The organism is Stenotrophomonas acidaminiphila (assembly GCA_002951995.1).
GTDB classification, from domain to species: Bacteria; Pseudomonadota; Gammaproteobacteria; order Xanthomonadales; family Xanthomonadaceae; genus Stenotrophomonas; species Stenotrophomonas acidaminiphila_A.
Map to the genome: position 1 here is coordinate 1 of CP019797.1, position 57,500 is coordinate 57,500.

Genomic DNA, 57,500 nt, shown 5'->3' on the forward strand with positions numbered 1-57,500 from the left:
ATGGATGCCTGGTCCCGTTGTATCGAACGTCTCGAAGCGGAGTTCCCGCCCGAAGATGTCCACACCTGGTTGAAGCCGTTGCAGGCCGACCACCGCGCCGACAGCATGGTGCTGTACGCCCCGAATGCCTTCATCGTCGACCAGGTGCGCGAGCGCTACCTGCCGCGCATCCAGGAGCTGTTGCGCTATTTCGCCGACGTCACCGACGTGCAGCTGGAGATCGGTTCGCGCCCGCGCGCGGCCGAACCGGTGGTGGCGGCCGCGCCTGCGGCCACTGCCGCGGCCGCCGCACCGGCGGTGCCGTTCAACGGCAACCTGGACGCGCATTACACCTTCGCCAACTTCGTCGAAGGCCGCAGCAACCAGTTGGGCCTGGCCGCCGCCTTCCAGGCGGCGCAGAAGCCCGGCGACCGTGCGCACAACCCGCTGCTGCTGTACGGCGGCACCGGCCTGGGCAAGACCCACCTGATGCTGGCCGCCGGCAACGCCATGCGCCAGGCCAACCCGGCCGCGCGGGTGCTGTACCTGCGTTCGGAGCAGTTCTTCAGCGCCATGATCCGGGCGCTGCAGGAAAAGACCATGGACCAGTTCAAGCGCCAGTTCCAGCAGGTGGACGCGCTGCTGATCGACGACATCCAGTTCTTCGCCGGCAAGGACCGCACCCAGGAGGAGTTTTTCCACACCTTCAACGCGCTGTTCGACGGCAAGCAGCAGATCATCCTGACCTGCGACCGCTATCCGCGCGAAGTCGAGGGCCTGGAAGCGCGGCTGAAGTCGCGCCTGGCCTGGGGCCTGTCGGTGGCGATCGAACCGCCGGATTTCGAGACCCGCGCGGCCATCGTGCTGGCCAAGGCCCGCGAGCGCGGCGCCGAGATTCCCGATGACGTCGCGTTCCTGATCGCCAAGAAGATGCGCTCCAACGTGCGTGACCTGGAAGGCGCGCTCAACACGCTGACCGCGCGCGCCAATTTCACCGGACGCGCGATCACCACCGAGTTCGCCCAGGAAACCCTTCGCGACCTGCTGCGCGCGCAGCAGCAGGCAATCAGCATTCCCAACATCCAAAAGACCGTGGCCGACTATTACGGCCTGCAGATCAAGGACCTGTTGTCCAAGCGCCGCACCCGTTCGCTGGCGCGGCCGCGGCAGGTGGCAATGGCGCTGACCAAGGAGCTGACCGAACACAGCCTGCCGGAAATCGGCGACGCCTTCGCCGGCCGCGACCACACCACGGTGCTGCATGCCTGCCGCCAGATCCGCACGCTGATGGAGACCGACGGCAAGCTGCGCGAAGACTGGGACAAGCTCATCCGCAAGTTGAGTGAGTAAAGCATCGGGACACCGGCAACGACGTGGCAACAGGGCCAGCGAATGATGCATCGGCGCGAGACAGGCGTCATCGCACAAAACGGTGCATCATTCGGGGGCAGACGCTGGGGAATCTGTGGATAAAAATGTGCTGCCAGATCGGCGCCAGGTTATCCACAGCTTTCCCCACCCGTTCCGGGCCAGTAATACAGAGGGTTTCGATGCAATGAAATCCTTTAAAAACAAATACTTGGGTGTGTTTTAAACCAAATCTGGCTCTACCAGCACCACCAAGCTTTTGATTTAACCCACATCTTTAAAAGCATAGGGGCACGAAACCACATGCGTTTCACACTGCAGCGCGAAGCCTTCCTCAAGCCGTTGGCCCAGGTCGTCAACGTGGTTGAACGCCGTCAGACCCTTCCGGTTCTGGCCAACTTCCTGGTCCAGGTGCAGGGCGGCCAGCTGTCGTTGACCGGTACCGACCTGGAAGTGGAAATGGTCTCCCGCATCGCGGTCGAGGATGCGCAGGACGGCGAAACCACGATTCCGGCACGCAAGCTGTTCGAGATCGTCCGCGCCCTGCCCGACGGCAGCCGCGTAACCGTGTCGCAGACCGGCGAGAAGATCACCGTGCAGGCCGGGCGCAGCCGCTTCACCCTGGCCACGCTGCCGGCAAACGATTTCCCGTCCGTGGACGAGGTCGAGGCGACCGAGCGCGTGGCAGTGCCCGAATCGGCACTGAAGGAACTGATCGAGCGCACCGCGTTCGCGATGGCGCAGCAGGACGTGCGCTATTACCTCAACGGCCTGCTGTTCGACCTGCGCGACCAGCTGCTGCGCTGCGTGGCCACCGACGGCCACCGCCTGGCGCTGTGCGAAACGGCGCTGGAGAACAGCACTGGCTCCAAGCGCCAGATCATCGTGCCGCGCAAGGGCGTGACCGAGTTGCAGCGCCTGCTCGAGGGCGGCGACCGCGAAGTGGAGCTGGAAGTCGGCCGCAGCCACGTGCGGGTCAAGCGCGACGATGTCACCTTCACCTCGAAGCTGATCGATGGCCGTTTCCCGGATTACGAAGCGGTGATCCCGATCGGCGCCGACCGCGAAGTGAAGGTGGACCGCGAAACCCTGCGTGCGTCGCTGCAGCGTGCGGCCATCCTGTCCAACGAGAAGTACCGCGGCGTCCGCGTTGAAGTCACGCCGGGCCAGCTGAAGATCAGCGCGCACAACCCCGAGCAGGAAGAAGCGCAGGAAGAGATCGAGGCGGATACCCAGGTCAGCGACCTGGCCATTGGCTTCAACGTGAACTACCTGCTCGATGCGCTGTCGGCACTGCGCGATGAGCACATCGTCATCCAGTTGCGCGATTCCAACTCCTCCGCCCTGGTACGTGAAGCCAGCAGTGAGAAATCCCGGCATGTAGTCATGCCGTTGCGTCTCTGAGGCGTGCAGTTCCACGTGGAACACAAGCCCGGCAATGCCGGGCTTTTTTTTCCCCTTGCAGTTCACGCAAGGTTTCACGTGGAACCCGGCAGCGACGAAGTTGCTATCTGCCCTGCCCGATGTGGAACGCCTGCCAGTCCAGCCGACGAGGTGCCTGTTGAAGGTTCCCGTTCCGGCATGCGTCGGCACTCAGAAAAGATCCCCCTTGGGAACGTCTGCGTGAGGCCTGCAAAGCTTTAAATCTGGAAATAAATCAAAAGCTTTGTGGTGATGGTAGTGCTGGATTTTATGTAAAACTAGGTTATCTATTTGTTTTAAAAGGATATTTATAGGGCGAAACCCCTGCGGAAAAGGCGGGGATTGCCCTGTGGATAGCTGTGGGTAGCCAGATCCGGGATGAAATCGGCGGATTTATCCACAGGGTACGCAGGGAGGACCCACTGGCCCCCCACAGCGCTGGGCGGCGCCCGAAGGCGACGATCGGCGGCACTCTCCTCACCACGCGATCCGGGGGATGGATGCTTTAAGCTGCGGATCTTTTCCCCGGTTGTAACCGCCGGGGCGTTGCGTCTACTCCCGAGCATCAATGCACATCGTCCGTCTCTCGCTGAACCGGGTCCGCCGGTTCGATTCCGTGGAGCTCGCTCCCCGCCCGGGCCTCAACCTGATCACCGGCGACAACGGTGCGGGCAAGACCAGTCTGCTGGAGGCCCTGCATCTGATGGCGTACGGGCGGAGTTTCCGTGGCCGGGTCCGCGACGGACTGGTGCAGAAGGGCGCCGAGGCGCTGGAAGTCTTCGTCGAGTGGCAGGAGCGCGTGGGAGCCGGCGGTGGCGAACGGCTGCGCCGTGCTGGCCTGCGTCATGCCGGCCAGGCGTGGAAGGGCCGTCTTGATGGGGAGGATGTAGCGCAACTCGGAACGCTGTGCGCGGCTCTCGCGGTGGTCACTTTCGAGCCGGGCAGCCACGCCCTGGCCAGTGGCGGCAGCGAGCCGCGCCGACGTTTCATCGATTGGGGGTTGTTCCACGTGGAACCTGACTTTCTTTCGCTGTGGCGTCGTTACACCCGGGCCCTCAAGCAGCGTAATGCCCTGCTGAAGGCGGGCGCCGCCCCGCGTCAGCTTGATGCCTGGGACCATGAACTGGCCGAGGCGGGGGCGCCGCTGACCTCGCGGCGCCAGCATTACCTCGACCGGCTGCAGGAACGCGCGGTGGCCATTGCGGCGGATCTGGCGCCTGGGCTGCAGTTGCAGCGCCTGGAACTGCAACCGGGCTGGCGCCGGCACGAGATGTCGCTGGCCGACGCGCTGTTGCTGTCCCGCGAGCGCGACCGCGCCATGGGCCACACCTCGGTGGGGCCACACCGGGCCGACTGGTCGGTCGGTTATGGGGAGATTCCTAGCCGCGATGCGTTGTCGCGCGGCCAGGCCAAGCTCACCGCCCTGGCCTGCCTGCTGGCCCAGGCGGACGATTACGCGGCCCAGCGCGGCGAGTGGCCGGTGATCGCCCTGGACGACCTCGGAGCGGAACTGGACCGGCACCACCAGCAACGCGTGCTGCATCTGCTGGCCGCAACCCCCGCCCAGGTTTTCATTACCGCCACCGAGACCCCTGTCGCCCTGGCCGAACACCTGCACCCGTCCGCCGTGTTCCACGTGGAACACGGCGCCGTCCAGGTCCGCCCATGACGGTTCCGGGTGCGCAAGGGCCCGGCTGGTATACTTTCGACGATCCCCTCTTTACTCACGCCCCGACCTCCGGGCCGGCGCGTGACCTGTGGAGCCAACGGCAAGCGCGATGAGCGAAGAACAGAACACTCCGGCCAGCAACGGCAATTACGACGCCAACAGCATCACCGCCCTTGAAGGCCTGGAGGCTGTCCGCAAGCGTCCCGGCATGTACATCGGCGATGTCCACGATGGCACCGGCCTGCACCACATGGTGTTCGAAGTCGTCGACAACTCCATCGACGAAGCGCTGGCCGGACACGCCGACAACGTGCTGGTGACGATCCATGCCGATGGCTCGGTGTCGGTGTCGGACAACGGCCGCGGCATCCCGGTGGGCAAGCACGAGCAGATGAGCGCCAAGCTCGGCCGCGAGGTATCCGCCGCCGAGGTGGTGATGACGGTCCTGCACGCCGGTGGCAAGTTTGACGACAACAGCTACAAGGTGTCCGGTGGCCTGCACGGCGTGGGCGTCAGCGTGGTCAACGCGCTGTCGGAGAAGCTGCTGCTGGACGTCTTCCAGGGCGGCTTCCATTACCAGCAGGAATTCAGCAACGGTGCCGCGGTCGGCCCGCTGAAGCAGCTGGGCACCACCAGCAAGCGCGGCACCACCGTGCGCTTCTGGCCCTCGACCGTCGCGTTCCATGGCAACGTCGAATTCCATTACGAAATCCTGGCGCGCCGGCTGCGCGAGCTGTCGTTCCTCAACTCCGGCGTCAAGGTCATCCTGGCCGACGAGCGTGGCGAAGGCCGTCGCGACGATTTCCACTACGAAGGCGGCATCAAGAGCTTCGTCGAGCATCTGGCGCAGCTGAAGACTCCGCTGCACCCGAACGTCATCGCGGTCAGCGGCGAGCACAACGGCATCACCGTGGAAGTGGCGCTGCAGTGGACCGATTCCTACCAGGAAACGATGTACTGCTTCACCAACAACATCCCGCAGAAGGATGGCGGCACCCACCTGGCCGGTTTCCGCGGCGCGCTGACCCGCGTGCTGAACAACTACATCGAGCAGAACGGCATCGCCAAGCAGGCCAAGATCAGCCTGACCGGCGACGACATGCGCGAAGGCATGATCGCGGTGCTGTCGGTGAAGGTGCCGGACCCGAGCTTCTCCAGCCAGACCAAGGAAAAGCTGGTCAGCTCCGACGTGCGCCCGGCCGTGGAAAACGCCTTCGGCGCGCGCCTGGAGGAGTTCCTGCAGGAGAACCCGAACGAGGCCAAGGCCATCGCCGGCAAGATCGTCGATGCCGCCCGCGCCCGCGAAGCCGCGCGCAAGGCCCGCGACCTGACCCGCCGCAAGGGCGCGCTGGACATCGCCGGCCTGCCCGGCAAGCTGGCCGACTGCCAGGAAAAGGATCCGGCGTTGTCCGAGCTGTTCATCGTCGAGGGTGACTCGGCGGGCGGCTCGGCCAAGCAGGGCCGCAACCGCAAGAACCAGGCGGTGCTGCCGCTGCGCGGCAAGATCCTCAACGTGGAACGCGCGCGTTTCGACCGCATGCTGTCCTCCGACCAGGTGGGTACGCTGATCACCGCGCTGGGTACCGGCATCGGCCGCGATGAGTACAACCCGGACAAGCTGCGCTACCACAAGATCATCATCATGACCGACGCCGACGTCGACGGCGCGCACATCCGCACCCTGCTGCTGACGTTCTTCTACCGGCAGATGCCGGAGCTGATCGAGCGCGGCTACGTCTACATCGGCCTGCCGCCGCTGTACAAGATCAAGCAGGGCAAGACCGAGCTGTACCTGAAGGACGACCCGGCGCTGGACGCCTACCTGGCCAACAGCGCGGTGGAGAACGCCTCGCTGGTTCCGGCTACCGGCGAACCGCCGATCGAGGGCGTGGCGCTGGAGAAGCTGCTGATGACCTACGCCAGCGCCCAGGACGCCATCGACCGCAACGCCCACCGCTACGATCGCAGCCTGCTCGAAGCCCTGGTCGATTTCACCCCGATGGACCTGGAGCACCTGCGCAACGCGCCGGCCGGCGAGGGCCTGGACGCGCTGGCCAGGCGCCTGAACCAGGGCAGCCTTGGCACCCCGCGTTTCAGCCTGGTCCTGCAGGAACCGACCGAACAGCGCCCGGCCGCGGTGCTGGTCACCCGCCGCCACATGGGCGAGGAGCACATCCAGGTGCTGCCGCTGGCGGCCTTCGAATCCGGCGACCTGCGCCCGCTGCACCAGGCCTCGCAGCTGCTGCATGGCCTGATCCGCGAAGGCGCGACCATCAACCGTGGCAACCGCTCGACCGAGGTCACCGGCTTCGCCCAGGCCCAGGCCTGGCTGATGGAGGAAGCCAAGAAGGGCCGCCAGATCCAGCGCTTCAAGGGCCTGGGCGAAATGAACCCGGAACAGTTGTGGGACACCACCGTGAACCCCGATACCCGCCGCCTGCTGCAGGTGCGGATCGAGGATGCGGTGGCCGCCGACCAGATCTTCAGCACCCTGATGGGCGACGTGGTCGAACCGCGCCGCGACTTCATCGAGGACAATGCGCTGAAGGTTACCAACCTGGATATCTGACACAATCCTGCAACACGGGCGGGTGCCGCACCCGGCCCCCGCCCGCCGCCTCTCCCGCTGCCGCAGGAACACGATGTCCGCCCCACCACCGGTTCCGTTGTCCGTCCCGCCCGCCACGCCGCCGGTATCGCGCCCGGGCTCGCCGCTGCTGGGCTTTGGCCTGGACATCCTGCTGGCAGCCAGCATCCTGCTGGGGCTGAGCCTGCTCTGCGGCCTGGCGTGGGGCCTGTGGCGCGGGTTCGAGGTCGGCATGGCGGTCGCGCGCGAAGGCGGCGGAGCGCCGGATGCGGCACAACTGGGCGCGCAGCTGGGCCAGCCCGGTGCCCTGGCGCAGATGCTGATCGCACTGGTGTCCACCGGCCTTGCCGCCCTGGTGCTGTACTTCTGGCGCCGGCCGGCCTCACAAGCCGAGCGTACCGCTTCCCATGCCGCCGTCCGCCGTGCGTCCACCTGGGGCTGGACCCTGCTGGTGGCTGCCGGGGTATTCGCCGGCAGCAGCCTGATCTCTTGGCTCGGCAAGCAGCTCGGCATCGAGCCGGTGCCGACCAATCTGCCGCTGATGGAACAGGCCCTGGCGCACTACCCGGTGTTCCTGGTGGTGTTCGCCGTGTTCCTGGCCCCGGCCTACGAGGAACTACTGTTCCGCCGGGTGCTGTTCGGACGGCTGTGGGCGGCGGGACGGCCGTGGCTGGGCATGGCGCTCAGCGGTGCTGCCTTCGCCTTCATCCATGAGATCCCCGGGACCACCGCCAACGGACTGCCGGAAGTCCTGCAGCTGTGGCTGGTCTACGGTGGCATGGGCGTGGCCTTCGCCTGGCTCTATCGCCGCACCGGCACCTTGTGGGCGGCGATTGCCGCGCATACGCTCAACAACGCGATCGCACTGACCGCACTGGTGTTTTTCGGGCTGCAGTAAGTGCGCAACAGGTTGACGGAAATTTAAGCCGGGCGCTCGCACACTGCGGGCATGAATGAAGGGAAATACGCCATGAAACCCCTGCTGTTCGGCGCCGCCATCGCCCTGCTGCTGGGCGCCTGCGCGACCACGACCTCACCCACCGGCCGCCGCCAGGTGGTGGGTGGGATCTCGCAGCAGCAGCTGGACCAGCTCGGCGCGCAGGCCTTCGCCGAAACCAAGGCCAAGCAGACCCTGAGCCGGGACGCCCGCCAGAACGCGTACGTACAGTGCGTGGTCAATGCGCTGGTCGCCGAGCTGCCCCAACAGTACCGGGGCGTACGTTGGGAGACCGCGCTGTTCGTCGAGAAGGAACCCAATGCGTTCGCCCTGCCCGGCGGCAAGGTCGGGGTCAACAGCGGCATCTTCACGGTGGCGAAGAACCAGGACCAGCTGGCGGCGGTGATCGGGCATGAGATCGGCCATGTGATCTCGCGGCACCACGAAGAGCGTCTGACCCGTCAGCAGGGCACGCAGCTGGGCCTGGGCATAATCGGCGCGCTGGCCGGCGCGGCCTATGGCGATACCGCGGCCAGCGCGGTCAACCAGTTCGGCGGCCTGGGCGCACAGGGACTGATCCTGCTGCCCGGCTCGCGCACCCAGGAAAGCGAGGCCGACGTGGTCGGCCAGCGGCTGATGGCGCAGGCCGGGTTCGACCCGGCCCAGGCCGTGGACCTGTGGCAGAACATGATGGCGGCCGGGGGCGGACGTCCCCCGCAGTGGCTTTCCACCCACCCCGATCCGACCAACCGCATTCGCGAGCTGCAGCGCGATGTGGCCGTGCTGGAACCCGTCTACCGCCAGGCGCGCCAGTCCGGAAGGACGCCGCGCTGCGGTTGACCCGTGGACACCACCATCCCGGGCCTTGGACATTGGTGCAATACAGCATCGGAAGTGATTTCTCCGTCAAAATTTTTCTGTTACGTTTGGCGGCTCTGTCTGCACAGACAGTCCGTCTACAGCCCCGCCCCGCGGTTCCATCGAGGTGACCCATGATCTCCCGCAGCCATAAGCAGGCCCTGCTTTCCGTCCTCGTCGCCACCGTACTGGGTGGTGTCGTGGTTGCCGACGCCGCCGCCCAGGCGCGTTCGTCCGATCGCGGGAGCGAGCGCCGCAGCCGCGGTTCGGCCAAGGCCGAGGTGCTGTATCCGGAAGCGACCCGCCAGGAACCCAATGGCAAGTCGTCCTCGAAGATGGGCGGCAAGCTGCAGAAGCTGTTCGCCGCCTACAACAAGGACGACTACGAGCAGACCCGCACCCTGGCCGATGAGATCATCGCCGCCGAGGGCGCCAATGACTATGACAAGGCGGTCGCCAACCAGCTCGCCTCGCAGGCGGCCTACAACCTGGACGACACCGCCGCTGCCAAGCAGTACCTGCAGCAGGCCATCGCGCTGAACCAGCTGGACAACAACGGCCACTTCCAGGCGATGCTGATGCTGGCCCAGCTGCAGCTGCAGGACGAGCAGTACGCCGAAGGCCTGGCCAACCTGGACAAGTACCTGGCCGAATCCAAGTCGCACAAGCCCGAGGAACTGGTGATCAAGGGCCAGGCCCTGTACCAGACCGAAAAGTATGCCGAGGCCATCCCGGTGCTGAAGGCGGCCATCGCCGCCTCGCCCGAGCCGAAGGACAGCTGGAACCAGCTGCTGATGGCGGCCTACGCCGAAGCCGGCCAGACCGGCGAAGCGGTCAAGGAAGCCGAGGCCCTGGCCGCCAGGAACCCGGCCGACAAGAAGGCGCAACTGAACCTGGCCAGCATGTACATGCAGGCCGACCAGATGGACAAGGCCGCCGCGGTGATGGACAAGCTGCGCGCGGCCGGACAGCTCACCGAAGAGCGCGAGTACAAGCAGCTGTACTCGATCTATGCCAACACCGAGAACAAGGAAAAGGACGTCATTGCGGTGATCAACGAGGGCATGTCCAAGGGCATCCTCAAGCCGGACTACCAGGTCTACCTGGCGCTGGCGCAGTCGTACTACTACTCCGACCAGATCCCGCAGGCCATCGAGGCGTGGCAGAAGGCCGCCCCGCTTTCCAAGGATGGCGAGACCTACCTGAATCTGGCGCGTGTGCTGCACTCTGAAGGGCGGATTCCCGAAGCCAAGCAGGCGGCCCGGGATGCAAAGGCTAAAGGTGTGAAGAACCCGGCCGATGCAGACAAGATCATCAACCTGAAGTAAGCAGGAATAACGCCTGAACAGCTGCATTTGTGATGCGCAGCCGGTCAGGATTGGTATAAGCTTGGAGGTTCCTGCGGTGTCATGCACCGCTGAATCAGGGGCGTCGGAACAGCGCCGCCCCGGCCCCACTAATGAGCTCTTGGCGCATGACGGAACAACTGGTTTTCCACCACAGGTATGACGGCGAGAAAGAGACGGGTCTGAGCTGGCCCCGCATCGCCGGTATCGCCTTTGTAATCGCACTCCATCTGGCAGCCCTGATGATGCTCCTGATTCCCGCCGTGGCCCCGAAGGCCGCCAAGGAAAAGGAACGCAACGTCATGGTGACCCTGGTCGACGCCCCGCCGCCGCCACCGCCGCCGCCGCCGCCGCCGCCGCCGCAGGACACGCCGCCGCCGCCGGTCAAGAACCTGGCGCCGCCGAAGCCCTCGCCGCTGCCGCCGCCGCCGGAAGCGCCGGTGGTGGACGTGCCGGAACCGCGCCCGAACGACGTGGTGACGCCGCCGTCGCCGCCGTCGCCGCCGGCGCAGGTCACCGACATCCAGGCCAGCGTGGACATCTCGTCCAAGAACATGAACCCGCCGCGTTACCCGCCGGCCGCCTTCCGCGCCGGTATCCAGGGCGAGGTCATCCTCATCATTGATGTCGACGCCAGCGGCAACGTCACCAATGTGTCCGTCGAGAAGTCCAGCCGTAACCGTGATCTCGACCGCGCCGCCATGGATGCGGCACGCAAGTGGAAGTTCAATCCTTCCGTCATCAATGGACAAAAGGCGGCTGGTCGCGTCCGCGTCCCGGTCAACTTTGCGCTGAGCTGATCCCCCGGCGGCCAGCGGCCGCCCGCAGGGAACCGTTCGACTTTAGCTACACCCTTTAACACCACACACAACAAAGGTAAGCGTCATGCTGCAGGAAATCTTCATCGCCGCTGCTGCCGGGGGCAACGCAAACAACGCGCTCTCGCAGATGGGCTTCGAGCATCTGATTCACGAAATGACCTCCAAGCCGGGTGACTTCGCGGTTTCCTGGGTCGTGCTGCTGACCCTGGTCGCGATGTCGGCGATGTCGTGGTACTGGACCGTCATCAACATCTTCCGTTCCACCCGCCTGAAGTCGGCTTCCGACCGCGTGCCGGGCATGTTCTGGGACGCCGCCAATGCCCAGGACGCGATCCGCGCCATGGAAGAGCAGCCGGCTTCGGAGCCGTTCTCGAAGATCGCGCTGGACGCCGCCCAGGCCGCTGCGCACCACCAGCAGGCCGGCGCCGCCGAGACCCTGAGCCGTTCGGAGTTCGTCGACCGCGCCCTGCGCCAGGCCGTCACCCGCGAATCCAACAAGCTGCAGGGAGGCATGATCCTGCTGGCCACCGTCGGCGCGACCGCTCCGTTCGTGGGCCTGCTGGGTACGGTGTGGGGCATCTACGGCGCGCTGATCAAGATCGGTGCCACCGGTTCGGCCTCGATCGACGCCGTTGCCGGCCCGGTGGGTGAAGCGCTGATCATGACCGCGATCGGTCTGTTCGTCGCGATCCCGGCCGTGTTCGCCTTCAACTTCTTCAGCAAGATCAACAGCGCCACCGTCAGCAAGTTCGACACCTTCGCGCACGATCTGCACGACTTCTTCGCCACCGGCTCGCGCGTTCGCTGAGCCGGCAGCAGAGCAGTCCTCGCAACGATATAGACGGAGCCCGTTATGGCTTTCAGTAGTGGTAACAGCGGCGGCCCCATGGCCGACATCAACGTCACGCCCCTCGTGGACGTGATGCTGGTGCTGCTGATCATCTTCATCATCACGGCTCCCCTGATGTCCCACAAGGTCAAGGTCGAGCTGCCCGAGGCCAACCTGAACATCAACCCGGACGACGCTGAGAAGCGTTCGGGTCCGATCACGGTGGCGGTCAAGGAAGACGGTTCGCTCTACTGGAACGATGAGCCGGTGTCGAAGGAGACCCTGGAATCGCGTTTCGCCACTGCTGCCCAGCAGACGCCGCAGCCGCCGCTCAACCTGCGTGGTGACAAGACCACCAAGATGAGCGTGATCAATGAAGTGACCAAGATCGCGCAGAGCCAGGGCATGCTGGACGTCGGTTTCGTTGCCACCAAAGAAAAGGGGCAATAAGCGATGGCTTTCAGTAGTGGTGGAAACAGGGGCCCCATGGCCGACATCAACGTCACGCCCCTCGTGGACGTGATGCTGGTGCTGCTGATCATCTTCATCGTGACCGCGCCGATCATGACGTACCCGATCGCCGTGGACCTGCCACAGCGGGTCATCAACCCGCCGCCGCAGCTGCGCGAGCCGCCGCCGCCGATCGATCTGCGCGTGGATGCGAGCAATCAGGTTTACTGGAACAACAGCCCGGTGAACGTGAACGAGCTGCAGCAGAAGATGGAAGAAGAAGTACAGAAGGATCCGACCAACCAGCCGGAACTTCGCATCGATGCCAATCCGGATTCCGAGTACGAGGTCATGGCCAAGATCCTGGCCCAGGCCAAGAACGCTCAGATGAAGAAGATCGGTTTCGTGCAGTAACGCAATACCAAGTCATGACGCGACTGGAAAACGCCCCCGCTAGCCGGGGGCGTTTTTTTTGCCTGGAAGTTTGTTCCCTTGCCTACGGGTGATGCCCCAGGCCGCTGGCGGCCGGGATCGACCCTGTGGCTTTGGGTCAGGAGCTGATAAGGTCCGCAAACACGGAAGCCCAAAGGGAACCTGGGATGCTGAAGGGGAAGAAGCTGATATGGGTTGTGGTGGCGCTGGCCGTGGCTGTGATTGGCCTGGCAATGGGTGCCTTGATGGTGACCGCACCGATCATGACCTATCCAATCTCGGTGGATCTGCCGCAACGGGTGATCAATCCGTCACAGCAGCAGAGCGAGCTGCGGCCAATCGACCTGCGCGTGGATGCCCGTAACCAGATTTACTGGAAGGAAAGTCCGGTTGACGTCAATGAGCTCCAGCAAAGGATGGAGGACGAGGTCCGCAAGGATCCGACCCACATGCTGGAACTTCGCATCGATGTCGATCCGGACTCTGATTACGAGGTCATGGCCAAGATCCTGGCCCAGGCCAAGAACGCCCAGATCAAGAAGATCGGTTTCGTGCGGTAGCGCAATACCGGATCATGACGCGGTTGCAAAAGCGCCCCGCTCTCTCTTCTTCCGCCGCACTTGGCGTGCCCTGTCGGTGGCGATGCGCGGCGGAGCGAGGCGGGACACCGGCCCATGCGCGAGGGGGCCATGCCGGGTGACAGGAAGAGGACCCGGAATGCCGGGGTTCCGAGACGGGCTGCGATAGCTGCCGCCCTTCTTTCCGGCCGCCATCCGGTTGCATCCACCCCCTATGGCGTAGGGCCGTTCGCCCGAAGCCGCTGCGCTACCCCGCTACCCACCGATAGCGCTGGGCGGCGCGATCAGTGACGCTGCGCGATGACGCGCAGATAGCCTTTCACCGTCGCATCCAGCCCGTCGTACAGGGCTTCGCCGATCAGCGCGTGGCCGATGGAAACTTCCAGCACCTGCGGTACGTGCGCGAGGAAGCGGGCCAGGTTGGATTGCGACAGGTCATGGCCCGCGTTGACCCCCAGCCCGGCGGCCTGGGCACGGCGCGCGGCATCGGCGAACAGTGCCAATGCGGCGTCCGGGGCGCCAGCGGCGAAGGCCTCGGCATAAGGACCGGTATAGAGCTCGATGCGGTCCGCGCCTAGTGCGGCGGCGGCGGCGATATCCGGGTTGCCGGCGTCGACGAACAGGCTGACCCGGCAACCGTAGCCCTTCAGGGCGGCGATCAGCGGGCGCAGGCGTTCGCCGTCGCGGGCGAAATCGAAGCCGTGGTCCGATGTCAGCTGGCCATCGCTGTCCGGGACCAGGGTGGCCTGCGCCGGGCGGGTCTGCTCGCACAACGGCAGCAGCCCCGGATAGCCCGGGCGTGGTGGCGCGAAGGGATTGCCCTCGATGTTGAACTCGACGCCGCGCGCGCGGGTGAGCGTTGAAAGCACGTGCACGTCATCGGCGCGGATATGCCGCTGGTCCGGGCGCGGGTGCACGGTGATGCCGTGCGCGCCGGCGTCCAGGCACGCGGTCGCCGCGCGCAGCACGTCCGGGTCGTTGCCACCGCGCGAATTGCGCAGCACGGCGATCTTGTTGACGTTGACGCTCAGGCGGGTCATGACGGCGGGTGTTCTTCGGGAGCAGGAGGGGAAGGCGGCGTCGCCGGCGGTACCGGGGGGCGCAGCTGGTTGCGCAGGGCCTGCAGCTCGGCCGGGTGCAGGGCGCGCGGCGCCTGCCGGCTGCTGCCGGCGAAACGGGCCACGTACAAGCCCCTTATCCACAACAGGAACAGGGCCAGCGCGGCCAGCAGCGACAGCAGCAGCAGCCCGGCATGCGTGGTCGTGAGGGAAACGGTGAAGGCGCCCAGCGCGAGCAGCAGGAACAGCCAGTACATGACGATCTCCCGGTGGAGGCGCACAGTGTAGCGGCCCGCCCGGTGCGGGTTCCACGCGTGCACACCGCCCTACAGCAGCGGCGAGGCGAGCCGGGCGAACGCCTCGGGCAGGCGCTGCCGCCACAGCGGGCGATGGCGGTCGGGCAGCACCGGCGTGGCGTGCTCGAACTCCTGCGCCAGGATGGCTTCCAGCTCCGCGGTCAGCCCGCGGTCGTGGTAAAGCATGGACAGTTCGAAGTTCAGGCGGAAGCTGCGATGGTCGAAATTGGCGCTGCCGACGATGCAGGTGTCGTCGTCGGCGATGAACGCCTTGGTGTGTAGCATGCGCGGGCCGTACTCGTAGATCCTGACCCCGGCCTGCAGCAGCTCGTCGTAGTAGGAGCGGCCGGCCAGGGTGACGAACAGCGAATCGCTGCGCCGCGGCACAAGCAGGCGTGTGTCCAGCCCGCCGAGCGCGGCCGAGGTCAGCGCCATCCGCGCCGCCTCGCCGGGGACGAAGTAGGGCGTGACCAGCCATACCCGGCGTGACGCCTCGTGGATCGCCGCCACGTGCATGCGGTGGATCGCCTCCCAGGAAGAATCCGGGCCGGAGACCAGTACCTGTGCCTGCACCGCACCGTCCTCGCGCGCCGGGCCGGCCGACGGGAACAGGTCCTCGCGGTCGAAGTGCGCCATGCCCTGCCCGCTCGCGTAGATCCAGTCCTCCAGGAACACCAGCTGCAGGCTGCGCACCACGTGCCCGGTCAGGCGGGTGTGCAGGTCGCGGTACGCGTCCGGGTTGCGGCTGTCATCCTCGTCGTCGGTGATGTTGATGCCGCCGGTGAAGGCGACCGTGCCGTCGATCACCACCAGCTTGCGGTGGGTACGCAGGTTCAGCCACGGCCGCTTGAACGGCTTGAGCAGCTGCCGGGGGTGGAACCACTCCACTTCGGCGCCGGCGTCCAGCAGCGGGCGCAGGAAGCTGCGCCTGACCCGCGACGACCCCACCGCGTCCAGCAGCAGGCGTACCTTCACCCCGGCCCGGGCGCGCTCCACCAGCGCGTCGCGCAGCGCGGTTCCGGCGTGGTCGGGCTCGAAAATGTAGTACTCCAGGTTCACATGGCGCCGCGCCACGGCGACCGCCGCCAGGATCGCGGCGTATGTCGCGGCGCCGTCCACCAGCCAGTCCACGGCGGTGGCGGTGCTCGGCGGCAGCCCGGTGGTGGCCTGGCCGATGCGCGCCAGCTCGGTGCAGTGCACGTCGGCCGGGCAGACCGTGTTGTACGCCTCCATGCCCTCGCGCGAGCGCCCGCGCCGCAGCCGCTGGCGCACGATCTTCTGCGGGCCTATCAGGTAGAACACGAACAGGCCGATGTAGGGCAGCGCCGCCAGTGACAGGATCCAGCTGAGCGTCGCCACCGGCTCGCGCTTCTGCAGCACGATGTAGCCGGCCAGCAGCACCAGGTAGACGACGTAGGCCGCCGCCAGGATCTGGGCCGCGTGCGGAATGGCGGACACGCTGGTCCAGAGGCTGTGCAAGGCTTCGCGCATGCGCCGATTCTAGCCATGGGCGGTGCAGGGCGCGCGATGGCGGCGGCGCCACGCCCGCCCGCATGAACGCCACGTCGCTGCATCTGCGACGCGGCCGCGCTAGCGTAAGCCGATGCCGACTCCGATCAAGGGCCGCGGTGCCACCGGCCACCTGCCCGGCCGTTTCGAAACCACCACCACCGATGCCGTGGACGACGGCTGGCTGGCCGACGCCACCGACGAGTTCGCCACGCCGCGGCTGCGTACCGAGGTGCGCGCGGAAACCGCGCGCAGCATCATCAGCCGCAACAACTCGCCGGACGTGGGTTTCGAGCAGTCGGTGAACCCCTACCGCGGCTGCGAGCATGGCTGCTCGTACTGCTTCGCGCGGCCCACCCACGCCTACCTGAACCTGTCGCCGGGGCTGGATTTCGAGACCAGGATCTTCGCCAAGACCAATGCCGCCGAGCTGTTGCGCAGGGAGCTGGGCAAACCCGGCTACGTGGTCAAGCCGATCGCGCTGGGCATCAACACCGACGCCTACCAGCCAATCGAGCGCCGGCTGGGCATCACCCGGCAGCTGATCGAGGTGATGCTCGAGACCCGCCACCCGTTCTCGCTGATCACCAAGAACGCGCTGGTGGAACGCGACATCGACCTGCTGGCGCCGCTGGCCGCGCAGCGCCTGGTCAGCGTGCATTTTTCGGTGACGTCGCTGGATCCGCACCTGTCGGCGAAGCTGGAACCGCGGGCCTCGGCGCCGCATGCGCGGCTGCGGGCGATGCGCCGGCTGCACGAGGCGGGCATTCCGGTCGGGGTGATGGTGGCGCCGGTGATCCCGTGGATCAACGACGCCGAGCTGGAGGCGGTGCTGGAAGCGGCGCGCGATGCCGGCGCGCGCAGTGCCGGCTACGTGCTGCTGCGGCTGCCGCATGAAGTGGCGCCGTTGTTCCGCGACTGGCTGCAGGCGCACTACCCGCAGCGCGCCGGGCACGTGATGAGCACCCTCAACCAGTTGCGCGGCGGCAAGGACTACGACAGCCAGTTCGGCAAGCGCATGCGCGGCGAAGGCGTCTATGCGCAGCTGCTGTCGCGGCGCTTCGCGCTGGCCAGCAGGCGCCTGGGCTTCAATGCTTCGCGCGAGCAGTGGCCATGGCTGGACTGCAGCCGTTTCGTGGCGCCGACGCCGCCGAAGAAGGCCTCGCCGCAGGGCGAGCTGTTCTGACCGGCCCTGGCGCCGACTTTCAGGGCCCGGTCGGCGCCAGGCGCGACGAATGCGAGGCGACCCTTTGCCAGTGGCCAGCGCGCAACACCCACACGCGCGTGACGCGCAAGCGCCCTTGCCACGGCTGGCCATCGCTGAGCGCGGCCTGCACGCTGGTGCCAGTGACCACCCCGGTGTCGCCGTAACGGCGTATCCGCACGTCCCCGTTGTCGATGCGGAGGTTGCGGCGCGGGCGCGCGGCCAGCGCCTGCAGGTCGTCGGCCCTGTGCTGCACGCGGCCGTCGAAATGGATGAGCAGCCAATCTTCGGCCAGCAGCGGCGCCAACGCCGCCGCCTCGCCCTGCAGGCGCAGGCGGTTCCAGGCGTCGTCAGCCTGCGCCAATGAGGGCGTCTGTGGCCCGGCCCAGCCGGCAACCAGGCACAACCCCGGGGCGAGCCATGCACGCATCGGCCTATCCTCCGGCGAAACCCCGAGGGTGGCGCGGACCCGGCTGCCGCGGTAGCGCCGGGTCATGCCCGGCAGCCGCCGCAGCGCGTGCCGGGCTGCGCGCAGGCGCGGGGATTCAGGCCTGCGCGTCGTGCTCGCGGTGGTAACGGGTGGCCTCGGCCACCTCGTTGCGCGAACCCAGGAACACCGGCACGCGCTGGTGCAGCTGTCCGGGCTGGATATCGAGGATGCGGCGGCGGCCATCGGTGGCGGCACCGCCGGCCTGCTCGACCAGCATCGCCATCGGGTTGGCCTCGTACATCAGCCGCAGCTTGCCCGGCTTGGACGGATCCTTGCGGTCCCACGGATAGATGAAGATGCCGCCGCGGGTAAGGATGCGGTGCACGTCGGCCACCATCGAGGCGATCCAGCGCATGTTGAAGTCCTTGCCGCGCACGCCTTCGCGGCCGGCCAGCAGGTCCGCGACATAACCCTGCATCGGCGCTTCCCAGTGCCGCTGGTTGGACATGTTGATGGCGAATTCCTTCGTGTCGGCCGGCACCTGCATGCCGCGCTGGGTCAGCACGAACTCGCCGGTCTCGCGGTCCAGGGTGAAGGCATGGGTGCCGTGGCCGACGCTGAGCACCAGCATCGTGCTCGGCCCGTAGATGCAGTAGCCGGCCGCGACCTGCTGCACGCCCGGCTGCAGGAAGTGTTCGTCGCCGGGCTGTTCGACGCCGGCCGGCGCGCGCAGTACCGAGAAGATGGTGCCGACGGACACGTTCACGTCGATGTTGGAGCTGCCGTCCAGCGGATCGAACAGCAGCAGGAAGTCGCCCTGCGGGTACTCCGACGGCACCGGCTGGCTGTGGTCCATTTCCTCCGACGCGCAGGCGGCCAGGTGACCACCCCACGCATTGGCCTCGAGCAGGATCTCGTTGGAGATCACGTCCAGCTTCTTCTGCGCCTCGCCCTGCACGTTGCCGGTGCCGGCATCGCCGAGCACGCCGCCCAGCGCGCCCTTGCTCACCGCGATCGAGATGCTGGTGCAGGCGCGGGCCACCACCGCCACCAGCTGGCGCAGGTCGGCGTTGATGCGCCGGGCATGCTGCTCTTCGATCAGGAAGCGGGTCAGCGACGTGCGGGACATGTTCGGGGGCTACCTTCAGACGAAAGGAGCGCTATTGTCGCGGGTTGTCCCGGCTTTTACGAGGTCATGGCCCGGTCTTGTCCCGGGGCGGGGCGCAAACGGCCACGCGATGACGCCTGTGGCCACCGGCGCGCGCCATCGGCGCCGGTCGGTGCTGGCTTAACATGCGCGTTCCGGAGGAAGAGAAATGGACTGGGACCAGGCAACGCAGAGTCTGCCCGCGGCGCTCGGCATCGGCCTGCTGATCGGCGCGGTGCGCGAGCGCCAGCATGGCGATGCCACCACGCTGCAGGCCGGGGTGCGCACCCACGCCCTGCTGGCGTTGATGGGCGCGGTCGGCATCGCCTTCGGACCGGCGGTGTTCCTGGTGCTGCTGCTGGCGGCTGCGCTGCTGGCGTGGAGCAGCTACCGCATCACCGCGCGCGACGACCCCGGCCTCACCGGCGAGATCGCACTGCTGATCACCGTGCTGCTTGGCGCGCTGGCATTCGACGCCCCCGAACTGGCGGCGGCACTCGGGGTGGTGGTGGCGATCCTGCTGTGGGCCAAGGCGCCGCTGGCACGGCTGAGCCGCGACCTGATCAGCGACCAGGAGATGCGCGACGCGTTGCTGCTGGCGGCGTGCGCGCTGGTGGTGCTGCCGTTGCTGCCGGATGAGGCGATCGACCCCTGGGGGGTACTGGTGCCGTCCAAGCTCTGGCAGATCGTGGTGCTGGTGATGGGCGTGGGCATGCTCGGCCACCTCGCATTGCGCGCGGTCGGCGCGCGCTGGGGGCTGCCGGTGGCGGGCTTCTTCTCGGGCTTCGCCTCGTCCACCGCGGCGGTGGCCGGCTTCGGCCGCGGCAGCAGGACGGCGGCGGAACTGGTCGGCCCTTCGGCGGCGGCGGCATTGTTGGCCAACCTGGCTTCGTTGCTGCTGTTCGCGGCGGTGATCGGCACCACGTCGCCGGCGCTGCTGCGCGCCAGCGCCTGGCCGTTGCTGGCCGCGGCGCTGGCGTTGCTGGCGCTCTCGCTGCTCGGGCTGCGCCACGTGAAGGAGGAAGCCGTGCCGCGCACCGCCACCGCCAAGGCGTTCCGCCTCGGGCACGCGCTGATGATCGCGCTGGTGATCGCCGCGGTGCTGCTGGTGTCCGAATGGCTGCGCCAGGTGTTCGGCCAGGCCGGGGCGCTGGTGGGCGCGACCATTGCCGCGCTCGGCGAACTGCACGCCGCGGCGGCCGGCATCGCCAGCCTGAACGCCGCCGGCGGCCTGCAGCTGGAACCGGCGCGCTGGGGCGTGGTGGCGCTGCTGGCGTCGGCCTCGCTGGCCAAGTCGGTGCTCGCGTTCGCCAGCGGCGGGCCGCGCTACGGTGCCGCGGTCAGCGCGGGGCTGGTGGCGATGGTGGCCGCGGCCGCCGCGGCCACCTGGCTGGTGCCGGCCTGAGACCACGCCGGCCGGCGTGGTCCAGGCATGAAAAAGCCCGGCGTCCGCCGGGCTTTTCCGGGTCATGGCGCCGGCCGTGGATCAACCGCGGCTGACGTCGTAGACCGCCTTGGCCACGTAGTCCAGGTTCTTCTGGCTGAGCGCGGCCACGCAGATGCGGCCGGTGCCGACGGCATAGATGCCGAACTCGTCGCGCAGCCGGTCCACCTGTGCCTTGCTCAGGCCCGAGTAGGAGAACATGCCGGCCTGCTGCTGGATGAAGCCGAACTCCGGCGCGCCCAGGGCGGCCAGCTTCTGCACCATGCCGGCGCGCAGGGCGTGGATGCGCTCGCGCATCGCGGTCAGCTCGGCGCCCCACATGCCGCGCAGCTCGGCGCTGCCCAGCACCCCGGCCACCAGCGCGGCGCCGTGGGTGGACGGGCTGGAGTAGATGGTGCGGATGATGCGCTTGACCTGCGACTGCACGGCCCTGGTCGAGGTCGCGTCCGGGCCCACCACCGACAGCGCGCCGACGCGCTCGCCGTACAGCGAGAACGACTTGGAGTACGAATTGGCGACGATGAAGCTGTCGATCCCGGCCTCGGCGATGATGCGCACCGCCTGGCCGTCCTGCTCGATGCCCTTGTCGAAGCCCTGGTAGGCCATGTCGATGAAGGGGAACAGCTGGCGCTCCTTGAGCAGCGCGGCGACCTGCTGCCACTGCGCGGTGTCCAGGTCGGCGCCGGTCGGGTTGTGGCAGCAGGCATGCAGCAGCACCACGGTGCCGGGCTGCAGCTTCTGCAGGTCGGCGATCATGCCGGCGAAATCCAGGCCGTGGCTGGCGTTGTCGAAGTAGGTGTAATCGACCACCTCGAAGCCGGCGGCGCCGAACACCGCGCGGTGGTTCTCCCAGCTCGGGTTGCTGATGGCCACGGTGGCGTGCGGCAGCAGCTTGTGCAGCAGGTCCGCGCCCACCCGCAGCGCGCCGCTGCCGCCGATGGTCTGCGCAGTGGCGACACGGCCGCTGGCGATCAGCTCCGAACCCTCGCCGAACACCAGCTTCTGCGTGGCCTGGGTGTAGGCCGGCAGGCCGTCGATCGGCAGGTAGCCGCGCGGCTTGGCTTCGGCGGCCAGCTGCTGTTCGATCAGCTGCACGGCGCGCAGCAACGGGATGCGGCCGTCTTCGTCGTAATAGATGCCGACGCCAAGATTGACCTTGGTCGGGCGCGGATCGGCGTTGTAGGCCTCGGTCAGACCCAGGATCGGGTCGCCAGGAACCTGTTCCACGTTTGCAAAGAAGGACACGGCGGTACTCGTCACGGTGGCGGGAGGGGAACTTCGGGACGACCGCGCAGCGCGGTCAAACCGCCCCATCCTAACAGGGCCTGGGGCGCTTGGCCGCAGGGGTTTCAGCCGGAACCGTCACGCACGGTCCACCGCTTGCCGGTGATCGGCGATGATGCCGGCATGAAGCGACGCAGGCGGTGGTTCCCGGTGATGCAAGTGGCAGTGGTGTTGCCGGTGGTGGCGCTGGCGGCGCCGGCCCCGGCGACCCTGGACGCGGTGCAGGTACAGGCGGCGCGGGTGCATGCGGTGGACGATTTCGACCTGCCCGCGTCGATCACCACCCAGGCCGTGGACGCGTACGGCAATGGCCGTGGCGCGCTGGTGTCCGAAGCGCTGGGCGGGGTGCCGGGCCTGCTGGCGCGCGAGCGGCAGAACCTGGCGCAGGACACGCAGCTGTCGATCCGCGGTTTCGGCGCGCGCTCCACCTTCGGCGTGCGTGGCGTACGCCTGCTGGTGGACGGGGTGCCGGCGACCATGCCCGACGGCCAGGGCCAGCTGTCGCACTTCAACCTGCTCGGCGCCGAACGCATTGAGGTGCTGCGCGGGCCGTTCTCGGCGCTGTACGGCAACTCCTCCGGCGGCGTGGTGCAGCTGTGGAGTGCCGATGGCCAGGCGGGCGACCCGTGGCGGCTGCGCGCCAGTGCCGGCAGCGACAACAGCCGCAGCCTGGGCCTGCAGCTGCGGGGTCTGGCCGGTGCCATGCGCTACAACGTCGCCGCCAGCGACTACCGCACCGACGGCTGGCGCCGGCACAGTGCGGCGCGGCGGCAATCGCTCAACGCCCGGCTCGGGTTCGAGGTGGCGCCGGGCCAGCGCCTGGACCTGCTGTTCAACGTGCTCGATGCGCCGCGCGCGCAGGACCCGCTGGGCCTGGACCGTACGCAGGTGCGCGAGGACCCGCGCCAGGCCACCGCCGTCGCCTCCCTGTACGACACCCGCAAGTCGGTGCGGCAGGCGCAAGCCGGCGCGGTGTACACGCTGCAGCGCAGCCGCCAGACCTGGCGGCTGATGGCCTATGCCGGGCAGCGCACGGTGGCGCAGTTCCTGGCCATTCCGCCCGCGGCGCAGGCCAACCCGCTGCATGCCGGCGGGGTGATCGGCCTGGACGGCGGCTACGGCGGCGTGGACGCGCGCTGGGCCTGGCACGGCAGCCTGGCCGCGCGCCCGCTGGAACTGGTGCTTGGAGCCAACGCCGACCGCCAGCGGCAGCACCGCACCGGCCACGAGAACTTCGTCGGCGAGGTGCTGGGCGTGAGCGGCCGGCTGCGCCGCGACCAGCGCGACCGGGTCGGCAACGTCGACCAGTTCGCGCAGGCCTGGTGGCAGGTCGCGCCGCGCTGGTCGCTGCTGGCCGGCGCGCGCCACAGCCGGGTGCACTTCCGCTCCGATGACCGCTATATCGCCGCCGGCAATCCGGACGACAGTGGCCGCCGCCAGTACGCCGCCACCACGCCGGTGGCCGGCGTGGTGTTCCGCGCCGGCCCGGACCTGCGCCTGTATGCCTCGGCCGGGCGCGGTTTCGAGACCCCGACCTTCAACGAGCTCGGCTACCGCGCCGATGGCGCTGCCGGGCTGGCGCTGGATCTTGTGCCGGCCACCAGCCGCAACCTGGAGGTTGGCGCCAAATGGCGCACCCAGGCCGGCACCCGGCTGGACCTGGCCCTGTTCCACACCGATACCGACGACGAACTGGCGGTCGCCAGCAACAGCGGTGGCCGCGCCAGCTACCGCAACATCGGCGCCACCCGCCGCCGCGGCATGGAACTGGGCTGGCGGCAGCCGCTGGGCGACACCCAGCAGCTGCAGCTGGCCTGGACCTGGCTGCAGGCCAGCGTGCGCGAGGGCTACCTGACCTGCACCGGCGCGCCGGCGCCCTGTACCGTGCCGCGCAACCCGGTGGCACCCGGCACCGCCCTGCCGGGGGTCCCGCGGCAACTGCTGCAGGCGCGATGGGACTGGCAGCCGGGCCATTGGCAACTGGCCGCCGACGCGCTGGCCGCGGGCGCCACGACGAGCACCGACCTGGGCGACGGACGCGCGCCGGGCTACGCACTCCTGAACCTGGAAGCGGCCCGCCAGTGGCGCACCGCGAACGGCCCGCTGCGCCTGTTCGCGCGCGTGGACAACCTGCTGGACCGGCGCTACATCGGCTCGGTCATCGTCAACGACGGCAACCGTCGCTACTACGAACCCGGCCGCGGCCGCGGCTGGACCCTGGGCCTGGAATGGCAGTGGTCACCGCACTGAGGCGGCGATGCACGGCCGCCGCGCCCGCGGGAGGGGGAGCGGGCGACGGCGGCCATGCAGGGACGCTCAGGCGTTCAGGTCCAGGACCACGCGCCCTTCGATCTGGCCGGCGCGCATGCGCGCGAACACCGCGTTGATGTTTTCCAGCGCATCGGTGGAGACGGTCGCGGCGACCTTGCCGTCGGCCGCGAACTGCAGCGATTCCTGTAGGTCCAGGCGGGTGCCGACGATGGAGCCGCGCACGGTGATGCCGTTGAGCACCATGCCGAAGATGTCCAGCGGGAAGTCACCCGGCGGCAGGCCGTTGAGCGACACCGTGCCGCCGCGGCGGACCATGCCCAGCGCCTGGGCGAATGCCTTGGGCGATACCGCGGTCACCAGTGCGCCATGGGCGCCGCCGATCTCCTTCTTCAGGAAGGCCGCCGGGTCGGTGGCGCGGGCGTCGACGGTGACCGTCGCGCCCAGGCGGCGCGCCAGGGCGAGCTTGTCCTCGTCCACATCCACCGCGGCCACGTTCAGCCCCATCGCCCGCGCGTACTGCACGGCCATGTGGCCGAGCCCGCCGATGCCGGAGATCACCACCCAGTCGCCGGGCTTGGTGTCGGTGACCTTCAGGCCCTTGTAGACGGTCACCCCGGCGCACAGCACCGGCGCGATCTCGACGAAGCCCACGCTGTCGGGCAGGTGGCCGACGTAGTCGGCGTTGGCCAGCGCGTACTGGGCGAACCCGCCATTGACCGAGTAGCCGGTGTTGCGCTGGCTTTCGCACAGCGTTTCCCAGCCGCCGAGGCAGTGTTCGCAATGGCCGCAGGCCGAGTACAGCCAGGGAATGCCGACGCGGTCGCCTTCGCGGACATGGTGGACGCCCGCGCCCACCGCGACCACGTGGCCGACGCCTTCGTGGCCGGGAATGAACGGCGGCTCCGGCTTCACCGGCCAGTCGCCCTCGGCGGCGTGCAGGTCGGTGTGGCAGACGCCGCAGGCTTCGATCTTCACCAGAATGTCGCCGGCACCCGGGCGCGGCACCGGTACTTCCTCGATGACCAGCGGCTGGCCGAACGCACGCACCACCGCGGCCTTCATTGTCCTGTCCATGCGCGATCTCCGTGGGGGAACGCGCCTACTCTGGCGCCGTCCGCGGGCCGGCGCATTGATCGTGATCACGCCCTGGCGGCAAACGCGCGCGGCCCGACGGACGGCAGCCCGTTCAGCCGGCCAGCAGCGCCGCCTCGCGCGCCAGCCGTTCGATCCCGGCCCAGTCGCGCGCCGCCAGCAGATCGCGCGTGGTCAGCCACGAGCCACCGACGCACAGCACGTTGGGCAGGTGCAGGAACTGCGCGGCGGTCTGCACGCCGATGCCGCCGGTGGGACAGAAGCGCACGTCGCCGAACGGGCCGTTCCATGCCGCCAGCATCGCCGCGCCGCCGGCCTGCACCGCCGGGAAGAACTTGAACGTGTCCAGCCCCTGCTCCAGCCCGCGCATCAGCTCCGACGCGGTGGCCACGCCGGGCAGGAACGGCAGGTCGATGTCGCGTGCGGCGGCATACAGCCGGTCGGTGGCGCCGGGAGAGACCGCGAAGCGGCCACCGGCGTCCCTGACCTGCGCCATCTGCCGCGCATCGAGCACGGTGCCGGCACCGATCACCGCCTCGGGCACCGCGTCGGCCATCGCCCGGATCGCGTCCATCGCGGTGGCCGTGCGCAGGGTGACTTCGATCACCGGCAGGCCGCCGCGGAACAGCGCCTGTGCCACCTGCACCGCATCGTCGATGGCGTCGGGGGTGAACACCGGGATCACCGGGGCCAGTTTGAGCACGGCGCGTACGCGCGGATCAGCGCCGGACATCGAACTTTCCTTCGCCCATCAGGGCCATCACGTCGGCCACGCCGACCGGGTTGAAGTCGCCGGGAATGGAGTGCTTCAGGCAGCCGCAAGCCAGCCCGAAGCGGACCGTGGCATCGGCGTCGAAGCCTTCGATCAGGCCATGCAGCACCCCGGCGGCGAAGGCGTCGCCGCCACCGATGCGGTCGATGATGGCGGTCAACTCCATCGCCGGCGCGACCGCACGGGTGCCGTCACGGCCCAGCAGCATCGCGCCGATCGAATGGTGGCCGGCGCTGTGCGCGGTGCGCTGGGTGCAGGCCATGTACTGCAGCCGCGGGAACGCGGCGAACGCCATCGCCGCCGCCGCGTCCACGCGCGCCTGCGCCTCGGCCTGCGCGAACTCCCCGCCCAGCACCACGCCGATGTCGCGATAGTCGGCGAACACGATGTGCGCGCAGTCGAACAGGTCGCGCAGGATCGCTCTGGCGTCGCCGCCCCAGCGCTCCCACAGCTTCGGCCGGAAATTGCCGTCGAACGACACCTTGATGCCCATTGCGTTGGCCGCGCGTGCCGCGGCCAGCGTGGCCTGTGCGGCCTCGGCGCCGAGCGCCGGGCTGACGCCGGACAGGTGCAGCCACTGCGCGCCGTGCAGCAGCGCCGGCCAGTCGTAGCTGTCGGCGCGCGCGCTGGCGAACGCCGAATCGGCGCGGTCGTAGACCACCTCGCTGGGCCGGTGGCCGGCACCGGTGGTCAGGAAATACAGGCCCATGCGGCCGTCGCCGCGCCGCACCCGCGTGGTATCCACCCCGTGCCGGCGCAGCTCGCCGGTGGCCGCCGCGCCCAGCGGGTTGTCGGCGACCACGCCGACCATCGCCACCGCATGGCCCAGATGCGCCAGGCAGACGCCGACGTTGGCCTCGGCACCGCCGCAATGCACCTCCAGCGCCGGGCTCTGCAGCAGCAACTGGTGGCCGGGGGCGCCGAGCCGCAACAGCAGCTCGCCGAAACAGACAACACGGGGGAATTCATCGGGACTCCTGTCGCGGTCTACACGGGCGGGAATGATGGCACGATAGTTTGACCATCGGTGTCATCTACAGCCAAATGTCTCCTGTCCCTGTCGACATCGGCGTCGTAATGTCCCAAAGACAAGGGGTTGCAGGCGTTTCCTCGCCTGTTGCAGTGCAAGATGCTCGCTCCCGGAGCTCCTGCTACTTTCGGTTTTGACCAGCGGTGTCATATGCCTTTGGCACTACAGGAATCGCCGTTTCGCATGTAAACCTTTGGAGAGGGGGAAACACATGTATCCACACAGCAAGCAGAAAAAGACACCGGTTACCTTGCTCGCGCTGTCGATCGCGCTGGCGCTGCAGGCCGGCGCTGCCGCCGCCCAGGACGCGGGCGCCGCCGCCACCGAACTGGATACCGTGACCGTCACCGGCTACCGCGCCAGCGTGGAGAAGGCACTGGACATCAAGCGCGGCGAAGCCGGCATGGTCGACGCCGTGGTCGCCGAGGACATCGGCAAGTTCCCGGACAGCAACCTGGCCGAATCGCTGCAGCGCATCCCAGGCGTGGTCATCACCCGCGACGGCGGCGAAGGCCGCCAGATCACCGTGCGCGGCCTGGGCCCGGATTTCACCCGGGTGCGCATCAACGGCATGGAAGCGCTGAGCACCGTCGGCAGCAGCGATGGCCAGGGCGGCACCAACCGCAGCCGCGGTTTTGACTTCAACGTGTTCGCCTCGGATCTGTTCTCGCAGCTGATCGCGCGCAAGACCGCCTCGGCCGACGTCGAGGAAGGCTCGCTCGGCGCCACCGTGGACCTGCGCACCGCGCGGCCGTTCGACTACGACGGCTTCACCCTGGTGACCAACGTGCAGACCGCCTACAACGACGCCTCGCAGGCGGCGATGCCGCGTTTCGCGGGCCTGATCGCCAACAGCTGGGCCGACGGCAAGGTCGGCGCGCTGCTGTCGGTGGCGTACTCCGAGCGCGAGACCGTGGAAGAAGGCACCGGCACCGTGCGCTGGGCCAATGCACGGGCGAACACGCCGACCAACACGGCCAATCCGAAGGGCGTCGGCTTCGCGGGTTGCGCCGCCGGCACCGCGCCATTCCCGGGTGTCTGCAGTGACCAGGTCTACACGCCGCGCTTCCCGCGCTACACGTTGATGGAACATGACCAGAAGCGCCTGGGCGTGACCGGTTCGCTGCAGTTCAAGCCCAGCGACCGGACCACCTTCAGCCTGGACATGCTCTACTCGAAGATCGATGCCCAGCGTGACGAGAAGTACATCGAGGCCAATGGCCTGAGCAAGACCGGCGCCGACGGCAAGGCCCAGATCGTGGTCAGGGACGGCGTGATCGAAAACGGCGCCTTGGTCTACGCAAAGATGGACAACGTCGATATCCGTGCCGAGAACCGCCACGACGAATGGAGCACGGATTTCTACCAGGTCAGCCTCGACGGCGAGCACAGGCTGAGCGACAGCTTCACCCTCAGCGGCAGGGTCGGCACCTCGCGGTCCAAGCATGACAACCCGGTCCAGGCGACCATCATGATGGACAAGCTGGATGTGCAGGGCTACAGCTACGACTACCGTGGCAACGCCAACAAGCCGGTGTTCAACTACGGTGTCAGCCCGACCGATCCGAACGGCTGGACCCTGTCCACCATCCGCCTGCGCCAGAACTACGTGACCAACGAGTTCAACAACGGCGAGCTGGATTTCTCCTGGGTCATCGGCCCCTCGTTCACCCTGAGCGGCGGCGTGCAGGCCAAGAACTACAGCTTCGATTCGATGGAGCGCCGGCGCGTCGGCAACGAGACCACGGTGCCGAACTTCAGCACCGGCAACAGGATCGTGCCGGCCGACATGACCGAGCTGGCCAGCCTCGGCGGCCTGGCCGGCTCGCCCGGCACGTGGGTGGTGCCCAACTTCGGTGCCATCGCCAATATGTTCGGCGTCCTCAATGGCGAAGGAATCTACGCACTGGTCGACTACGCGGCCAGCATGCGCGGCGTCGAGGAGCAGGACCGCAGCGGTTGGCTGATGGGCAAGTTCTCCACCGAGATCGGTTCGATCCCGGTATACGGCAACGTCGGCGTGCGCCACGTCCGTACCAAGCAGACCTCGTCGGGCATCGCCACTGCCAGCGGCACCCCCGTGGCCGCTACCGTGACCCGCGAGTACAACGACACCCTGCCCTCGCTGAACGTGGTGGCCGAACTCACCCCGGATTTCCTGCTGCGCTTCGCCGCGGCCAAGGTGATGTCGCGTCCCGGCCTGGGCAGCCTGACCCCGGGCGTCACCGTCAACGTCAGCGGCAGCGCCCGTACGGTCAGCGGCGGCAACCCGATGCTCGACCCGGTGCGCGCCAAGAGCTACGACCTGGGCCTGGAGTGGTATTTCGACGAAGGCGCGATGCTCGGCGCCACCGTGTTCTACAAGGATATCGGCAGCTACATCCAGAACACCAAGGAGACCCGGGTCTATGCCGACAGCGGCCTGCCGGCGAGCCTGCTGGACAACCTCAACGCCAGCCCCAGCGACGAGTTCACCTTCACCGTGCCGGTCAACACCCCGGGCGGCAAGCTGCAGGGCGTGGAGCTGAACTACGTGCAGCCGTTCACCTTCCTGCCGGGCAAGTGGTCCAACCTGGGCACGCAGCTGAACTACACCTACGTCGATTCGGACATCCAGTACCTGCTGTCCTCCGGCGCGACGGCGCAGAAGGCGGCGATGACCGGCCAGTCCAAGAATTCGTGGAACGCGACGCTGTTCTACGAAGGCGAGCGCTTCTCCGGGCGCGTCTCGGCGACCAACCGCAACGACTACCTGATCCAGGTGCCCGGCACCGAGGCCGGCTTCAACAGCGACGCCAACGGCGTGCATGGCCAGAGTGGCACCACCATCGTCGATGCGTCGATCCACTACCGCATCAGCGACCAGCTGGAACTGAGCCTGGAAGGCGCCAACCTGACCAACGAGGCGCAGGAATCGTGGGTGGCCAACCCGTCGGTGTCGCTGCCGCTGGAGTACAGCCAGACCGGGCGCACCTACACCCTGGGGCTGCGTTACCGGTTCTGATCCGGGCTGCGCTGCCGGCATGTCGCCGGGAGCCAGCCGATGGTGCGACGCAGGATGTGATGACGCGTTGGCGTCGCTAACTTGGCCCACCGCGCGCGGCGCAGGCACGCGCCGCGCGCTTCCAAGAGACGCCCGATGTCACCACGTTCCATCCGCCCGCTGTCGCGTACCCTGCTGCTGGCCTGCGCGCTGTCGTCCGCGCTCCCGGCGGCGGCGCTTTCTTCCCCGCCGAACCTGCTGTTCCGCGTATCGGCCGACCAGGGCTTCGTCGCCGACCAGGCGCAGGGCGATGCCGTTCCCAACTTCCAGGACAAGGTGAGCCTGGTCGACGACGGTGCCCATGGCCGCGCGATCCGCTGGGAAGACGATGGCGTGCTGTCGTGGAACGCACCGGGCAACATCCGCGCCGAACGCGGCACCCTGTCGTTCTTCTGGCGCCCGCGCTACGCCGTGGGCGAGGCGCCGTTCGTGATCTTCCGCGTCGGCTACGCCGACCACAGCAGCTGGGACATGACCTGGCTGCGCATCGACTGGAACGGCCACGGTTTCGATGCCTTCGTCACCGATGCCAACCTGGCGCGGACCCGCGTCTCCTTCCGGCTGGACCGCAACCCGTCGCCCGACCAGTGGCAGCACATCGCCTTCGCCTGGGACGAGGACCAAGGCGTGCGCCTGTTCCTCGACGGCCGCGAAGTGGCACGCGTGGACACCACCGGCGACTACGACGCCGCGCTCGACCAGCTCGGCCTGGCCGGGCGGGTGATGGCGCCCTACCAGGTGCAGAGCCGCTACAACTTCCTGCGCGGCAGCGATTTCGACGAGATCCGCGTCTATGACCGCATGCTCGACGCCACCGGCGTGGCCGCGCTGGCACGCAATGCGGCACCGGACGCGGGCCAAACCGCGGGTGCCACGCAGCGTGCGTGGTGGCACCGTTACGGCTGGGAGAGCGCGCCGCCGCCGCTCCTGGACGCGGCGGTGACGACGATCCGCAAGGTCGAGTTCGCCGACGTCAAGGACAAGAAACAGTGGATGTGGAAGGGGACCGACGGCATCGCCGAGACCACCTGGCCCGGCGTCTACAACCGCTCGCGCCTGCCCGGCCGCAACGACTACTTCCAGCTGCCGGACTGGAACACCTATGTCGAAGGTGGCCAGCACCTGGACCTGACCGTGCCCGATGGCGAAGCCATCAACCGCATCGAGATCCGCGGTGCCGCCTTCGGCATGCTCGGCGGCGATGCCGGCACCCTGTTCACCCGGCCGCGGGGCGTGGTCCGCAGCGTCGATGAGTTCCCCGCCCAGACCGGCGGCACGCTGCGCTTTTCCAATGCCGAGCAGGAAACGCCGATCCAGGAGATCTGGGGCTACCACGTGAGCGATGCCGCCGAGCCGCAGGGCACGGTCAAGCAGCGCTACCTGATCGACAGCCGCGTGCTGCCGGACTACACCAACATCGCCGCGCTGCGCGACTACATCAATGGCCGCTTCGCAGCGGACGAGCGCAGCGTGGTGATGGCGCTGCCCAAGGGTGCCGGTTCGCGCAAGCGAAGCGCCGACACGCTTCCGGCGCAGCCGCGGCCCATCGTCCACGTACTGGTGCCGTCCGGGGTCGGCGACGCCCCGGCGGCGCAGCCGCTGATCCGCAGCTGGGCGTACAGCTGGGAGAACATGCACGATGGCCTGGACGGCATCGCCATCGACCTGCCGGCGCTGGACCTGCCCGCCACCCACGACGGCCCCGGCGGCGGCGTGATCCCGCTGAACATCCGCATCAAGGACCCGATCTGGCCGTCGCGCGACATGATCGACGTGTCGGTCTCGGTCCGCCCCGGGCAGCCGCGCACGCTGTGGCTGGACCTGCGCGACCGCATCCTTACCGCCGACAGCCTGTGGATCGCCATCGCCGCGGCCGCGCCCGGCTTCAACGCCGCCTCGCTGGACGGCGCCGAGGTGCGGCTGGTGTTCAAGGACCGCAGCGAGGCGCTGCGGGAGCATGTCGCCGACCGCTTCAATCAGGTGCGCGACAACTGGGGTTTCCTGGTGGAGGAACACACCACCTCCAAGCGCCAGCGCCTGTACGCGCGGGTATATGCCGACCTCAGCGACCTGCTGCGGGTGGACCCGGACCACGCGCTGGGCCGGCTGTACTGGAACTACATCAGCTACAACAGCCAGGGCCGGCCGCCGTTCCAGCAGCCGCAGCCACCGAAGGGCGTGCCGCTGTGGGCGTTCCGGCAGCTGGAGGACCTCAGGCGCGTGCGCCGCTTCGTCGACTGGTGGATCGACCACCGCCAGGTCGAGTACGGCGACTTCGGCGGCGGCATTTCCGACGACACCGACCTGACCCAGCAGTGGCCGGGGCTGGCGTTGATGGGCGTGGAGCCGGACCGCCTCAATGCCTCGCTGACCGCACTGTCCGACGCGGTGTACCGCAACGGCATGTTCGCCAACGGCCTGAGCACCATCGAGACCGACGAACTGCACGCCTACGAGGAAGGCATCAACGCCAACAGCGCCATGCTCTACCTCAACTGGGGCGACCCGCTGACCGTCGAGCGGCTGATGGAAACGGTGCGCGCGTTCGACGAGCGCATCATCCTGCGCAACCCGCAGGGCCACCTGCTGTTCTCCAGCAACTGGTTCGGTGGCAACAAGGTCTACCGCGAGCCGAACTGGCAGTGGCAGAAGCCCTACTCGTTCCCGGCGCTGCACCCGGCGTTCCTGCTGGGCGAGTACAACGCCGACCCGACCGGCCGCACCCTGGTCACCGGACTGGCCGACAGCTACCTCGCCCACGCCTATACCGACGACACCGGCCGCTGGACGCTGCCCAACGAGATCCACTGGGCCACCGGCAAGACCCGGGGTGGCGAACTGAACCAGGGTTCGGGCGCCGGCGACGTCATGCACACGTTCTGGGCGGCGTGGCGCTGGAGCGGCGACGACCGCTACCTGAAGGCGCTGGACTACCGCGTGCAGCGTGGCGGCCCCGGCGCGCTGTCCAACCTGGGCGAGAACATCATCGACGTGCTCGGCCGCCAGCAGGACTGGGGCCGGCAGCTGGTCGCCGCCGCCGACAAGGGCGACACCGGCTTCGCCGCCATCACCGCGTGGCAGCTGAGCGGCGACAAATCGTATCTGGAAGCCCTGCATGCCGAAGGCATCCAGGCCAAGGCCCAGCGCGAGTACATGAATACCGAAGGCCACTGGTGGAGCGACCGCGTCGAGGCGCCCAGCGAGTTCCTGCAGCGCCTGCGCCTGGGCGGCATCGCGCTCAGGCGCAACCAGAGTTTCCCCGGGCACACCGTGAGCTGGCGCTTCGCCCGCCCCGGCGCGGCCGAGCAGGTGGCGCTGCTGGTGCACGCGCCCTCGCGCGAACGCTTCAAGGTGATCGCCTGGAACATGGCAGACGTGCCGCTGGAGGCGACGATGACCGGCTGGAACATCGCCGCCGGCACCTGGCGCATCCGCAGCGGCATCGACCGCGACGGCGACGACCGGATCGACGGCAAGCCGCAGGTGCGCGAGGTGGCGCTGGAGCGCAGCGCGTCCACCGCCCTGCGCTTCGCGCCGAAGCAGGCGCACGTGTTCGAGTTCGAACGGATCGCCGCGGGCACGCCGGTGGAAACCCGTGCCGACCTCGGCATCGGCCGCGGCGACCTGCAGGTCGCGGACGGACGCGTGCGCCTGACCGTGCACAGCCTGGGCCACGTCGCCACCCGGCCCGGCCACGCGCGGCTCGAGGATGCGCGCGGCCGCGAGGTGGCGCGCGTCGCGATCCCGGCACTGGAAGCGCCATCGGACCTGCAGCCGCGCGCGCTCACCCTGGAACTGCCGCTGCCCGCCGGCCTCAACCGCCGTGGCGCCAGCGTGCGGGTGCTGCAGGACGGCGACGCCGAGGAAGTGACCCTGCTCAACAACCGCCTGCCGCTGCCGTAGGTGCCGGGCTTGCCCGGCACGGGGCATTGCCGGGAGCGTTCATGCGGGGCAAGCCCCGCATCCATGTGGGTATCGGTGTGCATCCGCGGCCTTTCGCGCGCCGCTGCGAACACCCCCGTAGGTGCCGGGCTTGCCCGGCACGGGGCATTACCGGGAGCGTTCATCCGGGGCAAGCCCCGCATCCATGTGGATATCGGTGTGCATCCGCGGCCCTTCGCGCGCCGCTGCGAACACCCCCGTAGGTGCCGGGCTTGCCCGGCACGGGGCATTACCGGGTGCGTTGCATGCGGGGCAAGCCCCGCATCCATGTGGATATCGGTGTGCATCCGCGGCCCTTCGCGCGCCGCCGCGAACACCCCCGTAGGTGCCGGGCTTGCCCGGCACGGGGCCTTGCCGGGTGCGTTCATGCGTGGCAAGCCCCGCATCCATTTGGATATCGGTGTGCATCCGCGGCCTTTCGCGCGCCGCCGCGAACACCACCGTAGGTGCCGGGCTCGCCCGGCACGGGGCCTTGCCGGGAGCGTTGCATGCGGGGCAAGCCCCGCATCTACGGGGTGTCTGTCTGCATCTGCCGGCTTTCGCGCCTGTACCAGTCCGCTTGCCCCGCTTCCGGAACGAACACCGTGCAGTGCTCCATCGGCCGCTGGTAGACATGTACCGAGATCGCGAGCTCAGTGTCGCTGGCGTTGCGCAGCACATGGAACTCATCCGGCGGGATCAGGTTGCCGGCGCTGCCGCGCGTACCGTCCACGCCGGGCAGGGGCTGCAGCCGGGCGATGTCGCCGCGGTCTTCGCGCAACCGGTACGGGGTGATCCGCAGCGCGCCCTGCCACACGCCTTCCACGCACCACAGGCCATCGTGGTCATGCAGCGGGGTGCCCTGGCCGGGCCCCCACGTCATGGCGATGATGCTGTAGCCGTGGCGCGCGCTGCGGTACAGCTCGCGGCGCGCGTAGTGGTCGGTAATCGGCTCGTGCACGCATGCCGGCAGCACGATCGCCGGGTCGGCGATGGCCTCGCGCAGGGCGTGTTCGATCCGCGCCACCGTGCCGCCGACATCGGCCGCGCCCATGGCGGCATCGATCGCCGCCACCAGTCGTTCGCGGCCGGTGAAGCCGGGGTAACCGTTTGCATCTGAAATCATGCCGCCAGTCTAGGGCAAAACGGTGAACGAACCGTTCGCTGCCGTCATGGCCGGGCGGCATGTGCGGCTCATGACGTGCCGCGCTGCACGAACGGCACCTGTCCGTACAGCCTGCGCTCGCCGCCCCGCGGGTCGTCCTGCAGGCGGCTGTCGTCGTCGAACACCAGGGTCTGCCGGCGCTGCAGCGAGTACGGTTCCCAACGCGGCAGCCCGCCGTGGTTGGGGTCGCCGTGGTGGGCGAACGCCAGCAGCGCATCGCTCATCGCGTCGGCCATGCGCGTGGCCGACGCGCGGGTGCCGGTGCGCGAACCGGGCTGGTGCGTGTTGTGGAACACCAGCGGGATGTCCAGGGTATGGAAGGCGCGCAGCCGGTCGGCCTCGCCACCGCGGTCGTACCAGTCCAGCTGGTAGGCCCAGGTCGGCGCGCCCTGGCGTGCGCGCGCTTCCAGTTCCTCCACCGCGCCGCGCCAGGAGCGGCCGGCGGTGGTCGCGGCGAAGAACACCTCCGACGCCGTGTAGTGCGGGTACATCCGCCGGTACGCGGCGATCACCTCCGCGACCGGCAGGTCCACGAACTGCTCGCGCTCCAGTTTCGCCGGCAGTGCCTCCCAGTCGAGTGTGAAGTTGCGCGCATCGTTGCCGAGGAAGGCGCGGGTTTCGTCGCGGGTATTGCCGATGACCATCGGGACGGTGGCCGACTGCAGCGGCGCCTGCGGCCAGAACGGGTGCACCGGCAGGTGCCGCGCGTCCAGTACCGGGCCCAAGTACAGGCCGGTGTCCTCGACCCACGATGGATCGCGCAGCTTGACCGCGTCCAGCAGCGTTTCCATCGGCAGCGTGCGCAGCGCCTGCGGGTCGCGCAGGCCGAAGTGTTCCAGCACGCGCCGCGCGCGCTGCGTCGCCGCGCGTGGCCCGGCGGCGGTGACCTGCTGGCCGCTCATCGTCCAGGCGCGGTGGAACAGGCCCGCCGCCGCCGGCATCGCCATCAGCGTGGCGATCTTGGCGCCGCCGCCGGACTGGCCGAACACGGTGACGTTGCCGGGGTCGCCGCCGAACTCCACCGCATGCTGGCGCACCCATTGCAGCGCCTGCACCAGGTCCAGCTGGCCGACGTTGCCGGAATCGGCGAACGCCGGGCCGCCAAGGCCGCCCAGGTACAGGTAGCCGAACACGTTGAGCCGGTGGTTGACGCTGACCACCACCACGTCGCCGCGCCGGCACAGGTTGCCGCCGTCATACAGCGGATCACTGCCCGAGCCGTTGTTGTAGGCGCCGCCGTGGAGGTACACCAGCACCGGGCGGCGGCCGCCGTCGCGCAGGGCCGGCGTCCACACGTTGAGATACAGGCAATCCTCGCTGCCCGGGCCTTCGCCACTGGTCTGCGGCGCCGCCGGGCCAGGAGCCAAGGCGTCGCGTATGCCGCGCCAGGGGGCTTCCTGTACTGCCGGCTGGAAGCGCCGCGGTGCGGTGTCCGCGCCGTAGGGAATGCCGCGGAACACATGGATGCCCTGCTCGGTCTGCCCGGCGATACGGCCGCCGCGCACGCGTGCGAGCGGACTCGCCTGCCCGCGCGCGGCGCCGGCCGGGACCGCAGCGGCCAGCCCCGCGCCGAGCGAACACAGTGCGCCGGCGCGCAGCAGCCGGCGCCGTTGCGGATCGTCGGGCCTGGCGTTCATGGCATGCGCTCCGTTCCCTGCGCGGCGATCCAGTCCAGTGCCAGCCGCGGCCAGGCGGCGGTGGTCAGGCCGGCGATGCCACGGGTGCCGAAGCCATGGCCGCCATGCGGGAACACGTGCAGCTCGGCCGGGACCCCGGCGCGGAGCAGGCCCGAGTAGAACGCCAGGCTGTTGCCGACCGGCACCGCCGCATCGTCACCGGCATGCACCAGGAAAGTGGGTGGCGTGTCGGCACGGACCTGGTCCTGCATCGAATAACGCCGCTGCAGCGCCGGCTCCGGTCGCGCGCCGAGCAGCCGTTCGCGCGAACCGGGGTGCGCGTCCGCGCCGGCCATGTCGATCACCGGATACACCAGCAGCTGGAAATCCGGGCGCGCACTGGCGCGGTCGATGGCGTCGGTGGCCGGGTAGGCGGGCTGGTCGAAGCCGTTGCCGAGCCGCGCGGCCAGGTGCCCGCCGGCGGAGAAGCCGATCACGCCGATGCGCCGCGGGTCCAGCTGCCACTCGCCGGCGCGCGTGCGGATCAGGCGCAATGCGCGCTGCGCATCGGCCAGCGCCGCCTCGCGGTCGTCGCGCCCCTCGCCCGGCAGCCGGTAGCGCAGCACGAACAGGGTGATGCCGCCCTGCTCGACGAAGGCCGGCACCAGCGCCGAGCCCTCCTTGTCCAGCACCACGCGCTGGTAGCCCCCCCGGGCGTCACCAGCAGTGCGGTGCCGTTGGGCCGGGCTGGCCGGTACATGACCAGATAGGGCGCACTGACATGGGTGATGTAGCGGTCCGGCAGCGCCGGGTCGGTGCTGCGTTCGACGATCCGCGCGGCCTGGGCGAGAGGTTTGTCCCCCGGTGCCACCCCGTTCGGCCACAGCGCGATCCGCCGTGCCGATCCCGAGACCGGTTCACCGTCCGGGCCGTCGCCCGGGGCGGCGGCGGCGCCACCGCAATTCAGGCAAAAAGCCAATAACAACAAGGATCTGCCAAGCAGGGTCAGGGACATGGGGAGTCTCGCGATGCGGAACGGGGATGGCCGTGATGCGATGCGTATTGCCAGATGACACCGGTTTACCATATACAGCAACCACAGCACTGTCGATGGGCGGTGCAGCAACGCCACCAGGAGAGCCACTTGAGCATCGACCAAGGCCAACCGGCCCCGACCGCCGCGCTGGACGACATCGCCCGCCAGTTCGTGGACGCGCGCCGCGCCGGGCGTTCGCTCGATGATTTTCCCGGCACGATCCCGGCCGACCTGGTCACCGCCTATCAGGTGCAGGACCTGGCGATCGGCCGCTGGGGCGATGCGGTGGTCGGCTGGAAGGTCGGCTATATCGCGCCCGAGCGCCGCGACGCATCCGGCGACGAGCGCCTGCTGGGCCCGGTGTTCGCGCGCCAGCTCTGGAATGCTACCGGTGGCATCGTGGACATCCCGGTGTTCTCCGGCGCCGGTGGGTTCGCCGCGGTCGAGGCCGAGTACGTGCTGCGGCTCGACGCCGACGCACCGGCCGGCAAGCTCGACTGGACGCCAGCCGAGGCCGCCGCCCTGCCCGCGCGCCTGTTCACCGGGGTGGAAGTGGCCAGCAGCCCGCTGGCGACGATCAACGTGCTGGGGCCGCGGGTGGTGGTGTCCGACTTCGGCAACAACAATGGCCTGGTGCTGGGCACGGAAATCGTGGACTGGACGCGGCTGGACGAAGCGCGGCTGCTGGCGCGCACCGAGATCGACGGGGTGGTGGTGGGCACCGGCGGCGCCGGCAACCTGCCCGGCGGCCTGCGCGCGGCCTATGCGTTCGCGCTGGCGCGCTCGGCGCGCCGCGGCCGGCCGCTGCGCCGCGGCGACCTGATCGCCACCGGCAACGCCACCGGCATCCACGACATTGCGGTCGGCCAGCAGGCCGTGATCCGCTTCGAGGGCCATGGCGAGATTGCCTGCAGGGCGGTGGCCGCCGGCTGAGCGGCGGCCACGATGGATGCACGTGGAGGGGGTTCGATGATCAATCGCAGAAATTTTCTTGCCACCGGGCTGGGCGCGCTTGCCGCGCCGGCGCTGGTGGCCTGTGCGGGTAGTGGCCGCGGGACCGCCGGCGAGGGCCGCCTGCTCACCGCCTCCGACGTCCACGTGGCGGACTACCCCACGGTCACCGCGGTCCGATGGATCGGGCAGCAGCTCGAGCGCGAAACCGGTGGCCGGCTGCGGCTGGCGCAGTACCACTCCGGCCAGCTAGGCCGCGAGTCGGAAGCGATCGACATGGCGCGCTTCGGCGCCATCGACATCACCCGGGTCTACTCGGGGCATTGAACAACGCGTTCCCGTTGACCCGCGCGCTGTGCCTGCCCTACGTGTTCGATTCGGTCGCGCACATGCGCCGCGCGCTGGACGGCGGCATTGCCGACGCGGTGCTGGCCGGCTTCGAGCAGCGCGGCCTGGTCGGCCTGGCGATCTACGATTCCGGCGCGCGCTGCTTCTACAACACCAGGCATCCGATCGTGGCGCCGCGCGACCTGCACGGCCTGAAGCTGCGCGTGGCCAGCTCGGACATCTTCCTGCAGCTGATGCGCCTGTTCGGCGCCAACCCGACGCCGATGTCGCTGGGCGACACGTTCTCCGGCATGGAGACGCACATGATCGACGGCGCCGAGAACAACATGCGCAGCTTCCACTCCAGCCGCCACTTCGAGGCCGCGCACTACTGGTCCGAAAGCCAGCATTCGCATGCGCCGGACGTGCTGCTGATGTCGCGGCGCAGCTTCGACGCGCTGGCGCCGGGCGACCGCCGCCTGCTGCTGGAGCTGGCGCGGCAGTCGGTGCAGGTGATGCGTGGCGAATGGGATGCGTCCGAGGACAAGGCGCGGCAAGCGGTGCTGGCGCACGGCGTGAAGGCCAACGCGGTGGACATCGCCGCGTTCCGCGAGGCCGCCGCGCCGCTGCTGCGCGATTTCCTGCAGCAGCCGGAGATCGCCGCCCTGCACCGCCGCATCCGCGATTTCGCCTGAGGATCCGCAGCGATGACCGAAGCCACTTTCCGCAGTACCCAGGCCGGCCCGCAGCGCGCGCTGGAAGCCCTGGCCACCGTCGTCATCCACATCGCCGTCGTCGCCCTGCTGGGGCTGGTGGTGGTGCAGGGCTGGCAGGTGTTCGCCCGCTACGTGATCAACGACTCGCCCAGCTGGACCGAGCCGGTGACGCTGCTGCTGCTGAGCACCGCGATGAGCATGGGCGCGGCCGCGGGCGTGCATACCCACCGCCACTTCGGCTTCTTCCTGCTGGCCGAGCACCTCAACCCGCTGGCGCGGCGCGTGGTCGATGCGCTGGTGCCGCTGGTGGTGGCCAGCATCGGCGCGGTGATCGCCTGGTGGGGCTGGGTGCTGTGGATCGACGGCCTGCACATCAAGGCCGCCGGCGCCCACCTGCCACAGAGCGTGAACTACCTGCCGCTGAGCCTGGGCGGCGCGCTGATGGTGGTGTTCGCGTTGAACCGGCTGTGGCTGGCGCTGCGGCCGGCCGCCATCGAAGGAGACCGCTGAACCATGGGTATCGCAATCCTGTTCGCGGTGTTCGCCGCGCTGCTGCTGATCGGCGTGCCGGTCGCCTATGCGCTGGCCGCCGCCGCGCTGGCCACCCTGCTCTACCTGGACCTGCCCAGCGTGGTGCTGGTGCAGCAGATCTCGGCCGGCACCGGTTCGGCCTCGCTGATCGCCATCCCGCTGTTCATCTTCGCCGGCGAGATCATGATGCGCGGCGGCATCTCCGAGCGCCTGATCGCGCTGGCCGCGTCGCTGGTCGGGCGCCTGCGCGGCGGCCTGGGCCAGGTGTCGATCCTGTCCTCGCTGTTCTTCGGCGGCGTCTCCGGCTCGGCCATCGCCGATGTCTCGGCGGTCGGCGGCACGATGATCCCGCAGATGGTGCAGCGCGGCTACGACCGCGACTTCGCGGTCAACGTCAGCATCACCGCGGCGCTGGTGGCATTGCTGGTGCCGCCGTCGCACAACCTGATCCTGTTCTCGGCCGCGGCCGGCGGCGGCCTGTCCATCGCCGACCTGTTCGCCGCCGGCGTGGTGCCGGCGCTGCTGATGACGGTGGTGCTGATGCTCACCGGCTACGCCGTGGCGCGGCGCCGCGGCTATGGCGTGGAAGCCTTCCCCGGCCTGCGTGCGGTACTGCTGCGGCTGGTCGCCGCGCTGCCCGGGCTGGGGCTGGTGGCGCTGATCTTCGTCGGCATCCGCGCCGGCATCTTCACCGCGGTCGAGTCGGCGGCCATCGCCGTGGTCTACGCGCTGCTGGTCACCACCGTGCTGTACCGGCAGCTGCGCTGGCGCGCGTTCCTGGACACGGTGACCCATGCCGCGCGCAGTACCGGCGTGATCCTGTTCGTGATCGCCACCGCGGCGGTGTTCGGCTGGCTGCTGGCCTACCTGCAGGTACCGGCGGCGGCGGTGGCGTTCCTGCAGTCGTTCGCGCACAGCAAGTTCATGGTGCTGCTGATGATCGTGGTGATGCTGCTGCTGCTGGGCACGTTCATGGACCTGGCGCCGATGATCCTGATCTGCACCCCGATCTTCCTGCCGGTGGCCAAAGCCTATGGCATCGACCCGATCCACTTCGGCCTGGTGCTGGTGCTGACCGGCGGCCTGGGCCTGGTGACGCCGCCGGTGGGCTCGGTGCTGTTCATCGGCACCGCGATCGGCAAGATCACCGTCGGCCAGAGCATGAAGACGATCTGGCCGTTCTGGCTGGCCGGGCTGGGGGTGCTGCTGGTGGTGACGTTCTTCCCGCAGCTGTCGCTGTGGCTGCCGGCGCTGCTGCGCGGCTGAGCCGGGCCGGCCGCAACAGTCAGGCGCCGTTTCCGGCCCGCGGCGGCGTCTCGGGCTAACATCACCGCCTGGCGCGGGTTCCCTGCCCTGCCGCCGGCGCATGCCGCCGGCAGCCACGGGAGGCCGCCGCGCCGCTCACATCGCCGTGCCCCATGGGGGCGCGGCGCCGCCAGAACCCGTTCCGCTGGATGGTTTGCAAGGACATGTCATTGCGCAAGAAGGCCGATTCCGACGCCACGACCCGGCCGCTGGGCAGGGCCGCGACCATCAACGACATCGCGCGCCTGTCCGGTGTGTCCAAGAAGACGGTGTCGCGGATCATCAACAACTCGCCGCTGGTGCGCAAAGACACCCGCGAGAAGGTCGAGGCGCTGATGCGCGAGGTCGGCTACGCACCGGATCCGCTGGCGCGCGGGCTGGCGTTCCGGCGCTCGTTCCTGATCGGCATGGTCTACGACAACCCCACCGCGCAGTACGTGGTGGACATGCAGTACGGCGCGCTCGATGCGCTGCGCGGCTCCAGCTTCGAGCTGGTGGTGCACCCCTGCGACACCCGCAGCCCCGGTTACATCGAGGGCGTGAAGCGCTTCGTGCAGCAGCAGAAGCTGCACGGCGTGATCCTGGTGCCGCGCGCGTCCGAGGACCAGGCGCTGGCCGACATGCTGGAGGAGATCGGCTGCCGCTACACCCGCATCGCCTCGCTGCCGCTGGACGACACCTCGCAGATGGTGATCACCCACGACCGCGACGGCGCCGCCGAGGCCGCCGATTACCTGCTTTCGCTCGGCCACCGCGACATCGCCCTGATCACAGGCCCGTCGGCCTACCGCTCGGCGCACGAGCGCACCGCCGGCTTCATCGACGCGCTGCAGCGGCGCGGCATCGAACTGCCGCCGGCGCGCATCATCGAGGCCGGCTACACCTTCGAATCGGGCGTGGCCGCGGCCGAGAAGCTGCTGCTCGGCAAGCAGCGCCCGACCGCGATCTTCACCGGCAACGACGAGATGGCCGCCGGCGTCTACAAGGTCGCCATGCGCGCCGGCATCAACATCCCGCGCGAACTGTCGGTGGTCGGCTACGACGACAGCCCGCTGGCCTCGCGGCTGTGGCCGTCGCTGACCTCGGTGCGGCGCAATACCCGCGATACCGGCCGCACCGCTGCGGCGATGCTGATCCAGCCCGAGGGCCAGGCCGCACTGCAGATCGCCAGCGTGCGCCCGCACCTGATCGTGCGCGATTCCTGCCAACCGCCCCTGGATTGACCCCAAGCCATTGTTCCGGAAAGGAAAGCCAGTATTCCGCGGCGCAAAATGACACCGGTTACCAAACTGGCTATGATGGCCCCGCAGCGCAACCGGCGGGGCCGACCAGGACCGCCACGCGCACCCACCGCGCCGCATCGCCCACCGGGCCGGACGCGGCACTGCAACCCACCCCCGTACCACCGCTCAGGGAGAGGAACACCATGACGAATCCATTCAGCCTCGAAGGCAAGGTCGCGCTGGTAACCGGTGCCAATACCGGCCTGGGCCAGGGCATCGCGCTGGCGCTGGCCGCCGCCGGGGCCGACATCGCCGGCGCCGGCATCGTCCCGGCCGAGGAGACCGCCGGGAAGGTGCGTGCGCTGGGCCGCCGCTTCGTCAACATCGAGGCCAACCTGATCAGCATCGAACCGGTCGAGCGCGTGGTGCGCGAAGCCGTCGAGGGCCTGGGCGGGCTGGACATCCTGGTCAACAACGCCGGGTTGATCCGCCGCGCCGACGCGGTGGAGTTCAGCGAAAAGGACTGGGACGACGTGATGAACGTCAACATCAAGTCCGCGTTCTTCATGTGCCAGGCCGCCGGCAGGCATTTCATCGCCCAGGGCCGCGGCAAGATCATCAACATCGCCTCGATGCTGTCCTTCCAGGGCGGCATCCGGGTGCCGTCCTACACCGCGTCCAAGAGCGGCATCGCCGGCATCACCCGGCTGCTGGCCAACGAGTGGGCGCAGCAGGGGGTGAACATCAACGCCATCGCCCCCGGTTACATGGCCACCGACAACACCGCCCAGCTGCGCGCCGACGAGGACCGCAACAAGGCGATCCTGGACCGCATCCCGGCCGGCCGCTGGGGCAGGCCGGAAGACCTCGGCGGCACGGCCGTGTTCCTCGCCTCCAGCGCCTCGGACTACGTCAACGGCGCGGTCATCCCGGTCGACGGCGGCTGGCTGGCGCGCTGATCCGGCATCCCCCGGCGCGCGGCCACGGCCGCGCGCCACGCATTTCCCCATCGAACAGAGAGTGACGCAATGAAGATCGCCTTGATGCAGGAGTTCAGCCAGGCCGCCAAGAACCCGGTGGTGCTGGAACAGCTCCAGACCGTGGCCGCCGCGCAGGGCCACCAGGTGTTCAACGTCGGCATGGACGGCGACAACGACCACCGCCTGACCTATATCCACCTGGGCATCTGCGCCGCGCTGCTGCTCAACGCCCGGGCCGTGGACTTCGTGGTCGCCGGCTGCGGCACCGGGCAGGGCGCGCTGATGTCGCTCAACGCCTGGCCGGGCGTGTACTGCGGTTACTGCATCGAGCCGACCGATGCCTTCCTGTTCGCCCAGGTCAACAACGGCAACGCGCTGTCGCTGCCGTTCGCCAAGGGCTACGGCTGGGGCGCGGAGATCAACATCCGCTACATCTTCGAGAAGGCTTTCGCCGGCGAGCGTGGCCAGGGCTACCCGGCCGAGCGCCGGGAGTCGCAGATGACCAACGCCGGCATCCTGGCGCAGGTCAAGCAGGGCGCCTCGAAGGACTTCATCGCCGGCCTGAAGTCGATCGACCCGGCGCTGGTGAAGCAGGCCGTGGGCGGCGCGCGTTTCCAGCAGGCGTTCTTCGACAACGCGCAGGACGCGGAGATCGTGGCCTACGTGAAGGGCGTGCTCAGCCAGTAACCGCAGCGCGTCGACGCCCAGGACGAAGGCGCCCGCGGGCGCCTTCGTCGTTTCCGGGCGCCGTCCGCGATGCCCCGGCGGCACCCGGCTGGTAGCATGTCCACCCCCGCAATCCAGGCGCCGTCACCCATGGCCGACTCCAACAACCCGTCCGTCACCCAGGCCCAGGCCGAGGAGGCCGTGCGCACCCTGCTGCGCTGGGCCGGCGAAGACCCCGCCCGCGAGGGCCTGCTGGACACCCCGCGGCGGGTGGCCGAGGCCTATGGCGACTGGTTCAAGGGCTACCAGGACGATCCGCGTGAATACCTGGCGCGTACCTTCGAGGAAGTGGCCGGCTACGACGAGATGATCGTGCTGCGCGACATCGAGTACGAAAGCCACTGCGAGCACCACATGGCGCCGATCATCGGCCGCGTGCACGTGGGCTACGTGCCCAACGGCCGCGTGGTCGGCATCTCCAAGCTGGCGCGCGTGGTCGAGGCCTATGCACGCCGCTTCCAGGTGCAGGAAAAGATGACCGCGCAGATCGCCGACGTCATCCAGGACGTGCTGCAGCCGCTGGGCGTGGGCGTGGTGGTGGAGGGCTCGCACGAGTGCATGACCACCCGCGGCATCCACAAGCGCGGCGTCAGCATGGTCACCTCGCGCATGCGCGGCAGCTTCCACGACGATGCCCGCACCCGCGCCGAGTTCCTGCGCTTCATCGAAGTGGGCCACGCGCGGCGCTGAGCCGCGCGCCAGGCGACCGGCAGGCGCGGAGCCCGCGCCCCGCATTCCCGCGAACATCCCGGAGAAACCATGCATTACGTAGAGTTGGTGGCGTTGCTGGCAGTGGCCCAGTACCTGTTCTTCGGCGCGATGGTCGGGCGCGCGCGCGGCCGCTACGGGGTCAAGGCGCCGGCGGTCAGTGGCCACGAGGGCTTCGAGCGCGCCTACCGGGTGCAGATGAACACCCTGGAGCTGCTGGTCGCGTTGCTGCCGGCACTGTTCGTCGCCGCGCGCTTCTGGCCGGCCGCCTGGGTCGCCGGCATCGGCGCGGTGTACCTGGTCGGCCGTTTCATCTATTGGCGCGCCTACGTGAGCGCCCCGTCCAGCCGCGGGCTGGGCTTCGTATTGTCGATGCTGCCGGTGACGCTGCTGGTGCTGATGGGGCTGGCCGGCGCGCTGCTGCGCTAGGGTCGGGGGCCGCCAGGAGCCGCGTTGCGCGGCACCGGGGCTGCGTTTCACGATGGACGTGTTGACGACAGGAGGTTGCGATGACGATGCGCGCGTTGTTCCGCCGCCATTGGCCCTGGCTGGCATTGCTGCTGCTGGCCGGTCTGTGGGAAATCCGCGCCGACCTGCTGGACGTGCATGACGCCACCGCGCGCCGGCTGGCCCAGCTGGACGCGGCGCACCAGCACCGCCGGTAAGCGGCGGCCGTCGCGGAGCGGAGCAGAGCAGCAAAAGACAAAGGGAGCCTGGCGGCTCCCTTTGTCGTCCTGTCGGCGTTGCCGGTGCCGCGGCTCAGAAATCCAGGCTGAGCCGGGCGTAGCTGTAGCGGCCGGGCAGGTCGTACGTGCCCGGGTCGTAGCCGTTGAGCGTGCAGCTCAGGCAGATCGGCGGGTTCTTGTCGAACACGTTGTTGACGCCCACGGTGATCTTCAGCCCCTTCATCCACGCATCGGTGCGCCAGCTGACCTGCGCATCGTGCAGGGTGGTGGCGCCCAGCCAGTGCAGGTCGGCCGCGCTGTCGGTGCAGATCGGGAAGCCGTTGGCGCCGGCGCAGCTTTCGCGCAGGCGGTCGACGTAGCGCAGCGACCAGCTCGCGTTCCAGTTGCGGTAGTCCCAGTTGGCGGTCAGGTTGGAGGTCCATTCCGGGATCGAGCTGTCGTTGACCTCCACCCCGGGACGCTTGGGTTCGGCCTGCCCGGACTCGTTGACTAGCTCGTAGCGGGTGACCCAGGTGGCCTTCCAGTCCAGGCCCAGCTGCCCCCAGCCGGTTTCCGGCAGCAGCCAGTGCGCGCTGAAGTCCCAGCCGCTGGTGTTGATCGTGCCCAGGTTGGCGAGGATGTCCTCGAAACGCACGATCTGCCCGCGTTCGTTGCGGGTGTAGCTGGCGCAGGCCACCGCGTCGCGGCTGTCGATGCAGCGGTTGAGGATCGCCTGTGCGTCCGGTGCCTGGATCGCGCCGTCGATGGTGTGGCGGTAGAAGGTCACACCCAGGTCCAGCTTGCTGGCCCAGCCGCTGTCCTCGGCCCAGCCCGGGCTCCACACTGCGCCGGCCATGAACGAACGGCTCTTCTCCGGCTGCAGGTCGCGGTTGCCGGAGGTGACCACCGAGATCTGCGGGTTGACCTGCTCGTAACCGGGCGGCACGCCATCGGCCACGCACTTGGGGGTGGTGGACGCGGCGTTGTTGCACGGGTCCACCAGGGTGGCGTCGAAGCGGCTCAGGGTGCCGTACAACTCGCCGATGGACGGTGCGCGGAAGCCCTGCGCGAAGGACATGCGCAGCAGCAGTTCATCGGCCGGCTGCCAGCGCAGCCCGATCTTGCCGGTGCCGGTGCCGCCGAAGGTGGAATAGTCCGAATAACGGCCGGCCACGCTCAGGTCCACGCTCTTGCCCCAGAAGCCGCCGCGCGCCAGCGGCACGTCGAATTCGGCATAGGCTTCCTTCACCGAATAGCTGCCGATGGTGACGCCCGACGGCACGCCGTTGTATTCACCGGCCACGGTGATCGGGTCGGGGTAGTACTCGCCCTTGTAGCGGCGCCATTCGGCACCGGCGGCGAAGGACAGCGGCCCGGCCCACAGGTCGGCCAGTTCGCCGGTGATGTTGGCCGAGGCCTGGCTCAGGGTGTTCTTGCTGCGGTCGCGCACCACCGGCGAGATCCACGCCAGCATGTCCGCGGTGATGGTGCCGGGGCCGCCGAAGATGTTCAGCGGCACGCAGCCGGCGATGGCCGCGCACGCCGCCGGGTCGCTCAGCGCCTGGTTGATGTGCTTGATGTTGTAGCTGCCGGTGTTGGTCTGGGTGGCCTTGCTCTGGCTGGACATGGCGTTGATGTCCCAGCTCCACGGCCGGCCGTTGACCTCGAAGCTGCCGTCCAGCCCACCGGCGGCGTACCAGGTCTTGACGTCCTGCTCGTAGCGGCGCGGCCCGCCTTCGACCGGGCGGCGCCCGATCAGGAACAGGTTGGCGTCCGGGCCGATGGTGGTCAGGTCGAAGCCGAACGGGTTGTAGCGCTGGTTGGCGGGAATCACCAGCCGGGTCTCGGCCCATTCGTTGTACACGCCGGCATCGGTGCCCAGGAAGATCGGCTCCGGCGCCGCCTGGTTGGCCGACGTGCGCTCGCTGTACAGGCCACGGAACCAGCCGCTGACCGCCGGGGTGAAGTCGAAGCGCACCTGGCCGAACACCGATTTGCGCTCGTTCGGGGTCAGCAGCAGGTTGTACGGCGCGAAGTTGAAGCGGTTCGCGGTGGTGAACGGAATGAAATTTCCGGGAAAACCGTTTCCGGCATAGTTGGCGCCATTGGGCAGGGTGATGTTGCAGGTGGCCGAGCCGGGAATCGGATTGCCGTTGTCGTCCTTGGCCAACGGGCACAGCCCGCCGTAGGTGTTGTTGCCATCGGCTGGCGCGAATACCGACCGCCCTCCGGGCGTGGCCGAGCTGCCGTTGGCCAGCCCGGTGCCCGGCACCGGCTCGCGTGCCCACAGGTACTCGGCCGAGGAGATTTCCTTCTGCTTGAAATACGACGCGCCGACCACCCACTGCGCGCGGTCGCCGCTGCCGCCGAAGCTGAAGTCCACGCCGCTGGTGCCGCCACCCTTGAGGTTGTAGTCGCCGTACTGGACCTCGACGCGGCCGCCGTCGACGTTCTTGCGGGTGATGATGTTGACCACGCCGGCGATGGCATCGGAACCGTAGATCGACGAGGCGCCGTCCTCCAGCACTTCGATGCGCTCGACCAGCGCCAGCGGAATCGTGTTCAGGTCCACCGACGCGCCCACGCCCGAGCCGGAGGATTCATTGACCCAGCGGATGCCGTCCACCAGCACCAGCACGCGCTTGGGGCCGAGGTGGCGCAGGTCCACCGTCGCCGCGCCGGCACCGACGCCGCCGCCATCGGGCGGGAAGCCGAAGTTGCCGCTGGAATTGAGCTTGGTACTCAACGAGGCGCCACTGGCGGTGAGGTGCTGCACCACGTCCGCCACCGAGGTGTAGCCGGTACGGTCGATGGTCTCGCGGGTGAGCACCTGGACCGGCACCTGGGTTTCCAGTTCGGCCTTCTTGATGCGGGTGCCGGTGACCTGGATCGTGTCCAGGGTGCGGGCGCTGGTGGCTTCCTGTGCGGTGGCGACGGCAGGCAACAGGCACAACAGGGAAAGCTGTATGGCTCTGGTCAGGCGGTGCGGATGCAGCGATAACGACGTCATCGGGAAGCTCCTTGGATTGCCGGACTACCTCGCCCGCCACCATGACGGGCGTGGGCGATATGTAAGCAATTCGTTAGGAGCGGACAAGTGAAGACGCCGTTGGACCCGACGGACGGCAACCGCCGGGCCCCGCGCATGCGGCCACCACCGGCCGCGGCGGCTCAGCGCGCCGAGTAGCCGCCGTCGACCAGGTGGTAGCTGCCGCTGATGAACGACGCCTGCTCGGAAAGCAGGAAGCAGGTCAGCGCCGCCACCTCTTCGGCCTTGCCCAGGCGCCCGGCGGGGTGCAGCGCGACCAGGCCGTCGTAGGCCGCGCGGTCCATGCCGGCCAGCAGCGGCGTGTCGATGAACCCGGGGCCGACCGCGTTGATGCGCAGCCCGCGCGCCGAGTACTCCAGCGCCGCAGTCTTGGTCATGCCCACCAGCGCGTGCTTGGCCGCCACGTAGGCGGTGGACCCAGCCCAGCCGTTGCTGCCCAGGATCGAGGCCATGTTGACGATCGCCCCGCCGCCGCCGGCCAGCATCGCGGCGATCTCGTACTTCATCGAATAGAACACCCCGTGCAGGTTCACTCCCAGCACGCGGTGCCATTCCTCCAGCGGGTAGTCGGCGGTGGCCTGGCTGGCGCCGCCGATGCCGGCGTTGTTGACCGCCAGGTGCAGCCCGCCGTACTCGGCCACGGTGGCGTCCACCAGTTGCCGCACCGCGTCGGCGTCGCTGATGTCCAGCTGGCGCGCACGGGCGCGGGCGCCGATGCTCGCGGTCACCCGCTCGGCGGCGTCGCGGTGGAGGTCGGCGACGACGACCTGCGCGCCGCCGGCGGCCAGCTGCCGGGCGACGGCCTCGCCGATGCCCGAGGCGGCGCCGGTGACCAGCGCGACCTTGCCGGAAAAATCCAGTTGCATGGGGGGTCTCCGGGCGGCCGGGGAGGGCCGCCATCACCCCATCATCCACATCCGCCCGTGGTGGTGGCATCGGCTGCGGTCCGGCCGTTCTGCTGCGTTCAGCCGGCGAACGTGTCCCACGCCATGCGCGCGATCAGCACCACCACCAGCAACAGGAACAGTTTGCGGATCAGCGGCGTGCCACCGCGCAGCGCCAGCCGGGTGCCGGTCACCGAACCGGCGACGTTGGCCGCCGCCATCGGCACCGCGAAGGCCAGCAGCACGTTGCCGCTGGGCACGAAGAACGACAGCGCGGCCACGTTGGTGGCCAGGTTGACCACCTTGGAGGCGGCCGACGCACGCAGGAAATCCAGGCCGAAGAAGCGGATGAACAGGAAGATCAGGAAACTGCCGGTGCCCGGACCGAAAAAGCCGTCGTAAAAGCCGATCACCGCGCCCATCGCCAGCGCGATGCCCAGTTCGCGGCGGCCGACCTCGCGCGGGCGGTGCAGGGCGCCGAAGTCCTTCTTCGCCAGCGTGTAGCCGAGCATCACGATCAGCAGCGCCAGCACCAGCGGGCGCACCGCGTCCTTGGCCAGCAGGCTGACCGCGGTGGCGCCGAGGAAGGCGAACACGAACGCGGTCGCCGCGGCCAGCAGCACCGGCCGCCACGGGAACCGCACCGAACGTGCGTAGCGCCAGGTCGCCGCACCGGTGCCGAACACCGAGCTGAACTTGTTGGTGCCCAGCAGTGCGGCCGGCGTGTGCTGTGGCAGCACCGTGAACAGGCCCGGCAGCTGGATCAACCCGCCGCCACCGACCGCGGCGTCCACCAGTCCGGCGATGAAGGCGATGGCGAGCAGCCAGGGCAGCTCGGCGGGCAGGAGTTCCAGCATGGTCGGACCTGAACGGGGGGCGCGACAGCATACGCCGGTGCCGGCTGGCCGCGGCGCTGGCGGGGAGGGAAAATACGCGCATGCCGATCACCCCGAGCTCCCCTTGTCCCTGCGGCTCCGGCCGCCCCCACGGCCACTGCTGCGCGCGCTGGCATGCCGGCGAGCCCGCGCCGGATGCCGAGGCGCTGATGCGTTCGCGCTACTGCGCCTACGTCAGCGGAAACCGCGACTACCTGCTGGCCACCTGGCATGCCGATACGCGGCCGCAGGTGCTGTCGCTGGAGGATGCGCCGGGCCAGCGCACGCAATGGCTGGGCCTGGACGTGAAGCGGCACCGGGTCACCGGCACCGACACCGCCGAGGTGGAGTTCGTCGCCCGCTACCGCATCGGCGGCGGCAGTGCCGTGCGCCTGGCCGAACACAGCCGCTTCGTGCGCCAGGACGGCCGCTGGTATTACCTGGACGCGCTTGCCTGAACCCCGCCCGGCGCCGATGACGCCGCGCTAACCGGGCATCGCTAAGCTCGGGGCATGCAGATTTCCAGTGCCGCATTGCTGAAGGCGTCCAGCGCTGCGACAACGCCGCCCACGCTGGCCGAGCGCTACCGCGCCGTGCGCCAGGCCAGCCTGGACCTGGCGGCGCCGCTGTCGGCCGAGGATGCCATGGTGCAGAGCATGGCCGACGCCAGCCCCGCCAAATGGCACCTGGCGCACACCACCTGGTTCTTCGAGCAGTTCGTGCTCGCCCGCCCGCCCGGTTACCAGCCGCTGCACCCGCAGTGGCAGGTCCTGTTCAACAGCTACTACCAGAGCGTGGGCCCGGCGCATGCGCGCGCGCAACGCGGGCTGCTGTCGCGGCCGCCGCTGGCGCAGGTGCTGGCGTACCGCGCCCGGGTCGACGAGCGCATCGGCCAGTGCCTGCGCGCCGGCAGCCTGGATGACCCGGCGCAACGGCTGCTGTTGCTGGGCCTGCAACACGAGCAGCAGCACCAGGAACTGCTGCTGACCGACATCAAGCACGCACTGTGGAGCAACCCGCTGCAGCCGGCCTACCGCGACGACCTGCCGGCGCCGCGCGCCGCGCCGGCAGGCGGGCCCGCGCTGTGGATCGAACGCCCCGAACGCCTCGTCGAGATCGGCGCCCCCGCCTGGCCGGCGCACGCCACCTTCGCCTACGACAACGAGTCGCCGCGGCACCGCGTGCTGGTCCCGGCGCACGCGCTGGCCGACCGTCCGCTGAGCAACGCCGAATACCGCGCCTTCATCGACGACGGCGGCTACCGCGACCCGCTGCTGTGGATGAGCGACGGCTGGGCGCAGCTGCAGGCCGGGCAATGGTGCCGCCCGCTGTACTGGGACCCGGCGCTGGAGCGCGAATACACCCTGGGCGGCTGGCGCGCGCTGGATCCGGATGCGCCGGTCTGCCACCTCAGCTGGTTCGAAGCCGACGCCTGCGCGCGCTGGGCCGGCGCGCGCCTGCCCACCGAATTCGAGTGGGAATCCGCGGCTGCGGCGGCGCCGCTGGCCGGCAACTTCGCCGACGCCGGCCTGCTGCACCCGGCTGCCGCCGCGGCCATTGAACCCGGCATCCCGCGGCAGCTGTTCGGTGATGTCTGGGAATGGACCGGCAGCGCGTATGCCGCCTATCCCGGCTTCCGCGCGCTGCCTGGCAGTGCGGGTGAGTACAACGGCAAGTTCATGTGCGGCCAGTTCGTGCTGCGCGGCGGCAGCTGCGCCACGCCGGCCGGACACGTGCGTGCCAGTTACCGCAACTTCTTCCCGCCGTCGGCACGCTGGCAGTTCGCCGGCCTGCGCCTGGCCAGGGACCTCTGAAATGGGCAGTGCCGATCCGTTGCTGGAGGGGTTGCTGGACCACCGTCCCGACCGGGCCACCATCACCGCCGACGTGCTCGCCGGGCTGTCGGCGCGGCCGCGCGCGCTGCCCTCCAAGTATTTCTACGATGCGCGCGGCTCGGCGCTGTTCGAGTGCATCACCCGGCAGCCGGAGTACTACCTCACCCGGGCCGAGCTGGACCTGCTGCCGCGGGTACTGCCGCAGATCGCCGCGCATGCGGGGCCGCGGGTGCGGGTGGTGGAGTACGGCAGCGGCAGCGGCCGCAAGACCCGGCTGCTGCTGCAGGCACTGGAAGACGTGGTGGCCTATACCCCGGTGGAGATCTCGCGCACCGCGCTGCTGGACAGCGTCCGCGCGCTGGCGGTGGACTTTCCCGCCATCGAGATGCTGCCGGTCTGCGCCGACTTCACCGCGCTGCCCGCGCTGCCGCCCCCACGCCGCGCGGCGCGGCGCACGCTGCTGTTCTTCCCCGGCTCGACCCTGGGCAATTTCACCGAAGCGGCGGCGGTGTCGATCCTGCATGGCATGCGCCAGGCGATGGGGCCGGAAGGGCTGGCATTGATCGGCATCGACCTGGACAAGGACCCCGCGCTCATCGAGGCCGCCTACAACGATGCCGCCGGGGTCACCGCCGACTTCACCCTCAACCTGCTGGTGCGGCTGAACCGCGAGATCGGCAGCGACTTCGACTTGGCCGGCTTCGCCCATCGCGCGCGCTACGTGGTGCCATGGCGCCGCATCGAAACCTCGCTGGTCAGCTGCCGCGCGCAGGTGGTGCACGTGGCCGGGCAGGCTTTTGCTTTCGCGCGCGAGGAAGCCATGCACGTGGAATACAGCCACAAGTACGACGACGCGCAGTTCGCGGCGATGACCGCGGCGGCCGGACTGCGGGTGGCCGCGGCCTGGGACGCGCCCGAGCGCATGTTCGGCCTGCGCCTGCTGCGGCCGGCCTGAACCCCACGGCAGGCGCGGTGCCTCTTATCATCGGGGTCCGTTCCGCGCTGGCAGGGAGCCGTTGCATGAAATCGTTGCGGGGATTGCCGGCACTGGGCCTGGCCGCCGTGCTTGCCGTCGCGCCGCAGGCGCATGCCGCCATCGCCGACTTCGGCAGCTGCGGCGCGGGCCTGCGTGCCGCGGCGCAGGCCCAGGGCATGGCCGGCGAACGCTTCGACGCGCTGTTCGTCGAAGTCACGCCGGACCTGGGCGTGCTGGCGCTGCTTGATGCCCAACCCGAATTCACCACCCCGATCTGGGACTACCTCGCCGCGCTGGTGGATGCACAGCGCGTGGCCGACGGCCGCACCATGCTCGACACGCATCGCGCACTGCTGGAGCGGATCGCCACCGGGTTCGGCGTCGATCCGGCCACCGTGGTCGCGGTATGGGGCGTGGAGAGCGACTACGGCCGGGTTGCCGGCAAGCGTCCGCTGCTGCAGTCGCTGGCGACCCTGTCCTGCAACGGGCGCCGCCAGGCGTTCTTCCGCAGCGAACTGCTGGCGCTGCTCCGGCTGATCGACCAGGGCGACCTGGTCGCCGATGGCCTCACCGGCTCCTGGGCCGGCGCCTTCGGCCAGACCCAGTTCATGCCATCCACCTACGCGCGCATCGCGGTCGACGGCGACGGCGATGGCCGCCGCGATCTGGTCGCCAGCATCCCCGATGCGCTGGCCTCCACCGCCAACTACCTCAAGCAGTCGGGGTGGCGCAGCGGCCAGCCCTGGGGCATCGAAGTACGCATTCCCGCCGGTTTCGACGCCGGCATGGCCGGGCGCGGCAAGCGCAGGCCGCTGGCGGCATGGCGCGCGCTGGGCATCACCGCGGTCGACGGGGGCGCATTGCAGGCCACCGCAATAGCCGACGACAGCCCCGCCGCGCTGCTGCTGCCGGCGGGCAGCGCGGGGCCGGCGCTGCTGGTGTTCCGCAACTACGACGCGATCTATTCCTACAACGCGGCCGAGAGCTACGCACTGGCCATCGCCACCCTGGCCGACCGCCTGCGCGGCGGCACGGGACTGCTGGCCGCCTGGCCCACCGACGACCCCGGCCTGGGCCGCGCCGAGCGCCGTGAACTGCAGGGCCTGCTGCTCGCGCGTGGCCACGACATCGGCAGCGCCGACGGCATGGTCGGCGACGCCACCCGCCGTGCGATCCGCCTCGAACAACAGCGGTTGGGCTGGCAGGATGCCGATGGCCGTGCCGGCAGCCGCATCCTGCAGGCGTTGCGCGAGGCCACGCAGGCAACCCCCACCGTGTTCCGGCTGCCCGCCGACCATTCGCGGTTCGTCCACTCAGCAATCGTACGGAGCAAGGTTCCGATGAAGGATGTGCAGGGCCTGGCCACAGGCGACTTCAACGGCTTCACCGCCTGGAAGGTGGAAACCCCGTTCTCCACCGCGGCGATCAGCGTATTCGGCGGCCAGCTGCTGTCATTCGTGCCCGCGGGCGGCCGCGACGTCCTCTGGCTTTCGCCTGCCGCGAAGCAGCCGCCCACCCCGATCCGTGGCGGCAGCCCGGTGTGCTGGCCGTACTTCGCCAGGCAGGGGCAGGGCAGCGACGTGCCCTCGCACGGTTTCGTGCGCACCGTGCCATGGGAACTGCGCGATGCCCGGCGCGAGGCCGACGGCACCGTGCTGCTGACCCTGGCACCGCCGGCGCTGGAAGGCCTGGCGCTGCGCCTGACCATGAACCTGCGCATCGGCCGCACGCTGGAACAGGAACTCATCACCGAGAACACCGGCAGCCAGCCGGCGGTCTTCACCCAGGCGCTGCACAACTACTTCAACGTCAGCGATGCGCTCAAGGTCGACGTCGCCGGGCTGGATGGCCTGACCTACCTGGACAAGCTCGACGGCGGCAACGCCCATGTCCAGCAGGGCGACTGGAACCTGCGCGACCCGCGCGATCCAGGCCGCAGCGACCGCATCTACACCCAGGCGCGCGGCCACTACGTGCTGCGCGACCCGGGTTTCGGCCGCAGCATCGACATCACCACCCAAGGCAGCCGTTCCGCCGTTGTCTGGAACGCCGGCGAAGCGGCCGCCGCGAAGATGGACGACATCGGCGCCGGCTGGCGCAACTACGTGTGCGTCGAAGCCGGCAACGTCGGCCCGGACGTGATCGAACTGGCGCCGGGCGGCCGCCACACGCTGAGACAGGTATTCGAGGTCCGGCCGCTGTAACGCCCTTGCCTTTGAAGCCCCTCTCCGCCGGAGAGGGGTGGGCGAGAGGGCCGGAACGTCAGCGCGCCGGCCGCCGCAACACCAGCAACGCGACCACCCCCGCCACCAGCCCCCAGAACGCCGACCCGATCCCGGCCATCGACAGCCCCGAGGCCGTCACCAGGAACGTCACCAGCGCCGGTTCGCGCTCGCCCTCATCCTTCAGCGCCACCGCCAGGCTGTTGCCGATGGTGCCGAGCAGCGCAATGCCGGCCAGGGTGGCGACCAGCTCTCTGGGGAAGGCGGCGAACACCGCCGCCACCGTCGCCCCGAACAGCCCGATCACGATATAGAACACGCCCGCGCTCACCGCCGCCGGGTAGCGCCGCGCCCGGTCCTCGTGCACGTCGCGGCCCATGCAGATCGCCGCGGTGATCGCCGCCAGGTTCAGTGCGTACCCGCCGAATGGCGCCAGCAGCGTATTGACCACGCCGATCCAGCCCACCACCGGCGATATCGGCGCGTCGTAGCCGGAAGCCTTCAACACCGCCACGCCGGGGACGTTCTGCGAGGCCATGGTGACGATGAACAGCGGCAACGCGATGCCGAACACCGCCGCCCACGACAGCGTCGGCATCGTGAACAGCGGCCGCGCCCACTGCAGCTGCACCTGGTCCATGTGCATCAACCCCTGGCTGCCGGCGATGGCCACGCCCACCAGCAGGGTGGCGATCACCGCGTAGCGCGGCGCCAGCCGGCGTCCGCCCAGGTAGGTGGCGAACATCGCCAGGACCAGCAACGGCTGGGTGCCCACCGAGACGAACACGTCCAGCCCGAAGCGCAGCAGCACGCCGGCCAGCATGCCCGAGGCCAGCGACACCGGGATGCGCCGCATCGCTTTCTCGAATACGCCGGAGAAGCCGGCCAGCGTGCCCATCAACGCGGCCAGTACGAACGCGCCGATCGCGTCGGACAGCGGCAGCCCCGCGGCGCCGACCACCAGCATCGCAGCGCCGGGCGTGGACCAGGCCGTCACCACCGGCATGCGGTAGCGCAGCGACAGGCCGATGCAGGTCACGCCCATGCCGATGCCCAGCGCCCACATCCACGAGGCGATCTCCGCCTGACCGGCGCCGACCGCCTGCGCCGCCTGGAACACGATCACCGCCGAACTGGCGAAGCCCACCAGGACCGTGATGAAGCCGGCCACCACCGCCGGGAGCGAAAGATCACGTAACAGCGAGCGCGGTGTGGAATCGGCCATCGTGCGGTGCAGGGAAGGAAAGACCCCCATTGTGGCCCAGCGGCGCGGCCGGCCACCCGGCCGCGCCGCAAGCATGGCCCCACATGCATAGGAGGGACGCCAGCACCGCGCCCCCTGCCGCAGCGCTGCCAGAGGGCCGTGGCGGCCGGCGACCTTGCCGAGTCTGGCGCCAACGCACTTCCGGCGCCGCAGACGCAGAAAGTGATTGCACATTTCACAAACATGTCTAGAATTCGCTCCCTCGCTTCACGGCGCCAGTCACTCCGGTGACGGCAACCACGAAGCGGCGGCAACTTCCTCGAAACAGGGTGTTGACGGCAACGAAAAGGCTGCCATAATAGGCGGCTCGCTTCGACGAAAAGCCCTCGGGTTTGCGGTTGGAGCAGCGGAGTCGGACCTCGAAGCGAGGTGTTGACGAAGCGGAAAAGCCGGCTATAATGGGCGGCTCGCTCGGACGGAAACGTCGGGCACTGGGAAGAAGGCGCTGAGGCCGATTCCGAAGTTCTTTGAAAGTATGCGCAGGTATCTTGTGAGGGCGCCTGCAGGAGTGGATGACTGTCCATCTTGCAGACGTTTGATCAAGCAATGAATAGTTTGTTAAAGCAAGCGAAACGTTGCCAGAGATTGAACATCTGCAGCTAAAGCATTTGCCTTCGGGCATGTAGTTTTAAGTGAAGAGTTTGATCCTGGCTCAGAGTGAACGCTGGC

Annotated in this window: 44 protein-coding genes, 1 rRNA gene and 2 pseudogenes (1 of these 47 running past the window's edge); 31 read left to right on the forward strand and 16 right to left on the reverse strand. The window is 69.0% G+C overall.

The window, feature by feature from the left end:
• The 12 genes from B1L07_00005 to B1L07_00060 all read left to right on the forward strand — a co-directional run bounded on the left by B1L07_00005 (position 1) and on the right by B1L07_00060 (position 13,258).
• Positions 1 to 1,329 (forward strand): chromosomal replication initiation protein DnaA, encoded by a 1,329-nt coding sequence (locus tag B1L07_00005; protein ID AUZ53779.1) that lies wholly within the window; start codon positions 1 to 3, stop codon positions 1,327 to 1,329.
• A 321-nt stretch (positions 1,330 to 1,650) separates the two neighbouring features.
• Complete coding sequence (locus B1L07_00010; protein AUZ53780.1) at positions 1,651 to 2,751, forward strand: DNA polymerase III subunit beta; 1,101 nt, start codon at positions 1,651 to 1,653, stop codon at positions 2,749 to 2,751.
• 586 nt (positions 2,752 to 3,337) lie between these two features.
• Entirely contained in the window at positions 3,338 to 4,438 is a 1,101-nt protein-coding gene (locus tag B1L07_00015) for a DNA replication/repair protein RecF (GenBank protein AUZ53781.1), read from the forward strand.
• 109 nt (positions 4,439 to 4,547) lie between these two features.
• Positions 4,548 to 7,007: a DNA topoisomerase (ATP-hydrolyzing) subunit B gene (locus B1L07_00020; GenBank protein ID AUZ53782.1), complete on the forward strand. Its 2,460-nt coding sequence runs from the start codon at positions 4,548 to 4,550 to the stop codon at positions 7,005 to 7,007.
• A 73-nt stretch (positions 7,008 to 7,080) separates the two neighbouring features.
• Positions 7,081 to 7,923 carry a hypothetical protein gene (locus B1L07_00025; GenBank protein ID AUZ53783.1) on the forward strand — a complete coding sequence of 281 codons (843 nt, stop codon included), beginning with the start codon at positions 7,081 to 7,083 and terminating at the stop codon, positions 7,921 to 7,923.
• A gap of 72 nt (positions 7,924 to 7,995) precedes the next feature.
• Positions 7,996 to 8,802, forward strand: coding sequence for a peptidase (locus B1L07_00030; protein AUZ53784.1), 807 nt, complete (start codon positions 7,996 to 7,998; stop codon positions 8,800 to 8,802).
• A gap of 152 nt (positions 8,803 to 8,954) precedes the next feature.
• Positions 8,955 to 10,148 (forward strand): hypothetical protein, encoded by a 1,194-nt coding sequence (locus B1L07_00035; protein AUZ53785.1) that lies wholly within the window; start codon positions 8,955 to 8,957, stop codon positions 10,146 to 10,148.
• Between the two features lie 146 nt (positions 10,149 to 10,294).
• On the forward strand, positions 10,295 to 10,966 hold the full coding sequence (locus tag B1L07_00040) for an energy transducer TonB (protein AUZ53786.1): 672 nt from the start codon (positions 10,295 to 10,297) through the stop codon (positions 10,964 to 10,966).
• Positions 10,967 to 11,051: 85 nt separating this feature from the next.
• The gene (locus B1L07_00045; protein AUZ53787.1) at positions 11,052 to 11,795 is read left to right on the forward strand and encodes a biopolymer transporter ExbB; all 744 of its coding nucleotides are present in this window, start codon (positions 11,052 to 11,054) and stop codon (positions 11,793 to 11,795) included.
• Positions 11,796 to 11,840: 45 nt separating this feature from the next.
• Positions 11,841 to 12,266 carry a biopolymer transporter ExbD gene (locus tag B1L07_00050; protein AUZ53788.1) on the forward strand — a complete coding sequence of 142 codons (426 nt, stop codon included), beginning with the start codon at positions 11,841 to 11,843 and terminating at the stop codon, positions 12,264 to 12,266.
• A gap of 3 nt (positions 12,267 to 12,269) precedes the next feature.
• Positions 12,270 to 12,680 (forward strand): biopolymer transporter ExbD, encoded by a 411-nt coding sequence (locus tag B1L07_00055; protein ID AUZ53789.1) that lies wholly within the window; start codon positions 12,270 to 12,272, stop codon positions 12,678 to 12,680.
• A gap of 185 nt (positions 12,681 to 12,865) precedes the next feature.
• The gene (locus B1L07_00060) at positions 12,866 to 13,258 is read left to right on the forward strand and encodes a biopolymer transporter ExbD (GenBank protein AUZ53790.1); all 393 of its coding nucleotides are present in this window, start codon (positions 12,866 to 12,868) and stop codon (positions 13,256 to 13,258) included.
• A 302-nt stretch (positions 13,259 to 13,560) separates the two neighbouring features.
• Here B1L07_00060 and B1L07_00065 read toward each other — a convergent pair whose 3' ends face one another.
• From B1L07_00065 to B1L07_00075, 3 genes are all read right to left on the reverse strand, one after another.
• A complete protein-coding gene (locus B1L07_00065; GenBank protein ID AUZ53791.1) occupies positions 13,561 to 14,316 on the reverse strand; it encodes a pyridoxine 5'-phosphate synthase in 756 nt (251 codons plus the stop codon).
• Positions 14,313 to 14,591: a hypothetical protein gene (locus B1L07_00070; protein ID AUZ56374.1), complete on the reverse strand. Its 279-nt coding sequence runs from the start codon at positions 14,589 to 14,591 to the stop codon at positions 14,313 to 14,315. Before B1L07_00070 ends, B1L07_00065 begins: the two co-directional genes overlap by 4 nt.
• A 69-nt stretch (positions 14,592 to 14,660) precedes the next feature.
• Complete coding sequence (locus B1L07_00075; GenBank protein ID AUZ53792.1) at positions 14,661 to 16,121, reverse strand: cardiolipin synthase; 1,461 nt, start codon at positions 16,119 to 16,121, stop codon at positions 14,661 to 14,663.
• 112 nt (positions 16,122 to 16,233) lie between these two features.
• On the opposite strand from B1L07_00075, the gene B1L07_00080 reads away from it, so the two are divergent.
• Entirely contained in the window at positions 16,234 to 17,325 is a 1,092-nt protein-coding gene (locus B1L07_00080) for a radical SAM protein (GenBank protein AUZ53793.1), read from the forward strand.
• A gap of 19 nt (positions 17,326 to 17,344) precedes the next feature.
• On the opposite strand, the gene B1L07_00085 is transcribed toward B1L07_00080, so the two are convergent.
• Both B1L07_00085 and B1L07_00090 read right to left on the reverse strand, forming a co-directional pair.
• Positions 17,345 to 17,707: a hypothetical protein gene (locus B1L07_00085; GenBank protein AUZ53794.1), complete on the reverse strand. Its 363-nt coding sequence runs from the start codon at positions 17,705 to 17,707 to the stop codon at positions 17,345 to 17,347.
• 181 nt (positions 17,708 to 17,888) lie between these two features.
• A complete protein-coding gene (locus B1L07_00090) occupies positions 17,889 to 18,902 on the reverse strand; it encodes a fructose-bisphosphatase (protein ID AUZ53795.1) in 1,014 nt (337 codons plus the stop codon).
• Between the two features lie 187 nt (positions 18,903 to 19,089).
• On the opposite strand from B1L07_00090, the gene B1L07_00095 reads away from it, so the two are divergent.
• Positions 19,090 to 20,325, forward strand: a complete 1,236-nt coding sequence (locus B1L07_00095; protein ID AUZ53796.1) for a hypothetical protein — start codon at positions 19,090 to 19,092, stop codon at positions 20,323 to 20,325.
• 81 nt (positions 20,326 to 20,406) lie between these two features.
• Here B1L07_00095 and B1L07_00100 read toward each other — a convergent pair whose 3' ends face one another.
• Positions 20,407 to 21,609, reverse strand: coding sequence for an aromatic amino acid aminotransferase (locus tag B1L07_00100; GenBank protein AUZ53797.1), 1,203 nt, complete (start codon positions 21,607 to 21,609; stop codon positions 20,407 to 20,409).
• A gap of 162 nt (positions 21,610 to 21,771) precedes the next feature.
• Between B1L07_00100 and B1L07_00105 the strand changes: the two genes are divergently transcribed.
• A complete protein-coding gene (locus tag B1L07_00105; GenBank protein AUZ56375.1) occupies positions 21,772 to 23,898 on the forward strand; it encodes a ligand-gated channel in 2,127 nt (708 codons plus the stop codon).
• A 66-nt stretch (positions 23,899 to 23,964) separates the two neighbouring features.
• Here the strand turns inward: B1L07_00105 and B1L07_00110 are convergent, their stop codons facing one another.
• The 3 genes from B1L07_00110 to B1L07_00120 all read right to left on the reverse strand — a co-directional run bounded on the left by B1L07_00110 (position 23,965) and on the right by B1L07_00120 (position 26,786).
• A complete protein-coding gene (locus B1L07_00110) occupies positions 23,965 to 24,993 on the reverse strand; it encodes an alcohol dehydrogenase AdhP (GenBank protein ID AUZ53798.1) in 1,029 nt (342 codons plus the stop codon).
• A gap of 112 nt (positions 24,994 to 25,105) precedes the next feature.
• Positions 25,106 to 25,744 carry a 2-dehydro-3-deoxyphosphogluconate aldolase gene (locus B1L07_00115; GenBank protein AUZ53799.1) on the reverse strand — a complete coding sequence of 213 codons (639 nt, stop codon included), beginning with the start codon at positions 25,742 to 25,744 and terminating at the stop codon, positions 25,106 to 25,108.
• Positions 25,731 to 26,786, reverse strand: coding sequence for a 2-keto-3-deoxygluconate kinase (locus tag B1L07_00120; protein AUZ53800.1), 1,056 nt, complete (start codon positions 26,784 to 26,786; stop codon positions 25,731 to 25,733). Before B1L07_00120 ends, B1L07_00115 begins: the two co-directional genes overlap by 14 nt.
• A gap of 238 nt (positions 26,787 to 27,024) precedes the next feature.
• On the opposite strand from B1L07_00120, the gene B1L07_00125 reads away from it, so the two are divergent.
• Positions 27,025 to 29,817 (forward strand): TonB-dependent receptor, encoded by a 2,793-nt coding sequence (locus B1L07_00125; protein AUZ53801.1) that lies wholly within the window; start codon positions 27,025 to 27,027, stop codon positions 29,815 to 29,817.
• A 135-nt stretch (positions 29,818 to 29,952) separates the two neighbouring features.
• Complete coding sequence (locus B1L07_00130) at positions 29,953 to 33,759, forward strand: hypothetical protein (protein AUZ53802.1); 3,807 nt, start codon at positions 29,953 to 29,955, stop codon at positions 33,757 to 33,759.
• Positions 33,760 to 34,306: 547 nt separating this feature from the next.
• Here B1L07_00130 and B1L07_00135 read toward each other — a convergent pair.
• The 3 genes and pseudogenes from B1L07_00135 to B1L07_00145 form a co-directional block, all read right to left on the reverse strand.
• The gene (locus tag B1L07_00135) at positions 34,307 to 34,903 is read right to left on the reverse strand and encodes a cysteine dioxygenase (GenBank protein AUZ53803.1); all 597 of its coding nucleotides are present in this window, start codon (positions 34,901 to 34,903) and stop codon (positions 34,307 to 34,309) included.
• 68 nt (positions 34,904 to 34,971) lie between these two features.
• Positions 34,972 to 36,579, reverse strand: coding sequence for a carboxylesterase (locus B1L07_00140; protein ID AUZ53804.1), 1,608 nt, complete (start codon positions 36,577 to 36,579; stop codon positions 34,972 to 34,974).
• Positions 36,576 to 37,546, reverse strand: a pseudogene (locus B1L07_00145) (xylanase). Before B1L07_00145 ends, B1L07_00140 begins: the two are co-directional and overlap by 4 nt.
• Positions 37,547 to 37,741: 195 nt before the next feature.
• Here B1L07_00145 and B1L07_00150 point away from each other — a divergent pair.
• The 9 genes and pseudogenes from B1L07_00150 (at position 37,742) to B1L07_00190 (ending at position 45,490) form a co-directional block, all read left to right on the forward strand.
• Entirely contained in the window at positions 37,742 to 38,527 is a 786-nt protein-coding gene (locus tag B1L07_00150) for a 2-keto-4-pentenoate hydratase (protein AUZ56376.1), read from the forward strand.
• Positions 38,528 to 38,563: 36 nt separating this feature from the next.
• Positions 38,564 to 39,567 (forward strand): annotated as a pseudogene (locus B1L07_00155) (C4-dicarboxylate ABC transporter).
• Between the two features lie 12 nt (positions 39,568 to 39,579).
• Positions 39,580 to 40,098 carry a TRAP transporter small permease protein gene (locus tag B1L07_00160; protein AUZ53805.1) on the forward strand — a complete coding sequence of 173 codons (519 nt, stop codon included), beginning with the start codon at positions 39,580 to 39,582 and terminating at the stop codon, positions 40,096 to 40,098.
• A 3-nt stretch (positions 40,099 to 40,101) separates the two neighbouring features.
• A complete protein-coding gene (locus tag B1L07_00165; GenBank protein ID AUZ53806.1) occupies positions 40,102 to 41,385 on the forward strand; it encodes a hypothetical protein in 1,284 nt (427 codons plus the stop codon).
• 203 nt (positions 41,386 to 41,588) lie between these two features.
• On the forward strand, positions 41,589 to 42,647 hold the full coding sequence (locus B1L07_00170) for a LacI family transcriptional regulator (protein AUZ56377.1): 1,059 nt from the start codon (positions 41,589 to 41,591) through the stop codon (positions 42,645 to 42,647).
• A 203-nt stretch (positions 42,648 to 42,850) separates the two neighbouring features.
• The gene (locus B1L07_00175; GenBank protein AUZ53807.1) at positions 42,851 to 43,606 is read left to right on the forward strand and encodes a 2-deoxy-D-gluconate 3-dehydrogenase; all 756 of its coding nucleotides are present in this window, start codon (positions 42,851 to 42,853) and stop codon (positions 43,604 to 43,606) included.
• A gap of 69 nt (positions 43,607 to 43,675) precedes the next feature.
• Complete coding sequence (locus tag B1L07_00180; protein ID AUZ53808.1) at positions 43,676 to 44,314, forward strand: hypothetical protein; 639 nt, start codon at positions 43,676 to 43,678, stop codon at positions 44,312 to 44,314.
• Between the two features lie 129 nt (positions 44,315 to 44,443).
• On the forward strand, positions 44,444 to 45,043 hold the full coding sequence (locus B1L07_00185; protein ID AUZ53809.1) for a GTP cyclohydrolase I: 600 nt from the start codon (positions 44,444 to 44,446) through the stop codon (positions 45,041 to 45,043).
• A 69-nt stretch (positions 45,044 to 45,112) separates the two neighbouring features.
• Positions 45,113 to 45,490, forward strand: a complete 378-nt coding sequence (locus B1L07_00190) for a hypothetical protein (protein AUZ53810.1) — start codon at positions 45,113 to 45,115, stop codon at positions 45,488 to 45,490.
• A gap of 330 nt (positions 45,491 to 45,820) precedes the next feature.
• Here B1L07_00190 and B1L07_00195 read toward each other — a convergent pair whose 3' ends face one another.
• The 3 genes from B1L07_00195 to B1L07_00205 form a co-directional block, all read right to left on the reverse strand.
• Positions 45,821 to 48,736, reverse strand: coding sequence for a TonB-dependent receptor (locus tag B1L07_00195; GenBank protein ID AUZ53811.1), 2,916 nt, complete (start codon positions 48,734 to 48,736; stop codon positions 45,821 to 45,823).
• A gap of 161 nt (positions 48,737 to 48,897) precedes the next feature.
• Positions 48,898 to 49,641 carry a short-chain dehydrogenase gene (locus B1L07_00200; GenBank protein AUZ53812.1) on the reverse strand — a complete coding sequence of 248 codons (744 nt, stop codon included), beginning with the start codon at positions 49,639 to 49,641 and terminating at the stop codon, positions 48,898 to 48,900.
• A gap of 98 nt (positions 49,642 to 49,739) precedes the next feature.
• The gene (locus tag B1L07_00205) at positions 49,740 to 50,516 is read right to left on the reverse strand and encodes a hypothetical protein (GenBank protein AUZ53813.1); all 777 of its coding nucleotides are present in this window, start codon (positions 50,514 to 50,516) and stop codon (positions 49,740 to 49,742) included.
• Positions 50,517 to 50,596: 80 nt separating this feature from the next.
• On the opposite strand from B1L07_00205, the gene B1L07_00210 reads away from it, so the two are divergent.
• From B1L07_00210 to B1L07_00225, 4 genes are all read left to right on the forward strand, one after another.
• Positions 50,597 to 50,992: a hypothetical protein gene (locus B1L07_00210; GenBank protein ID AUZ53814.1), complete on the forward strand. Its 396-nt coding sequence runs from the start codon at positions 50,597 to 50,599 to the stop codon at positions 50,990 to 50,992.
• Positions 50,993 to 51,046: 54 nt separating this feature from the next.
• On the forward strand, positions 51,047 to 52,348 hold the full coding sequence (locus B1L07_00215) for a hypothetical protein (protein ID AUZ53815.1): 1,302 nt from the start codon (positions 51,047 to 51,049) through the stop codon (positions 52,346 to 52,348).
• A 1-nt stretch (position 52,349) separates the two neighbouring features.
• Complete coding sequence (locus B1L07_00220) at positions 52,350 to 53,324, forward strand: L-histidine N(alpha)-methyltransferase (GenBank protein AUZ53816.1); 975 nt, start codon at positions 52,350 to 52,352, stop codon at positions 53,322 to 53,324.
• Positions 53,325 to 53,389: 65 nt separating this feature from the next.
• On the forward strand, positions 53,390 to 55,549 hold the full coding sequence (locus B1L07_00225; GenBank protein AUZ53817.1) for an epimerase: 2,160 nt from the start codon (positions 53,390 to 53,392) through the stop codon (positions 55,547 to 55,549).
• A 58-nt stretch (positions 55,550 to 55,607) separates the two neighbouring features.
• On the opposite strand, the gene B1L07_00230 is transcribed toward B1L07_00225, so the two are convergent.
• Entirely contained in the window at positions 55,608 to 56,792 is a 1,185-nt protein-coding gene (locus B1L07_00230) for a hypothetical protein (protein AUZ53818.1), read from the reverse strand.
• A 668-nt stretch (positions 56,793 to 57,460) separates the two neighbouring features.
• On the opposite strand from B1L07_00230, the gene B1L07_00235 reads away from it, so the two are divergent.
• A 16S ribosomal RNA gene (locus tag B1L07_00235) occupies positions 57,461 to 57,500 on the forward strand; it runs 1,507 nt beyond the window's last position.

What these genes read in the sequence shown, in the direction of transcription:
- B1L07_00005 (AUZ53779.1), top strand. Translation starts at nt 1, where the DNA reads ATGGATGCCTGGTCCCGTTGTATCGAACGTCTCGAAGCGGAGTTCCCG.
- B1L07_00010 (AUZ53780.1), top strand. Translation starts at nt 1,651, where the DNA reads ATGCGTTTCACACTGCAGCGCGAAGCCTTCCTCAAGCCGTTGGCCCAG.
- B1L07_00015 (AUZ53781.1), top strand. Translation starts at nt 3,338, where the DNA reads ATGCACATCGTCCGTCTCTCGCTGAACCGGGTCCGCCGGTTCGATTCC.
- B1L07_00020 (AUZ53782.1), top strand. Translation starts at nt 4,548, where the DNA reads ATGAGCGAAGAACAGAACACTCCGGCCAGCAACGGCAATTACGACGCC.
- B1L07_00025 (AUZ53783.1), top strand. Translation starts at nt 7,081, where the DNA reads ATGTCCGCCCCACCACCGGTTCCGTTGTCCGTCCCGCCCGCCACGCCG.
- B1L07_00030 (AUZ53784.1), top strand. Translation starts at nt 7,996, where the DNA reads ATGAAACCCCTGCTGTTCGGCGCCGCCATCGCCCTGCTGCTGGGCGCC.
- B1L07_00035 (AUZ53785.1), top strand. Translation starts at nt 8,955, where the DNA reads ATGATCTCCCGCAGCCATAAGCAGGCCCTGCTTTCCGTCCTCGTCGCC.
- B1L07_00040 (AUZ53786.1), top strand. Translation starts at nt 10,295, where the DNA reads ATGACGGAACAACTGGTTTTCCACCACAGGTATGACGGCGAGAAAGAG.
- B1L07_00045 (AUZ53787.1), top strand. Translation starts at nt 11,052, where the DNA reads ATGCTGCAGGAAATCTTCATCGCCGCTGCTGCCGGGGGCAACGCAAAC.
- B1L07_00050 (AUZ53788.1), top strand. Translation starts at nt 11,841, where the DNA reads ATGGCTTTCAGTAGTGGTAACAGCGGCGGCCCCATGGCCGACATCAAC.
- B1L07_00055 (AUZ53789.1), top strand. Translation starts at nt 12,270, where the DNA reads ATGGCTTTCAGTAGTGGTGGAAACAGGGGCCCCATGGCCGACATCAAC.
- B1L07_00060 (AUZ53790.1), top strand. Translation starts at nt 12,866, where the DNA reads ATGCTGAAGGGGAAGAAGCTGATATGGGTTGTGGTGGCGCTGGCCGTG.
- B1L07_00065 (AUZ53791.1), bottom strand. Translation starts at nt 14,316, where the DNA reads ATGACCCGCCTGAGCGTCAACGTCAACAAGATCGCCGTGCTGCGCAAT.
- B1L07_00070 (AUZ56374.1), bottom strand. Translation starts at nt 14,591, where the DNA reads ATGTACTGGCTGTTCCTGCTGCTCGCGCTGGGCGCCTTCACCGTTTCC.
- B1L07_00075 (AUZ53792.1), bottom strand. Translation starts at nt 16,121, where the DNA reads ATGCGCGAAGCCTTGCACAGCCTCTGGACCAGCGTGTCCGCCATTCCG.
- B1L07_00080 (AUZ53793.1), top strand. Translation starts at nt 16,234, where the DNA reads ATGCCGACTCCGATCAAGGGCCGCGGTGCCACCGGCCACCTGCCCGGC.
- B1L07_00090 (AUZ53795.1), bottom strand. Translation starts at nt 18,902, where the DNA reads ATGTCCCGCACGTCGCTGACCCGCTTCCTGATCGAAGAGCAGCATGCC.
- B1L07_00095 (AUZ53796.1), top strand. Translation starts at nt 19,090, where the DNA reads ATGGACTGGGACCAGGCAACGCAGAGTCTGCCCGCGGCGCTCGGCATC.
- B1L07_00105 (AUZ56375.1), top strand. Translation starts at nt 21,772, where the DNA reads ATGAAGCGACGCAGGCGGTGGTTCCCGGTGATGCAAGTGGCAGTGGTG.
- B1L07_00110 (AUZ53798.1), bottom strand. Translation starts at nt 24,993, where the DNA reads ATGGACAGGACAATGAAGGCCGCGGTGGTGCGTGCGTTCGGCCAGCCG.
- B1L07_00115 (AUZ53799.1), bottom strand. Translation starts at nt 25,744, where the DNA reads ATGTCCGGCGCTGATCCGCGCGTACGCGCCGTGCTCAAACTGGCCCCG.
- B1L07_00125 (AUZ53801.1), top strand. Translation starts at nt 27,025, where the DNA reads ATGTATCCACACAGCAAGCAGAAAAAGACACCGGTTACCTTGCTCGCG.
- B1L07_00130 (AUZ53802.1), top strand. Translation starts at nt 29,953, where the DNA reads ATGTCACCACGTTCCATCCGCCCGCTGTCGCGTACCCTGCTGCTGGCC.
- B1L07_00135 (AUZ53803.1), bottom strand. Translation starts at nt 34,903, where the DNA reads ATGATTTCAGATGCAAACGGTTACCCCGGCTTCACCGGCCGCGAACGA.
- B1L07_00140 (AUZ53804.1), bottom strand. Translation starts at nt 36,579, where the DNA reads ATGAACGCCAGGCCCGACGATCCGCAACGGCGCCGGCTGCTGCGCGCC.
- B1L07_00160 (AUZ53805.1), top strand. Translation starts at nt 39,580, where the DNA reads ATGACCGAAGCCACTTTCCGCAGTACCCAGGCCGGCCCGCAGCGCGCG.
- B1L07_00165 (AUZ53806.1), top strand. Translation starts at nt 40,102, where the DNA reads ATGGGTATCGCAATCCTGTTCGCGGTGTTCGCCGCGCTGCTGCTGATC.
- B1L07_00170 (AUZ56377.1), top strand. Translation starts at nt 41,589, where the DNA reads ATGTCATTGCGCAAGAAGGCCGATTCCGACGCCACGACCCGGCCGCTG.
- B1L07_00175 (AUZ53807.1), top strand. Translation starts at nt 42,851, where the DNA reads ATGACGAATCCATTCAGCCTCGAAGGCAAGGTCGCGCTGGTAACCGGT.
- B1L07_00180 (AUZ53808.1), top strand. Translation starts at nt 43,676, where the DNA reads ATGAAGATCGCCTTGATGCAGGAGTTCAGCCAGGCCGCCAAGAACCCG.
- B1L07_00185 (AUZ53809.1), top strand. Translation starts at nt 44,444, where the DNA reads ATGGCCGACTCCAACAACCCGTCCGTCACCCAGGCCCAGGCCGAGGAG.
- B1L07_00190 (AUZ53810.1), top strand. Translation starts at nt 45,113, where the DNA reads ATGCATTACGTAGAGTTGGTGGCGTTGCTGGCAGTGGCCCAGTACCTG.
- B1L07_00195 (AUZ53811.1), bottom strand. Translation starts at nt 48,736, where the DNA reads ATGACGTCGTTATCGCTGCATCCGCACCGCCTGACCAGAGCCATACAG.
- B1L07_00200 (AUZ53812.1), bottom strand. Translation starts at nt 49,641, where the DNA reads ATGCAACTGGATTTTTCCGGCAAGGTCGCGCTGGTCACCGGCGCCGCC.
- B1L07_00205 (AUZ53813.1), bottom strand. Translation starts at nt 50,516, where the DNA reads ATGCTGGAACTCCTGCCCGCCGAGCTGCCCTGGCTGCTCGCCATCGCC.
- B1L07_00210 (AUZ53814.1), top strand. Translation starts at nt 50,597, where the DNA reads ATGCCGATCACCCCGAGCTCCCCTTGTCCCTGCGGCTCCGGCCGCCCC.
- B1L07_00215 (AUZ53815.1), top strand. Translation starts at nt 51,047, where the DNA reads ATGCAGATTTCCAGTGCCGCATTGCTGAAGGCGTCCAGCGCTGCGACA.
- B1L07_00220 (AUZ53816.1), top strand. Translation starts at nt 52,350, where the DNA reads ATGGGCAGTGCCGATCCGTTGCTGGAGGGGTTGCTGGACCACCGTCCC.
- B1L07_00225 (AUZ53817.1), top strand. Translation starts at nt 53,390, where the DNA reads ATGAAATCGTTGCGGGGATTGCCGGCACTGGGCCTGGCCGCCGTGCTT.
- B1L07_00230 (AUZ53818.1), bottom strand. Translation starts at nt 56,792, where the DNA reads ATGGCCGATTCCACACCGCGCTCGCTGTTACGTGATCTTTCGCTCCCG.